The 57,237-nt window shown below is 55.7% G+C and carries 50 protein-coding genes and 3 pseudogenes (1 of these 53 only partly in view); 20 read left to right on the forward strand and 33 right to left on the reverse strand.

The features are described 5' to 3' along the window. Positions 1-33: 33 nt before the first annotated feature. The 6 genes from ACIQYF_RS03480 to ACIQYF_RS03505 all read right to left on the reverse strand — a co-directional run bounded on the left by ACIQYF_RS03480 (position 34) and on the right by ACIQYF_RS03505 (position 8,367). Positions 34-1,155: a TIGR03364 family FAD-dependent oxidoreductase gene (locus ACIQYF_RS03480; RefSeq protein WP_402856896.1), complete on the reverse strand. Its 1,122-nt coding sequence runs from the start codon at positions 1,153-1,155 to the stop codon at positions 34-36. A gap of 62 nt (positions 1,156-1,217) precedes the next feature. Beyond that, positions 1,218-2,240, reverse strand: a complete 1,023-nt coding sequence (locus ACIQYF_RS03485; RefSeq protein WP_402856898.1) for a putative 2-aminoethylphosphonate ABC transporter substrate-binding protein — start codon at positions 2,238-2,240, stop codon at positions 1,218-1,220. A gap of 47 nt (positions 2,241-2,287) precedes the next feature. Further along, positions 2,288-4,012, reverse strand: a complete 1,725-nt coding sequence (locus tag ACIQYF_RS03490) for a putative 2-aminoethylphosphonate ABC transporter permease subunit (RefSeq protein ID WP_402856900.1) — start codon at positions 4,010-4,012, stop codon at positions 2,288-2,290. A gap of 1 nt (position 4,013) precedes the next feature. Continuing rightward, complete coding sequence (locus ACIQYF_RS03495; RefSeq protein WP_402856902.1) at positions 4,014-5,090, reverse strand: putative 2-aminoethylphosphonate ABC transporter ATP-binding protein; 1,077 nt, start codon at positions 5,088-5,090, stop codon at positions 4,014-4,016. A 137-nt stretch (positions 5,091-5,227) separates the two neighbouring features. Continuing rightward, positions 5,228-6,091, reverse strand: coding sequence for a LysR family transcriptional regulator (locus tag ACIQYF_RS03500; RefSeq protein ID WP_402856904.1), 864 nt, complete (start codon positions 6,089-6,091; stop codon positions 5,228-5,230). A gap of 17 nt (positions 6,092-6,108) precedes the next feature. Next, positions 6,109-8,367, reverse strand: a complete 2,259-nt coding sequence (locus ACIQYF_RS03505; protein ID WP_402856906.1) for a heavy metal translocating P-type ATPase — start codon at positions 8,365-8,367, stop codon at positions 6,109-6,111. An 86-nt stretch (positions 8,368-8,453) separates the two neighbouring features. Between ACIQYF_RS03505 and cadR the strand changes: the two genes are divergently transcribed. Then, on the forward strand, positions 8,454-8,903 hold the full coding sequence (gene cadR / locus ACIQYF_RS03510) for a Cd(II)/Pb(II)-responsive transcriptional regulator (protein ID WP_402856908.1): 450 nt from the start codon (positions 8,454-8,456) through the stop codon (positions 8,901-8,903). A 124-nt stretch (positions 8,904-9,027) separates the two neighbouring features. On the opposite strand, the pseudogene ACIQYF_RS03515 reads toward cadR, so the two are convergent. Beyond that, positions 9,028-9,345, reverse strand: a pseudogene (locus tag ACIQYF_RS03515) (thymidylate synthase); the annotation flags it as partial. Positions 9,346-9,640: 295 nt separating this feature from the next. On the opposite strand from ACIQYF_RS03515, the gene ACIQYF_RS03520 reads away from it, so the two are divergent. Further along, positions 9,641-10,699 carry a hypothetical protein gene (locus tag ACIQYF_RS03520; RefSeq protein ID WP_402856910.1) on the forward strand — a complete coding sequence of 353 codons (1,059 nt, stop codon included), beginning with the start codon at positions 9,641-9,643 and terminating at the stop codon, positions 10,697-10,699. Between the two features lie 248 nt (positions 10,700-10,947). Continuing rightward, positions 10,948-12,015 carry a hypothetical protein gene (locus ACIQYF_RS03525; RefSeq protein WP_402856911.1) on the forward strand — a complete coding sequence of 356 codons (1,068 nt, stop codon included), beginning with the start codon at positions 10,948-10,950 and terminating at the stop codon, positions 12,013-12,015. Here the strand turns inward: ACIQYF_RS03525 and ACIQYF_RS03530 are convergent. The 5 genes from ACIQYF_RS03530 to ACIQYF_RS03550 all read right to left on the reverse strand — a co-directional run bounded on the left by ACIQYF_RS03530 (position 12,007) and on the right by ACIQYF_RS03550 (position 19,270). Next, positions 12,007-12,561 (reverse strand): sce7726 family protein, encoded by a 555-nt coding sequence (locus ACIQYF_RS03530; protein WP_402856913.1) that lies wholly within the window; start codon positions 12,559-12,561, stop codon positions 12,007-12,009. The genes ACIQYF_RS03525 and ACIQYF_RS03530 overlap by 9 nt on opposite strands. Positions 12,562-12,853: 292 nt before the next feature. Beyond that, on the reverse strand, positions 12,854-14,128 hold the full coding sequence (locus ACIQYF_RS03535) for an HNH endonuclease signature motif containing protein (protein WP_402856915.1): 1,275 nt from the start codon (positions 14,126-14,128) through the stop codon (positions 12,854-12,856). Positions 14,129-14,165: 37 nt separating this feature from the next. Beyond that, on the reverse strand, positions 14,166-14,879 hold the full coding sequence (locus ACIQYF_RS03540; protein ID WP_402856917.1) for a hypothetical protein: 714 nt from the start codon (positions 14,877-14,879) through the stop codon (positions 14,166-14,168). A 117-nt stretch (positions 14,880-14,996) separates the two neighbouring features. Further along, a complete protein-coding gene (locus ACIQYF_RS03545) occupies positions 14,997-18,302 on the reverse strand; it encodes a UvrD-helicase domain-containing protein (protein ID WP_402856919.1) in 3,306 nt (1,101 codons plus the stop codon). A 2-nt stretch (positions 18,303-18,304) separates the two neighbouring features. Further along, positions 18,305-19,270: a hypothetical protein gene (locus ACIQYF_RS03550; RefSeq protein WP_402856921.1), complete on the reverse strand. Its 966-nt coding sequence runs from the start codon at positions 19,268-19,270 to the stop codon at positions 18,305-18,307. A gap of 280 nt (positions 19,271-19,550) precedes the next feature. Between ACIQYF_RS03550 and ACIQYF_RS03555 the strand changes: the two genes are divergently transcribed. Then, positions 19,551-20,471: a TauD/TfdA family dioxygenase gene (locus ACIQYF_RS03555; RefSeq protein ID WP_402856923.1), complete on the forward strand. Its 921-nt coding sequence runs from the start codon at positions 19,551-19,553 to the stop codon at positions 20,469-20,471. Positions 20,472-21,145: 674 nt separating this feature from the next. On the opposite strand, the gene ACIQYF_RS03560 is transcribed toward ACIQYF_RS03555, so the two are convergent. Continuing rightward, positions 21,146-21,487 (reverse strand): hypothetical protein, encoded by a 342-nt coding sequence (locus ACIQYF_RS03560; RefSeq protein WP_402856925.1) that lies wholly within the window; start codon positions 21,485-21,487, stop codon positions 21,146-21,148. 113 nt (positions 21,488-21,600) lie between these two features. Here ACIQYF_RS03560 and ACIQYF_RS03565 point away from each other — a divergent pair, with 113 nt between their 5' ends. From ACIQYF_RS03565 to ACIQYF_RS03575, 3 genes are all read left to right on the forward strand, one after another. Next, entirely contained in the window at positions 21,601-22,659 is a 1,059-nt protein-coding gene (locus ACIQYF_RS03565) for a phospholipase D family protein (protein WP_402856927.1), read from the forward strand. 406 nt (positions 22,660-23,065) lie between these two features. Continuing rightward, positions 23,066-23,821: a hypothetical protein gene (locus tag ACIQYF_RS03570; RefSeq protein WP_402856929.1), complete on the forward strand. Its 756-nt coding sequence runs from the start codon at positions 23,066-23,068 to the stop codon at positions 23,819-23,821. 84 nt (positions 23,822-23,905) lie between these two features. Further along, positions 23,906-24,340, forward strand: coding sequence for a hypothetical protein (locus ACIQYF_RS03575; protein ID WP_402856931.1), 435 nt, complete (start codon positions 23,906-23,908; stop codon positions 24,338-24,340). Between the two features lie 352 nt (positions 24,341-24,692). Here ACIQYF_RS03575 and ACIQYF_RS03580 read toward each other — a convergent pair whose 3' ends face one another. After that, the gene (locus ACIQYF_RS03580; protein WP_402856933.1) at positions 24,693-25,415 is read right to left on the reverse strand and encodes a hypothetical protein; all 723 of its coding nucleotides are present in this window, start codon (positions 25,413-25,415) and stop codon (positions 24,693-24,695) included. A 463-nt stretch (positions 25,416-25,878) separates the two neighbouring features. Here ACIQYF_RS03580 and ACIQYF_RS03585 point away from each other — a divergent pair, with 463 nt between their 5' ends. Continuing rightward, complete coding sequence (locus ACIQYF_RS03585) at positions 25,879-26,403, forward strand: hypothetical protein (protein WP_402856935.1); 525 nt, start codon at positions 25,879-25,881, stop codon at positions 26,401-26,403. Positions 26,404-26,783: 380 nt separating this feature from the next. Here the strand turns inward: ACIQYF_RS03585 and ACIQYF_RS03590 are convergent, their stop codons facing one another. Then, positions 26,784-27,797 (reverse strand): hypothetical protein, encoded by a 1,014-nt coding sequence (locus ACIQYF_RS03590; protein ID WP_402856937.1) that lies wholly within the window; start codon positions 27,795-27,797, stop codon positions 26,784-26,786. Between the two features lie 157 nt (positions 27,798-27,954). Between ACIQYF_RS03590 and ACIQYF_RS03595 the strand changes: the two genes are divergently transcribed. Next, entirely contained in the window at positions 27,955-28,317 is a 363-nt protein-coding gene (locus ACIQYF_RS03595; RefSeq protein ID WP_402857181.1) for a histone-like nucleoid-structuring protein, MvaT/MvaU family, read from the forward strand. A 400-nt stretch (positions 28,318-28,717) separates the two neighbouring features. Here the strand turns inward: ACIQYF_RS03595 and ACIQYF_RS03600 are convergent, their stop codons facing one another. Both ACIQYF_RS03600 and ACIQYF_RS03605 read right to left on the reverse strand, forming a co-directional pair. Continuing rightward, on the reverse strand, positions 28,718-28,855 hold the full coding sequence (locus ACIQYF_RS03600) for a hypothetical protein (RefSeq protein ID WP_402856939.1): 138 nt from the start codon (positions 28,853-28,855) through the stop codon (positions 28,718-28,720). Next, a complete protein-coding gene (locus tag ACIQYF_RS03605) occupies positions 28,852-29,229 on the reverse strand; it encodes a DUF2513 domain-containing protein (RefSeq protein WP_402856941.1) in 378 nt (125 codons plus the stop codon). Before ACIQYF_RS03605 ends, ACIQYF_RS03600 begins: the two co-directional genes overlap by 4 nt. Before the next feature lie 145 nt (positions 29,230-29,374). Between ACIQYF_RS03605 and ACIQYF_RS03610 the strand changes: the two genes are divergently transcribed. The 3 genes and pseudogenes from ACIQYF_RS03610 to ACIQYF_RS03620 all read left to right on the forward strand — a co-directional run. Then, entirely contained in the window at positions 29,375-29,926 is a 552-nt protein-coding gene (locus ACIQYF_RS03610) for a hypothetical protein (RefSeq protein ID WP_402856943.1), read from the forward strand. Between the two features lie 60 nt (positions 29,927-29,986). Then, positions 29,987-30,283 (forward strand): hypothetical protein, encoded by a 297-nt coding sequence (locus tag ACIQYF_RS03615; protein ID WP_402856945.1) that lies wholly within the window; start codon positions 29,987-29,989, stop codon positions 30,281-30,283. 96 nt (positions 30,284-30,379) lie between these two features. Then, positions 30,380-30,541 (forward strand): annotated as a pseudogene (locus ACIQYF_RS03620) (IS21 family transposase); the annotation flags it as partial. Positions 30,542-30,710: 169 nt separating this feature from the next. Here ACIQYF_RS03620 and ACIQYF_RS03625 read toward each other — a convergent pair. Next, a complete protein-coding gene (locus ACIQYF_RS03625; protein ID WP_402856947.1) occupies positions 30,711-31,112 on the reverse strand; it encodes a DUF6957 family protein in 402 nt (133 codons plus the stop codon). Positions 31,113-31,225: 113 nt separating this feature from the next. After that, positions 31,226-31,954 carry a metallophosphoesterase gene (locus tag ACIQYF_RS03630; protein ID WP_402856949.1) on the reverse strand — a complete coding sequence of 243 codons (729 nt, stop codon included), beginning with the start codon at positions 31,952-31,954 and terminating at the stop codon, positions 31,226-31,228. 762 nt (positions 31,955-32,716) lie between these two features. On the opposite strand from ACIQYF_RS03630, the gene ACIQYF_RS03635 reads away from it, so the two are divergent. Next, entirely contained in the window at positions 32,717-33,202 is a 486-nt protein-coding gene (locus ACIQYF_RS03635; protein ID WP_402856951.1) for a helix-turn-helix domain-containing protein, read from the forward strand. 708 nt (positions 33,203-33,910) lie between these two features. On the opposite strand, the gene ACIQYF_RS03640 is transcribed toward ACIQYF_RS03635, so the two are convergent. From ACIQYF_RS03640 to ACIQYF_RS03675, 8 genes and pseudogenes are all read right to left on the reverse strand, one after another. Beyond that, positions 33,911-34,744: a thymidylate synthase gene (locus tag ACIQYF_RS03640; protein ID WP_402856953.1), complete on the reverse strand. Its 834-nt coding sequence runs from the start codon at positions 34,742-34,744 to the stop codon at positions 33,911-33,913. Beyond that, the gene (locus ACIQYF_RS03645) at positions 34,741-35,247 is read right to left on the reverse strand and encodes a hypothetical protein (protein WP_402856955.1); all 507 of its coding nucleotides are present in this window, start codon (positions 35,245-35,247) and stop codon (positions 34,741-34,743) included. Before ACIQYF_RS03645 ends, ACIQYF_RS03640 begins: the two co-directional genes overlap by 4 nt. Beyond that, positions 35,244-37,313: a tyrosine-type recombinase/integrase gene (locus tag ACIQYF_RS03650; RefSeq protein WP_402856957.1), complete on the reverse strand. Its 2,070-nt coding sequence runs from the start codon at positions 37,311-37,313 to the stop codon at positions 35,244-35,246. Before ACIQYF_RS03650 ends, ACIQYF_RS03645 begins: the two co-directional genes overlap by 4 nt. Further along, positions 37,310-39,661 carry a site-specific integrase gene (locus ACIQYF_RS03655; RefSeq protein ID WP_402856959.1) on the reverse strand — a complete coding sequence of 784 codons (2,352 nt, stop codon included), beginning with the start codon at positions 39,659-39,661 and terminating at the stop codon, positions 37,310-37,312. Before ACIQYF_RS03655 ends, ACIQYF_RS03650 begins: the two co-directional genes overlap by 4 nt. Next, positions 39,658-40,905 carry a tyrosine-type recombinase/integrase gene (locus ACIQYF_RS03660; protein ID WP_402856961.1) on the reverse strand — a complete coding sequence of 416 codons (1,248 nt, stop codon included), beginning with the start codon at positions 40,903-40,905 and terminating at the stop codon, positions 39,658-39,660. The genes ACIQYF_RS03655 and ACIQYF_RS03660 overlap by 4 nt, the downstream gene beginning before the upstream one ends. Before the next feature lie 125 nt (positions 40,906-41,030). Beyond that, positions 41,031-41,699 (reverse strand): annotated as a pseudogene (locus ACIQYF_RS03665) (thymidylate synthase); the annotation flags it as partial. Between the two features lie 49 nt (positions 41,700-41,748). Then, positions 41,749-42,555, reverse strand: coding sequence for a prolipoprotein diacylglyceryl transferase (gene lgt / locus ACIQYF_RS03670; RefSeq protein WP_019409217.1), 807 nt, complete (start codon positions 42,553-42,555; stop codon positions 41,749-41,751). Positions 42,556-42,567: 12 nt separating this feature from the next. Then, positions 42,568-43,350, reverse strand: coding sequence for a sulfite exporter TauE/SafE family protein (locus ACIQYF_RS03675; RefSeq protein ID WP_402856964.1), 783 nt, complete (start codon positions 43,348-43,350; stop codon positions 42,568-42,570). Between the two features lie 120 nt (positions 43,351-43,470). Here ACIQYF_RS03675 and ACIQYF_RS03680 point away from each other — a divergent pair, with 120 nt between their 5' ends. Further along, entirely contained in the window at positions 43,471-44,223 is a 753-nt protein-coding gene (locus ACIQYF_RS03680) for an NRDE family protein (protein ID WP_402856966.1), read from the forward strand. Positions 44,224-44,325: 102 nt separating this feature from the next. Here ACIQYF_RS03680 and ptsP read toward each other — a convergent pair whose 3' ends face one another. Next, a complete protein-coding gene (ptsP, locus tag ACIQYF_RS03685) occupies positions 44,326-46,605 on the reverse strand; it encodes a phosphoenolpyruvate--protein phosphotransferase (protein ID WP_402856968.1) in 2,280 nt (759 codons plus the stop codon). A 21-nt stretch (positions 46,606-46,626) separates the two neighbouring features. Further along, complete coding sequence (locus ACIQYF_RS03690; protein WP_019828104.1) at positions 46,627-47,106, reverse strand: RNA pyrophosphohydrolase; 480 nt, start codon at positions 47,104-47,106, stop codon at positions 46,627-46,629. Positions 47,107-47,249: 143 nt separating this feature from the next. On the opposite strand from ACIQYF_RS03690, the gene ACIQYF_RS03695 reads away from it, so the two are divergent. Next, on the forward strand, positions 47,250-47,906 hold the full coding sequence (locus tag ACIQYF_RS03695; protein ID WP_402856970.1) for an HAD family hydrolase: 657 nt from the start codon (positions 47,250-47,252) through the stop codon (positions 47,904-47,906). Positions 47,907-48,004: 98 nt separating this feature from the next. On the opposite strand, the gene ACIQYF_RS03700 is transcribed toward ACIQYF_RS03695, so the two are convergent. Continuing rightward, positions 48,005-48,433, reverse strand: coding sequence for a DUF2269 family protein (locus ACIQYF_RS03700; protein WP_402856972.1), 429 nt, complete (start codon positions 48,431-48,433; stop codon positions 48,005-48,007). 40 nt (positions 48,434-48,473) lie between these two features. Next, positions 48,474-49,988 carry a threonine ammonia-lyase, biosynthetic gene (gene ilvA / locus ACIQYF_RS03705; protein WP_402856974.1) on the reverse strand — a complete coding sequence of 505 codons (1,515 nt, stop codon included), beginning with the start codon at positions 49,986-49,988 and terminating at the stop codon, positions 48,474-48,476. A gap of 184 nt (positions 49,989-50,172) precedes the next feature. Between ilvA and rpiA the strand changes: the two genes are divergently transcribed. Next, positions 50,173-50,844, forward strand: a complete 672-nt coding sequence (rpiA, locus tag ACIQYF_RS03710; RefSeq protein WP_016782772.1) for a ribose-5-phosphate isomerase RpiA — start codon at positions 50,173-50,175, stop codon at positions 50,842-50,844. 111 nt (positions 50,845-50,955) lie between these two features. Here rpiA and ACIQYF_RS03715 read toward each other — a convergent pair whose 3' ends face one another. Then, positions 50,956-51,864 carry an SdiA-regulated domain-containing protein gene (locus tag ACIQYF_RS03715; RefSeq protein WP_402856976.1) on the reverse strand — a complete coding sequence of 303 codons (909 nt, stop codon included), beginning with the start codon at positions 51,862-51,864 and terminating at the stop codon, positions 50,956-50,958. A gap of 161 nt (positions 51,865-52,025) precedes the next feature. After that, the gene (locus ACIQYF_RS03720) at positions 52,026-52,955 is read right to left on the reverse strand and encodes an SdiA-regulated domain-containing protein (RefSeq protein ID WP_402856978.1); all 930 of its coding nucleotides are present in this window, start codon (positions 52,953-52,955) and stop codon (positions 52,026-52,028) included. A 621-nt stretch (positions 52,956-53,576) separates the two neighbouring features. Here ACIQYF_RS03720 and ACIQYF_RS03725 point away from each other — a divergent pair. The 4 genes from ACIQYF_RS03725 to ACIQYF_RS03740 all read left to right on the forward strand — a co-directional run. Then, positions 53,577-54,341, forward strand: coding sequence for a hypothetical protein (locus tag ACIQYF_RS03725; protein ID WP_402856980.1), 765 nt, complete (start codon positions 53,577-53,579; stop codon positions 54,339-54,341). 224 nt (positions 54,342-54,565) lie between these two features. Further along, entirely contained in the window at positions 54,566-55,807 is a 1,242-nt protein-coding gene (locus ACIQYF_RS03730) for an SfnB family sulfur acquisition oxidoreductase (RefSeq protein WP_402856982.1), read from the forward strand. 11 nt (positions 55,808-55,818) lie between these two features. After that, positions 55,819-57,015 (forward strand): SfnB family sulfur acquisition oxidoreductase, encoded by a 1,197-nt coding sequence (locus ACIQYF_RS03735; protein ID WP_402856984.1) that lies wholly within the window; start codon positions 55,819-55,821, stop codon positions 57,013-57,015. After that, positions 57,015-57,237, forward strand: the 5' end (the start) of a protein-coding gene (locus ACIQYF_RS03740) for an LLM class flavin-dependent oxidoreductase (protein WP_402856986.1). Its footprint extends 1,133 nt past the window's final position; the window shows 223 of its 1,356 coding nt (coding positions 1-223); it begins with the start codon at positions 57,015-57,017; its stop codon lies off the right edge, out of view. The genes ACIQYF_RS03735 and ACIQYF_RS03740 overlap by 1 nt, the downstream gene beginning before the upstream one ends.

Genomic DNA, 57,237 nt, shown 5'->3' on the forward strand with positions numbered 1-57,237 from the left:
CGACCTCGGCCAACGCCAGTTGCACCGCGCTCATCACGCTTCTCCCAGCAGGCGGGCAATGTTGCGCTCGCCCATGGCCGGGCCCACGCTCATGCCAACACCCGTGTGCATCAAGGCGGCACTCACGCCTGGCGCCACATCCAGCCACGTGAACGGCTGGGCACCTCGGGCACCGTATACACCCTGCCAGCGCTCAACCACTTGCACTTCGCAGCCCAAGGTTTCTTCACACAGCTGAAGCATCCAATTGTCGACCTGTTCGCCGTTGAAGGGCGACGGATCGCGACTGTAATCGTGAGAATCACCGACGATCAGCTCGCCGTACGGCGTCGGACTGATGAGCAGGTGAATGCCGTGCTGGTCCAGATGCGGACTGTCGCGCAGGATGTCCGCTTGTACCGCAGCGGCCTGCGGCAAATCGGCAAAGGCGCCGTAATGCACGCAACTCAGGCCGGTGAGCAACGAGTGCTGCAACTGCAAATCCACCTTGGGCCGAACCCGCAGCATTTGCAGGCGGCAGATCTGCGGCTTGAGCGTAGCCAGCGGTTCAGCGAGCAAGGTCTGATAGTCATGCCCCGAGCACACGATCACCTGCGTACCGTTGAAACGGCCTGTGGTGGTGCGGATATGGCCTGGCTCGACGTCGCGTACCAAGGTTGAAAAATGGAATTCGACGCCCAGCTCGCGTTGCAGGTACTGGACCAACGCCGGGATCGCTTCACGCGAGTACACCTGCTGGTCGTCCAGCCCGTGTAACGCAGCGCGATGGTGACTGAACTGGCCGTCGTACAGCGCATCCTTTTGCGCACCGCGCAGCAGTTCGGCGCGATAGCCGAACTCACGCGCGCGACCTTGGCAGAAGGCGTCCAACAGGTGCTCTTCGGCCTCGGTGCGGGCAAACAGGTACGAGCCATTGCGCTTGAGATCGAAGCCCGCGCGCTGCGCCCAATCGCCCCAGATGCCTCGACTGGCCTGGGCCAGATCCAGCATCACGCCCGGCGGCTGGCCGGTGACCAGCGCCTGGCCAAAGTTGCGCACCGACGCGCCCAAGGGCGTGTGCGTGCGTTCGAATACATGGACCTTAAGCCCGCGTTTGGCGGCCGCGTAGGCATGGGACAAACCCAGAATGCCAGCGCCGACGATAAGAATAGTCATACACCTGTCCTGAAGAGCGCATCCCTGTAGTCGCTGCCACAGGGTTTAGCGTTTACTCACCGTTATTGGGCCACTTTCTCGGTCTTGCCGTCATAGCGCTTGCGCCATTCGGTCAAGATGGGGTCGCGGTTTTTCGAGGCCCAGGCGAAATCGTTTTTGATCAGGCGCTGTTCATAGTCCGCGGGCAGTTCGGTCTGCGGCTTGGCAATGCCAGGCTGCGCGAGTACGGCGAAGTTCTCTTTATAAAGCTCCATCGCCGCCGAGCTGGCCGAGAAGTCGGCCAGTTTCTTGGCAGCGTCTTCATGCGGCGTGCCTTTGATCACAGCCGTTGCTTCGATTTCCCAGCCCAAACCTTCTTTGGGCAAGATGATGTCCAGCGGTGCGCCCTGGCGCTTGAGCTGCACGGCCGGGTATTCAAACGAGATACCAATCGGGAACTCGCCTGCCGCCGCCAATTTGCACGGTTTGGAGCCGGAGTGAACGTACTGCCCGATGTTCTGGTGCAGGGCGTCCATGTACGCCCAACCTTGCTTCTCGCCAAAGGTTTGCAGCCACGCACTCACGTCCAAAAAACCAGTGCCTGACGACGCCGGGTTCGGCATCACGATCTTGCCCTTGTACTCAGGCTTGGTCAGGTCTTGCCAGCTCACCGGCTTGGTCAGGCCCTGTTTTTCAGCTTCGAGGGTGTTGAAGCAAATAGTCGCGGCCCACACGTCCATCCCGACCCACGCGGGCGGGTTAGCCGCATCGCGGTAGTGGGGGCCAATTTTGGCCAAGTCTTGAGGCGCGTAGGGTTGCAGCAGGCCTTGCTGATCAAGGATGGCCAGACTGGAGGCTGCCAGGCCCCAAACGGCATCTGCTTGCGGGCGGGCTTTTTCGGCCAGCAGTTTGGCGGTGATGATGCCGGTGGAATCACGTACCCATTTGATTTCCACGTCCGGGTTGGCCTTTTCAAACGCCTGCTTGTAGCTCTTCAGTTGCTCGGCTTCGAGGGCGGTATAAACAGTCAACTCGGTTTTGGCAGCAAACGCGTTAACACTCAAAGCGGTGAGGACAGCAGCGACAAGGGCAAGAGGCTTGAACATGGTGCAACTCCTTTGGGGTTTAGGGGACATGAGGTCATGGGCACGAATCACTGAGCGGGAGCGCCTTGACGCCAGGCCTGGGAGCGACGCAACACGCCCCGTGAGGCCCAGGCCAGCAGCAGAGACACGCCTGCAGAGGTCAACAGAATCAGGGTCGACATGGCCGCCGCGCCGCCGACATTGCCGGCGTCGTCCATGTTCAGCACCGCCACGGCCGCAAGAAGGGTGTCGGGGCTGTAGAGGAAAATCGCCGCCGAAACGGTTGTCATCGCAGACACGAACAGGTAGCGCACGATGTCCAGCAGCGCAGGCAGGCAGATCGGCACGGTGACGCGCCAGTAGTGGCGGTACAGCGGCGCCTTGAGTGACAGTGCCGCCGCCTCGAACTCGCCATCGAGTTGGCGCAGCGCGGTGGTCGCGGTCATGTGTGCGGTGGTCAAATAGTGAGCAATGGTGCACACCACCAACAGCGTCATGGTTCCGTAGAACACGTGCAGCGGGTTGCCCGGCAGGTTGAAAAAGAACACGTAGCCCAAGCCCAGCACCAGGCCCGGGACCGCCATGGGTACAAAGCTGAGCATGCGCAGGGCCAGGTTCAGGCGTTTTTGGCCGTTGGTTTTTTCCATCAGGTAGGCGCCGGTGAAGATCACCGCGCTACCGATCAGCGCCGTGCACAGCGCCATGGTCACGCTGTTTCGGTAAGCCAGCCAACCGCCGCCAGCGGTGTCGCTGAACTGGTAGTGGTTGAGCGACAGCGACAGGTTGTACGGCCAGAATTTGACCAGCGACGAGTACACCGCCATCCCGAATACCAGCAACAGGGCCGCGCAAATCAGCAGCACGATGGTCAGGTAGCCGCCGTCGCGCGCTTTCGATGGCAGCGGTTTGAACACCTGGGCGCGGCCACTCATGGCCTCGCCAGGCTGACGGCGCAACCAGGCATCGACGGCAAAACTGAACAGTGCGGGCAGCAGCAAGACCATGCCGATCAGGGCGCCACGTCCAAACTGTTGCTGACCGACCACGGCTTTGTAGGCTTCCAGTGCCAGCACTTGGTAATCACCGCCCACCACCACCGGCACGCCGAAGTCGGTGATGGTCAGGGTGAAGACAAGGCAGAAGGCGGCGAACACCGCTTGGCGAGTACCGGGCCAGGTGATGCTGCGAAAGGCTTTGAAGGGGCTTGCGCCCATGCTCGAGGCCGCATCGAACAAGCGCGCATCGGCCAGCGACAGCGCCGACAGCAAAATCATCAGCGCGTGAGGAAAGGTGTAAATTGCTTCGCCGAGCACAATGCCCCAGAAACCGTAGATGTTGTCCGCGACCAGCCCGCGCAACAGCCCCTGATTGCCGAACAGATACACCAGCGCAATGCCCGGCAGCATCGACGGCGCCATCAGCGGCAGCAACGACAACCCGCGCCAAATGCGTTTTCCAGGGATCATGGTGCGTTGCAACGCGTACGCAAACAGGTATGCCAGCGGCACTACAATCGCCGCCACGCTGAGTGAAACCTTGAGGCTATTGCCGACCAACCAATGAAAGTTGTCGCTGGTGACCAACTCGCGCGCCGCTACCCAGCCGCCGCCCTGAGCGCCTTCGGCACTGAATCCGCGCCAGAAGATCGCCAACAACGGCATCAGCACGGCCACGCTCAGTAACAGCAGCAACAACAGTTTGCCGCCGCCCACAAAGAGCTTGTCGCCGAGTTCAGCCCGCGAAGCCTTGCGCGCCCGTTTGCCGGACAGGGGCAGGGTCATTGGCGCGGCCATCTCAGGCAAACACCTGAAGGCTATTGGGCGGCAAGGCGACGAAGATGTCTCGGGCACTGAGGCGCGGCAGGTCTTGGGGGCCGACTTCTGCGGTGAGCGCGTGGCCCGGCAAATGGTTGAGTTCAAAACTCATGCGGCAGCGGTTGCCGAGGAAGGTAATTTCCCGCACGCGGGCTGCAAACAGGTTTTCCTGGTGCCGTACCGGGTTCACGCTGATCGCTTCGGGGCGGCAAAACAGACGACCCGATGCAGCAAGACCAGCATCGGCGGCCACGCGCATGTTCAGGCCGCCCACTTGGGCGTGGCTGTCGCTGTTGCGCTGAAACGGCAACCAGTTGCCTTGCCCGACAAACTCGGCGACAAACGGCGTGGCGGGTTTATCGTAGATGTCTTGCGGGGTGGCGTATTGCTCGACCTTGCCGTTGTTCATCACGGCAATGCGGTCGGCCATCAGCATGGCCTCATCCTGGTTGTGGGTCACCATCAAGGTGGTGATGCCCAGGCTGCGTTGCAGTTGGCGCAATTCGGTACACAAATGCTCACGCACACGGGCGTCCAGCGCCGACATCGGCTCATCGAGCAACAGCAGCGACGGGGCGGGTGCCAAGGCGCGGGCCAGAGCGACACGTTGCTGCTGACCACCCGACAACTGACCCGGAAACTTCTTTTCGCTGCCGGTCAGGCCGACCAGTTCCAGCATCTGGGCAACGCGCTTGCGCACCAGATCGCGGTGACTGCCCGCCAGGCCGTAGGCAATGTTGTCTTGCACCGAGAGATTGGGAAACAAGGCGTAGGACTGAAACAGAATCCCGTAGTCTCGTGCTGGCGGGGCAAGGTCGCTGACGTCGCGCTCACCGAGGTACAGGTGGCCATCGTCCTGACGCTCCAGCCCGGCGATGCATCGCAGCAGGGTGGTTTTGCCACAGCCAGAAGGCCCGAGCAGGCACACCAATTCGCCAGCGGCCACGTCCAGCGACACATTATCCAGCGCATTAAAGGCGCCAAAGCGTTTGCTGACATTGCGCACCCTCATCGGGACGCCGGGTTGGGTCAAAGCGGTCGCGTTCGTGCTGTTCATGGGTGCACCTCATCAAGCAGATGGGGTCATCCTAGAGACGCAATACGTACACGATGTGGCAGATAGGCAAAAGCTGCCGATAGAGGTATTGGTAGATTTTGGAGTGATGCTCACCCCATTCCTGTGGGAGGGCGTTATCAGGCTGGAGCCATTTCCTGCGCCAGGCCCAAAAAAGCCGCTGGCAAGCGTGCTGATTTTCGCTCTTTGAGGCAGTACAGGTATTCAGAGATCAACGGCGCGTCTTCAAGGCTCAGTACCCGTAGTTGCGGGTCGTGGGGGACTTCTTGCCGGGCAATGATGCTAATCCCGATGTTGCGCAGAACCGCTTCGCGGATCGACTCACGGCTGCCAATCTCCAGCAGCGGGCCAAAGCTCACGCCTGCGCCATTGAGCAGGTCTTCGGTCAGCTTGCGCGTGGTCGAGCCCTGTTCGCGCATGAGCAGGCAATGCCCGGCCAACGCGCTCAACGGTACATGATCAAGCTTGGCCAGCGGGTGATTACGGTGAACCGCTACCACCAGCGGGTCGGTGCCCAGCACGCGGCGGATCAGCCTGGGGTCTTCAAGCCATTGCGATGAGGCGGCGAGGTCGACCCGGTATTCGTCCAGGGCTTCGAGCACTTGTTGCGAGTTGCCAATGTCGACCGAGACCACCATCTGCGGCAAACGCTCGCGGAACGCTTTGACCAGGTCGAGGATGTAATACGGCGCGGTGGCGGCGATGCGCAGGGTGCCGGTGCCATGGCCGCTGTTGCGCAAGAAGAACTCAATGTCGGCCTCTTGCTGCAACAACGCCTTGACCATGGGCAGCAAACGTACGCCGTCATCGCTGAGCGTCAGGCGCCGCCCGCCCCGGTAAAACAACTCCACGCCGTACTGGCTTTCGAGCTGGCGAATCTGGGTGGTCACCGTCGGCTGGCTCAACCCGAGTTTTTTCGCGGCCTGGGTAATGCTGCCCAACTGGGCCACCCGGTAAAACGCTTTCAGCTCGGCACTCAGCACGGCGGCCCTCTCTTGATTTATTTGCGCAACAGACGCAAACCATTAAACACCACCAACAGGCTCACGCCCATGTCGGCAAAAACGGCCATCCACATGGTGGCCAAACCGAGGAAGGTGACGGCAAGAAAGATGGCCTTGATGACCAATGCCAACGCGATGTTCTGCTTCAAGATGCTCGAAGTACTGCGCGACAAGCGAATGAACGCCGGAATTTTGCGCAGATCGTCGTCCATCAAGGCGACATCCGCAGTTTCAATCGCCGTATCTGTCCCTGCCGCAGCCATGGCAAAACCGATTTCTGCACGGGCCAGCGCCGGGGCGTCGTTAATGCCGTCACCGACCATGCCCACGTGATGCCCCTTGGCGTAAAGGGCTTCAATGGCCTTGAGCTTGTCTTCGGGCAGCAAGTTGCCCTGCGCTTCGTCGATGCCCACTTGTGCGGCAATGGCGCTGGCGGTGTGCGGGTTGTCGCCGGTCAGCATCAGGGTTTTAATCCCCAATTCGTGCAGCTCACGAATCGCTTCGCGACTCGACTCCTTGACCGTGTCGGCCACCGCGAACAGGGCCAGCGGGCCAGCGCTGTCGATGAGCAAAATTACCGTTTTGCCCTGTTCTTCCAGGGCGAAGAGTCGCTCTTCAAGTGCCGGCGAGCACAGGCCCAGCTCTTCAATCAGGCGATGGTTGCCCAAGTGGTAGACCTTGCCTTCGATTTCGCCGCGCACGCCACGCCCTGCCAAGGCGCTGAAGTTATCCACAGCACGCCACGACAGCTTTTTATCCACAGCTGCATGGGCGACGGCCAACGATACCGGATGGTCGGAACGCGAGGCCAGACTCGCCGCCAGCAACTGCGCACTCTCGACGTACACCGGGTCGAGCGGCAGGTAATCGGTTTGCACCGGCTTGCCGTGGGTGATGGTGCCGGTTTTATCCAACGCCAAAAAGTCCAGCTTGTGGCCGCTTTCGAGGTACACCCCGCCTTTGACCAGAATGCCTTTGCGCGCAGCGGCCGCCAACCCGCTGACGATGGTCACCGGGGTCGAGATCACCAGCGCACATGGGCACGCCACCACCAGCAACACCAGGGCACGGTAGATCCAGTCAAACCACACGCCGCCCATCAGCAACGGCGGGATAACCGCCACGGCCAAGGCAAACAAAAACACCACCGGGGTGTAGATTTTGGCGAAGCTGTCGACAAACCGCTGGGTTGGCGCCCGCGCGCCCTGCGCTTGTTCGACCGCATGAATGATGCGCGCCAGGGTCGAGTTGTTGGCAGCCGCCGTGACCCGGTATTCCAGCGCACCGGCTTGATTGATGGTGCCCGCAAAGACTTTATCGCCAACGGTTTTTTCAATCGGCAAGCTTTCGCCCGTGATTGGGGCCTGATCGATGGTCGAATTACCGGCCACGATTTCACCATCCAGGCCGATGCGCTCGCCGGGTTTAACCCGAACGATGGCACCCAGTTCGACGTCTTTTACTTCACGTTCCTGCCATGTGCCGTCTGCTTGCTGCACAGTGGCTTTGTCCGGGGCCATTTGCATCAGGCCGCTGATGGCATTGCGTGCACGGTCCAGGGATTTGGCTTCGATCAGCTCGGCCACGGTAAACAGGAACATCACCATCGCCGCTTCTGGCCATTGGCCAATCAGCACCGCACCGGTCACGGCGATGCTCATCAGGGCGTTGATGTTCAGGTTGAGGTTTTTCAGGGCAATCCAGCCCTTTTTGTAGGTGGTCAGGCCGCCGCTGAGGATCGACACCAGCGCCACCAAGGCGATCACCCACGTCGGTGCCGCATCGGTAAAATGCAGCACCTCGGCGGCCAATGCGCCAACCCCCGACACGGCCAAAGGCCACCAGTGTTTCTTGGCAATCGGCGCTGGCGGGGTGGTGTCGGTGTCCGACGCCAGCGGATCGGCCTGCATGCCCAGGGACTTGATGGCCGCAACAATCGGATCAGTGGTCGGCAAGTCGTGGGTCACGCCCAGCACCCGATTAATCAGGTTGAACTCCAACTGCTGCACGCCGGCCAACTTGCCCAGTTTGTTCTGAATCAGGGTCTGCTCGGTCGGGCAATCCATGGCTTCAATGCGAAAGCTGCTCAGGCGAGCGCCCACTGTTGGCGCGGCATTCAGCTTGATCACGCTTGGCGCGGCGCTACTGGAGCAGCAACTGTGCGCATGGCTGGCATGATCATGCTTTTCTTCATGAGCGTGGTCATGGTCATGACCTGCGTGTGGTTTATGGGAAGTGTGAATGGAGTCGCTCATCAGGTTGCGTCCAAAAAAGGTGCCTGTTGCCAAGTAAAGACCCTGTAGCCACTATAGGGTCAAGCATCCTTTCGGAAATAAGCACGATGAAAATCGGTGAACTGTCGAAATTGACCGACTGTCAGGTCGAAACCATCCGTTATTACGAGCGCGAAGGGCTGCTGCCCGAACCCGCGCGCAGCGAGGGCAATTACCGGTTGTACACCCAGGCGCATGTGGAACGGCTGACGTTTATCCGCAATTGCCGAAGCCTGGACATGACCCTGGAAGAGATCCGCAGCCTGCTTAACCTGCGCGACAGCCCCCAGGACCAATGCGAAAGCGTGAATGCGTTGATCGATGAACACATCCACCACGTCAAGGCCCGCATCGATGGCTTACAGGCTTTGCAGGTGCAACTGCTCGACCTGCGCCAACGCTGTGGCGAAGGGCCGGGCAAGAATCATTGTGGGATTTTGCAGCGTCTGGAAGTCAGCGGCTCAGTGACGGCGCCAGAAGGCGAATCGAGCCATGTGGGCAGAAGCCACGGGCATTGACACAAACAGCCTGTAGCCGCTGCCGAAAACTGCGATAAGGGCCGAAGGACCTGCGCTCTTGAAAAGCGCGCGCCCTTCGGGCTCGATCGCAGCCTGCGGCAGCGGCTACAGGTTATGGGGCGGGTTATACCGCCATTGGCGCGGTCATGGGCGCGTGGTGCTGGTAGCCTTCGAGGCTGAAGTCACTCGGCTCGATCAGCTCCAACCATTCCGGCTGGTAAACACCCGTTTTGGCGAATTCCGGTACGCGGTCCGAAATCACCAGTTTTGGCATCGGGAACGGCTCGCGGGTCAGTTGCTCGTTGAGCATGTCCAAGTGGTTTTCATACACGTGGGCATCGCCAATGAAGTACGTGAACCAGCGCGGCGTGTAACCCGTCAGGCGGCCGATGAGGCTGAGCAAGGCTGCGCCTTCGGTCAGGTTGAACGGTGTGCCCAGGCCCTTCTTCCACCCACTTCACTGCACATTACGCTTACGAGTAAAGGCTCCCAAGCGACTTGTAATATGTGCATTATAGCTTTTGCACATTACCAAAACAATCATTGGCACTAGATAAAAAACCAGCTTTATTCCAGCTAAAATCTTCGCTTCCTCTAAATGCCCTGAAATACGAGGCCTACGCCCGAAAGTTGATTCATTCTGGCAATGTGCTATCTATGAGGTCGGGGGAAGCTATCTTCCAAGGATCAGCTTCCGCGTTTCTAGAGGCGCTGAGGCTCAAATATCAGGGGAATAGATGCGCCTAGATCAGATGCCATACCACTCAATGCCTACCCTGGCCGTCCTACCGTTCCGGCAATACCACATAGGATGGGCATGGCAGCTGCGGGCACTCAAGCTCTTCCCCGAGTCCCAGCTGTCCTGGAAGCGCTACTTTTACGATAACGGCAGCGGACATGCGAGGGCGGCTGTTTTCACCACCTACGAGGAGGCAATGGAAGCTGCGGATGAATTCAACAAACGCACCAGTGAGCTAGTGGCTGATGCAATATCGGATCCGGTGCTTCAGAGCTCGACCACCCTGAAAGTCGAGAAAGCGCTGACGGCGGCGCGCCGAATCCACGGAGAAGAGGAGCTCATGGCGCGCGAGGCGAGTAAGCGAAACGCCCATCTGCCCCGTCCCTCAATGCACGAGCTGGCACTGCACAATACGATGGAGAGCTTGCGCCAACCACTTCACGAGGAGCTTGAACGCGCCCCTTATGTGGATGTGGTGGCCTTGCCTCGATTCAACATGTGCCTTCGCCGTATCGATGATCAGACATGGGAACAGATCGGAGCCCTGTCGCCCAAACGCTCGCAGATCTGTCTTCGCGAAGTGACAGCCAAAGGCTTCGGTCTTTCGGGAGCAGATCACTGGGGGAGAACCAAAGCGCAGATACGCGCATTGCTACTTCCCCGAGCAAACCAGTTGCTGCAGTTGGCGAGCGTCAAACAAATGCTCGCCGAGGCAAGAATGCGCGGCCAGAGGGTACTGGTCTGCGGTGGCTTCGTGTTCTGGTATGAGGACGATGGGGTGCCACAATGGGTCGTGAAAAACACGGGTGGCGAGTCCAACAGTGATGAAGGGAACACCTTGTGGCACGAGGGAACGATCCTATCCAAGAACCATGGTCGGATAGTGGTGCTTCCGTACATCAAAGAAAACGGCGAGCGTGTTCAAGGTCACACCAAGAACTCCGCCCACGACGGGAAGGCACTACCACGGCATCCTGAACAGTACGTCACCCTCCCTTTTGAGATCCTGGACGGTGATCTCATGATCGGACTATTTGGTGAGCTTCACTATGAGTAACGCACCGAGTAGTCGGACATAGGCATACCGTGTATCCCAAAAACGGCACTTTGGGCTTTTATTGAGTGGCTAAGTGCTATCGTACTAATTTTTACATGCCGTCTCGCTGGGAGCATGACAAAGGCCAGTGGCTGTGCGACGCGCCGATATGTCCTGGATGTCGACGCTTGCTGACAATAAGGCTTTAACTCGCTGTGCACTCAGCAGTATGGCTAAGCCGTTTTTTCACAGCATGCAAGGAGTGCAAGATGCAGTACGTGGCTTGTTTACGAGTTGGTCAGAATGACGTTAAGGCGCTGATAAATCTGGAAGACAACAGGCGGGACGTCGTAGCTCCGATGTTGGACATGCGAGGTGACGACGACAGACACCTACAAACATTCCTAGCGAATTGGACTAAGCATCCTTTTTTTCTAGACGTTTCAAGAGTAACGAAGGACGTTGGTGAAGAATTCATTACTACGAATGACCTGCACAATCCTCATGGTGCGTTTGAGAACAAACGTCGATTCTTCTCAGATGTGGCAGGCATCAACCAGAACGTAATACCAGTGGTTTCCTGGGTTGATGATGATCCACAGCGAGCAGTCATCCAAAGTGCACTCGCTCTTCAAGGTGATTTCCCACATATAGCTATCAGGGTTACTTGTCCGGAAAAGCCCACTGCGACTTCGTGGAACAGATTACTATCAATCCTGGATGCTCTTGAAAACCCGGACACCGCGACGGTAATTTTGGACTTCGGTGCTACAGCCCCGGCCAATACTGCCTCAGGGTCGGATTTCAATGTATCCCTGCGTCAACTGAACAGCTATCAGATACGGAATCTAGTTCTGATGAGCACCTCCTTCCCTATCGATAAACCGGCCTCCAATAGCTCTCGTTCCTCCGCCTGTTACGACGTTGCGTGGCAAGCAAGGGTCGATACCAGTGGCATAGAGTCGGATATTGTCTACGGGGATTACGCCGCCACCAATCCAACCGCCTCGATGGAATACATACGAGGGATGCCTGTGCTTCCTTTTGCGTGCTACTACACGCCAACGGAATGGTGGCAACGACGCAAAGGTTCGGATAAGGAATTTGTGCGATACATTGAAATCGCCCAAGAAATCAGAGGGCTGCCGGGTTACCACGGTGATGATTTTTGCTGGGCCACTCGTGAGTACAGCAGAATTGTCGCCACATCCACCGGTTACGGAAACAACGGTACATGGAATGGGTACAGAATTAATCAGCATATCTGCGCCATGATCGAGTCCATCGTAGCTACGGATAGCAGCTTCGATGATTTTGATGCCGACGACTTACTCTAGAGAGCGATAGCGTTGTTTCAAGCTTGCTAGTACATGTGATCTGATCACGCTCATGGGGAGGGCGTCGCATAGCTGGCGACGCACCTCTTTTATGAGGTCACGACTTTTCGTTGACACCCCATTCTGGCTCGCGAGTGCGTCCAACTCGCTACGCCACAAGAATCCCGTAAGGTGAAATTTATCCTGGAGCTTGTTGGGCTTCGCCTTTCGAATCATCGCCATGCCGGAATAGTCATCGACGACGAGTACGCCAACGTGCGGAAGACACGACTCAAGAGCCTTCACCAAGTGCTTGGAATGGCAGCATAGCCAGACCTCGTCAAAGCACGCCATATAGGCCTGCTGCTGGCCTTCCCAGCGTGCCAAGGTGTCAGCATGAGATTTGATTTCGAAAGCGGTCAGCTTCCCATTGGCATGAACGAGATCGGCGCGTCTGGCCTTATCGATAAAACACAGCTCCTCGATGAAGACGTCACTCTCTTCATGGGACATCGCCTTCGCGACCCACTGCTTGAGGATTGGGCGGATTTCGTTTGGATTCAACATGCGCGGATTATAGACAGACAGTTGAGGCTTCTCACGCTAAAAAAGCGCCCGGTCGTCGATCACCACAAGGCCCGCACCAGTGGGATATCTGTCCGGCACGGGTTGAAAAGCCAGGCCTGGGTTAGATCATTCCTGGCTTCACCAGCTTCCCCCTGAGCGGCCTCGCCCCCTAACGGTGGTCGACTCGCAAGGCAGGCGACGCCCGCGCACACGTAATGAGCAGACGATCGTGCACCACACCAATCGAGACGATGATGGTCTCGACCAAGAGCTCGACGTTTCTCCAGATCGGTCAAAACCGCCCTACTAGCTTTCGCCAGATTGCCTGGCCCTTCGATAGAAGCCTGCGGCGAAACGTTACAAAGCTCTCACCAGGCTCATTGCTCTCATCGTCGTCGTAATCACCGACGTCGAACTCTTCATCTTCATACTCCTCTCCAAGCAGCCCGCTTTTCTGCAGCCCAGCCTCGTAACTCCTCAGTTTCAGCTCTTGATTAGCGCTACGAATTGCCAGGACTGTAGCCTCGATATGCAAAACACCCTTTACATCTTTCCTTAGACTGTTCACACGTAGGAGACAGCCCAACGCGCGCACGCCACGAAGCCATTCGTAACGTGCTGAGCCAGATGTTCCTTCATTTCTGTCGAAGACGAATGTGACCTCAACTTTGTTGGCGTGCCGTCGCCCCCTGACCAAAACTTGCCCTGAGCCTTCAGGATCCAAATTGGTGAAGCTGTACGACCCCTGTACGAATACAAGGTCACCCTCAATGATCAGACGATCAAGTGTCCCTCGATCTAAATCATCTGAGATGTTCCTGACACAGGCATGCCCCATACTGGCCTCAAGCATGTTGCTCATGTATCGCTTCAAAGCATGCGAGAGCGCATAACCAACGTACAAAGGGCCTTTCCTGAGGCGAATGTGGCCTTGTGCGTCACACGCCCCATTTAGTAGGGCGTCCTGGAATCCCTCAAGCTCGGAGACGTTCACCCCAACCTGTTCCGCGATTTCAAAAACCCTGAGGTGGTTAAAATACCACCACTGGCAACTGATCAGCTGAGTGGCCTGAAATATGGCAAGAGGGTCTAATCGACTGACCTCCTGCTCCCAGGTTGCCTTTGCAGCCTTAAGCCGGTCAGGCGTAAGCGTAAGCTCCAATGCGTGCGTTGAATGGGCCTCACCGTGATGGATTGAGCACAGGACGGCTAGGTTGGTTTGAGAGTGGTCGTGACTTTCCGCCCATGGCTTGATGTGATGAACGATGATGGGACGGCTAGCATCTCGACAAACACAGCAAAGCCAGCGATTGTCATAAAGCATCCGGACAAGGTGCTCAGGAGGGATCGGCGGCCTTCCACTCCCAAGGATTACGAGCACGGCGACTTCACCAATGCCAAGATCCAACAGTTTCTCCGGGGCTTGCGATTGAAGCTTCGCAAGCGTCCACTTCTCCTTCCTGAGCTTCTCGGCCAATGCACTATCTACACCTCTCGCAATCAAGGCGAGCTCTACTCGATTTCGGGTCACATACTCACTTCCGTTCTTAGCTTGATGGAGAATCACGCCAGCCCCTATTACCGAGGCTGATGCTTGCTCGAACTTATGGTGCTGGCCTCTCGGCCTGCCAAAAATTGCAGCTGAAGTTAGTCAGGCCCCCACCGTAGGGACTAGGCCTCACCGCGAACACCTCAGGCACAGCATCCCCATCGCCGCCATCGCGGAAGAACTCTCTCATAGAGAAGAGCGCCTGAGCCTTCAAGCGCTCCCATTCTCGGTACAGACTGTCTTCGAGATCCCTCGCTGCCTGCGTCGCGCTGGGTTTGCGCTTGGGCAGCATCAGGGTGTAGCTGGGCTGAGGGGAGAAATCGTAGACGAACGTCAGGTGCCCGTACTTCCAGTCCCCAGACGGCGACGCTCGCCAGCGGAACGACACTTGCACTGACAGTCGCTTGCTGAGGTGGAAAGGCGGCCTGATCTGATCATCAATGAAGAACAGTTCCCCCTCTTTGCGCTCAGTTTCGAGCTGACCTTTCATTTGCTGCAAGGCGTGAACGAGGTCATTGCCGGCATACAGCGCATCTTGCCGAGTACGTTCGCGTTTGGCATGGGCCTTGGCCTTGCTGTACTCAGCGATCGCTTGTTGGAACCCATGAAGCCTAGTAGCCACGTAAGGGCCGCAGTCACTGAGACCAAGGCCATGAATCGGCCCTATGCGCTCTTCATCCAGGCACTTGCGCACTGCTATCCGAAGCGCTGTCTCGTCGACGTCGCTGATTGCAGCTTGCTGATTACTCGGCAAGTTAATGTAGGTCATACCCAAAACTGTCCTTGTGTAATGGTGGCCAAGCTACCGCCTCATCTCAGCACACAGCTTTCCGCGTCTCTGAGAGATAGCCTCATGGCGATAAAACATCGAAGCCCTTGAGGTTAATCAGGGGATACTGGCACAGATGCTCAGATAGGCGCAGCGCCCACAATGCCGACCTCTGGAAGCAGATCGATCACCTGCGGCAAAACGTTGAGCCATCTTGTAAACGGATGTGCTTGCGACCTGCTTGGAAGGGCCATCCATCACATGCTGGTCAGTGATAATGGAATAGATCTTCGCACTCGGCCTTCGAGATCCATCGATATCAAGCATCATGGGGCGCAGGTGACTAAGGGTGTACTGAATCCCCGTCTGAGCTCGAATCCAGTGCAGCTGCCCTTTATCGGCAAGCATCCAAGGGAGCTCAATGCGCACACCGTTGACTTCGGAAACCATTCCTTCTTCGACGGCACCGCCGACGCTGTTAACCACCACCAGCCCACGCTTGGCGGCGGCAATCGCATCATCCACCAAGCCAGGATCTTCTGTCCTATCTGGAAGACCGTGTAACGCCCATGCCGCTTGAAATGCCGTGTTGGGGTCAGTGCCGTCCCTCGCCACTGCTAACAGCATGTCCATAATCGCCCAGCGAGCACGGATCGAGACATCGATTTCCTGCTCGGCAGTGAGCGCTAGCTCGTAACGATAGTGGTACTGCAGGGGACAGCTCATGTAGGCCTGGAACGCCTCATAGCTCACAGTGGGTACCTTGGTGCTGCTAGCCAACGGCACCGGCATGATGGGTGCGGGCGGTACCTTTATCCCAGAGCGCTTAACCAGACTCGTGACAGCAGCGCGATTGAGCGGAACTGGACGTGGCCAACCGCTGATCTCATAGAGATATAGGTAATCACGGGCCCGAGACAGAGCGACATAGAGCAGGTTGTTGCGCTCTACCCGCTCTTCGAACATGAACTCTGTTCCGGTGCTGTTCAACACTTCCGGGGGGATGAGATCCAACCCCCGCACATCGTATGCGAATGGCCGATTGGCGCCATATGACGCGTCGTCAACATCGGTGACGTGAACTGCAGGGTACTCAAGCCCCTTGCTGGAATGCACCGTCATGACGCTCACCGCATCCAGGACTCGCGCTTCAGGTGGTAAACCACGATCGCCTAGCTTTTCTCCGATCCTGCGGCGTAGCTCCTCACGAAGCAGGAACTGGGAAAGCCGTGCCTGGCGGATATCTCCGTCACCATTACGTACGGCGTAGACAAAGAGCCATGTTGCCAAGCGCTGAGTATGGGCCTGTATGGTCTGATCAGCAGGGCTTGGAAGACCATAGCGCTGATCGAGCAGTACTTTGGAGACAAAATCCCAAGGCCTTGAATTCCGCTTGAGCCCTCTCAACAGCAACGCCAAATTTGACTTGGCTTGCTGGCCAGCGGGCGAGAGGCCTGGCGTAGGTAGCCACAGCCACCGGCCTCGCTGCATGCTCAATCCTGCGCCTTTGCGGGTCAGGAATATGAGGTGCTCAATGTCTTGGGGTGGCATTCGAAACGCTGGCTCAGAGATGAGCCCGACCAGAGAGCGCGGCTGTCGCATACACAGCAGTTCCATCAGGCACAGCAGCTTCTTTATCTCAGGGCGCTGGCAGACATCGCCGATGTGCAGCACTGGCACATTCAGGTTTTCAAGCGCTTCAACAATTTGTTCAACGTTTGCCGATTTACGGCTGATCACGACTTGATCCCTGTACGGGACACCCCTCTGCACCAGCCCATCAATGCGCTGAGCGATCGTGACGGCTTGGGAGGGCTTGGTGTCGCATTCATACAGGGTAGGTATGACCCCGATCGAGGGACGATACGCCGTGACTGGCTCCAGAGGCATCCGGTCATTCAGTGCATGATGGATGCCTGCGCAGGAAAATAACTCCAAGATCTCAGGGGTGCTTCGCCGGTTCAGGTCGAGAGCGTAGCGGCGCACCGTTGCTCCTGGAATGGTGCTCAGGAACGTGGCGTCGAAGTGCATCAAGCTACGAATCGATGCGCCTCGCCAATGGTGGATGGCTTGGCGCACGTCACCAACGACCCAGAATGATTGAGCATTGAGAGCCAATTGCCGAAGGAGGTCGACCATCACCTCGGTGACATCTTGATACTCGTCCACTAGCACGTGCGAGAAATGGTCGATGTACTGAGCAACGCTAGTTCGATCCCGCTTGGCCTGGGATGCAGGGAGGGCAATAAGGTCAACGTAGTCGACCAAATGCTCAGCCCGCATTGCTGTTTCGTACGCTTCAAACAGGGTGGCGATGTCCTCGCGCTCATTGGCTACATCGGGTTCGCAGGGCGGCAGTGCAGCCAGGCGCGTGCGGTAGTCGGCAACGGTCAGGCATTCTTCCTTGAGTCGTTTGATATGGCCCAGGACGCCAGGCAGCCAATCGTAGGGGTTTTGCAGTCTCAGATAGTACTTGAGCCGTACCTTGGGCAGCGTGCTCACCATCAGGCGAACTTGCAGAAGTGGATCTGCGAGCCGAACGTCGGACTGCAGGCCGAAAATCTGATGATATTTGCGAAGGAATTCGAGCCCGAATGCATGGAAAGTCCCGGCCCACACGTCAGCGGCACCGGCGATATCCGATACCTTCAGGCGCTCCACCAATTCATGAGCCGCCTTGTTCGTGAAGGTCAGCACCAAGATTTTGCTGGGAGGGATACCGCGCTCGACCAGATGCTTGATGCGATGGATCAGTGTCGTCGTTTTACCAGTGCCCGGCCCAGCAACAACGTTGACGAAGGTTTCGGACGCGGTAGCAGCATCGTGCTGTCCCTGCGTCATAAGCGGCAGAGGAGGAGGTGGAGCAGGAGGCAATGTAGGGAGCAAAATGCCGTCGAATAGCTGAAGACGAACGATCTCCAGCGGTACCTCCAGAGTGGCCGCGATGACCGTCGCACCACTACCGCTATGGAACAGTTGGCTTGCGACACCACGAGGTAGCAGAAGCTCACGGGCAAACACGTTGGCTTGAAGCTCCAAGCGTTCACGAGCACCGTATGCTTCCACCACCACCGTAGCCTGACTCCCATAGGAATCCGTCATGCTGGTCAGATGAGCGACCGTCTGTGCGGGGCGATCGCCGTCGAGATACCAGTGACCCAACTCATGGGCGATGAGATAGGCGGTTTCTCCTGGAGACACGTCGTTGCGGATGTAGATAGTTTGAATTTCTCGCTTGAGCACCCCGCTGCCGCCACCCAACTCTGGGTGTCCAAAAGGCAACCGCTCGATTGCGATTTCGAGCGTGTCCTCTACATGAGCCAGAAGCTCAGCGGATCTGACCCCGCCTAGAGAGGCGGCCAATCCGACCAGGGCTTCTCGGGTTTCGAATGCTTGCCGACGTGCCCGGTCGAATGGATTCACACTTAGTCCTCTAGATTCAGGAGACGCTCTTGCTCCTCAGCCGGCAGCTGAAGCTCTTTGACTGCAACACTCCAAGCCTTGCGTTCCGCTTGCACAGTTGGTTTTCCATCAGTCGCTTTAAAAGCTGGAACGCATTGGCTGGCGAACCGACGCTCTAAGGCTACCGACAAAACGTCCAGAGGCATCTTCAAAACGGCGGCCAGCTTCGCCAGGACTCGCATAGGTGCCAGTACCGAACCACCAAGGATCATGTTTGTCAGCCCGCGTTGCTCACATAGATCGATCTGAGGAGCGAGCGCACGAGCTTTGACCCCACTGTTCTGCTCGATCGCCCTGATAGCCTCTACGACAGCCTCATCACTGGTATTCGAACTAGTCGTCGCCTCACGCACAGCGGCAGCGTGAGGGCAATGGCTCAACGCGTCGGCGAGAAGGAAGTTGGTGAATGAAGACAACGAGCGCTCATACTCGCCTGCGCGTAAACGCGCTCTCATCACCAGCCGTCTGTCAGCCCGGATAATCCAACTTTCCGAATCCGCGCCTTCGTAATCATTGGCAGTGCGCTCGTAATCAGTCAGCAGCTCCGACGGGTCTACTGTCCTTGATTCCTTGTCGAATCGAGTCAACCCATCCTGCAACAGATCACGCGCAGCGATCGACAGCGATACCCCACGGCGTTTTGCTACACCCCTTACCAACTGGTGAAGCGAGACCTTGGTAGTTAAACCAATTTGCAAGCGGGCAGCTTGGGTTCGTTCATCGGTGTTTTTGGTAGTAGCGGTAGGTTGCATGGTCGTCTCCAAAGTCTGCTTATCTGCAAGCGCTGTTCGTGAGACAGGTGCCATCGCTGACCGTTCGTCAGCAGTAACTTGAGGAATCAGTTCGACGAGTACGGACATCAAGCCAAGCAGCAGATGCGGCTCGTCCTTGCCAGTGACCACCACATGCCGGCCATTAGCCATAGTCATCTCGCACTCAATGCCCTGAGATGTTTCCCGCAGGTACATGAATGGCTTAAGGCAGGCTAGGAAACTAGCGCACCCTTGGAGATAATCGGTAGGCTGAAGCTTAGGCATTTTCATAGACGGATTTGGTCACTGGTAGGATCGTGCGTGAGAATCACGCTGGCGTACATCACTTTTATATCACTCGCGCACATAGGGACACAATTGATCCAGGCAATCTTTTCAGAATCAGTGCGTGTCGCTGTCAGCGAATGGCGAGCGAACGTGACCTTTGAGCAAATGCTTGAGCACTTGGCGCGCCCTGGCGATCTGGGGCGTGAGCTGCAGCCAGCGATCGAACGTGCAAGCCTTTGCATGGGCACAGCCATGCCTAAAACTGGAGGCTATTTTCGAGCCAGGTGACCTACCCGACACCCCCATTGATTTTTGCCCGGTGCCCGAAGCAGAAGGAACTGTCCTTGCCCGAGTAACTGCAATCGCGTGCCTTGCGGCCATCAATTCCGCCACGGTTTCCTACGGTTCCGAGAACGAAGGCGACCTATTCGTGAACTTGGTAGTGTTCCCGCCTGGTCGAGGTAAATTCACAATCAAATCGGCGGACAAGATGAGCGGGCACACGGATGGCGTGACCTTCCCGTTGCGGCGGTGCCGCGACCCTCTGAATGACCGCATTGCACCTTCTCCAGACTTCGTGTGCTTGTCGGCACTGCGTAATCCGAAGCAGGTGCCGACCACGGTCATGCCTCTTGATCACCTCATGGCGCGATTGAGCCATGAGCATATTGAAGAGCTCCAAAAGCCCCAGTACATCATTGGTTCACAGCTGACCTTCCGTGACGGAATGGTAGACATACTGGGCGACGAGCTCGATGTCGATGATGCGCAGCTCCTCTTCCCCATGAATGGAAGCTGGTGGATCCGGTTCAGCCACAGCACTACGCAGATTGCTGATATCGGCCAAACATCCGCGCAGGAGGCAATGGACGCGCTGAAGCACGCATGTGCTGACTGCGCGATCGCTGTCCCTCTGCAACCAGGTGATATCGCCCTAGTAAACAATCGCATTGCGCTGCATGGTCGCAGTGAACCTGGAAGTGCATACGGCGAGCAAACACGCTGGCTGCTACGTACCTACGGGCTAGACATCACGGATGTCGATCCTAGCCAGTGGCATAATGGCAGCGCTTTCATGCTGTATCCGTAACAATTGGAACGAGGGCGTTTCAACAGGGCCAGTTGCGCGGTTTCGTGGGGGAGCATTTATGTCTCCAGTACCTCACGTTTATCCCTGCCGTAGGACATAACACGTATCCGGTCACTTTGACTTCTTGATCAGGTAGCTGCTGACCGAAGCGCACAGGCCAACGACGAGCTCAGCGTCTTCAAAAGAAGGCTCGCGCCCTTCCTGGATGTGCCGCCCAAACTCCGACGCATACGCCCAGGTTTTGATGCCTCCATTGGATTTCTAAATATACATACGCGACGATACGATTTCCGATCTCTGCTGCATAAACAAGATATGCATCGTCGCACTGTGCCAAGCGCTACAAGATGGGACATCACCTGCCGATGTCATGACGAAAGCCTCGAAGGAGCTGGAGAACTTCGTAGCCCAGGGCGGCTTGTGGGGCCTGCAGAAGCATTGGGACGCTGGGGAAGGGCTGATCACGCGCGCGCGGGGCAAGCCCAGCAGCCCAGATCGAATCCGAGCTGTGCTGGAGATGAAGGCCAGTGGCATGTCGAAGGCGGAGGTGAGTCGGGCGCTCGATTTACACAGGCGTACAGCGCCCCATTCGATTCAGTGGAATCTCATCCACGTAATTTTAGGTGGATCCACCGCAATTATTAGTGCAGCTCACAAATGCAAATCTGGGGGGTCTACCATTCAACCGGAGTTCCACCTGGCTGCTTACCATAGCCGCTACCCGGCTTGCCAATCACATAAACATCGTGAGCGCTAGACTCGAACCGAGCGACCAAAGCAGCCAGCAACGCGTCTGTAGGGCGGCAATCCGAAACTGCGACAGTGAAAAAAGCCCAGTAACCGCCATCCCTCTCCACCAGATTTGGCGCGAACTTGAGCTCCTCATGCTGAGCCATCAATTTCTGCTTCACAAGTTCAGACTTGCTGAACAGGCCACCAAGATAAGCCGGGAGCTTAATCCATTCGCTTTTTGTAATAGGCTTGAGTAACGCAAAATGCTGGCGTGGTGGGTACATAGCGCGCTTCTCCAGTTACTCTTTTGCCCGATCCTACTAGCTCTATATCAGCTTCCGCAACCAAAGCTTGCACATGAATGCAAGCACTAGCCTGGATATCAAAAGGAGATGGAATGAGCGGACAAATGTCGACCTTCGTGACGCCTGACCAATACAAGCACCAACTCGAACAACTGCTCGATGATGAGCAAGAACTCTCGCTTGCGTTCGCCTTCTGGGGGGAGGGTGCCGTAGGGCTGATATCCGACCGGCCAGGCAAAAACTTCCACGTCCTGTGCAACCTCAAGTCTGGAGGAACAAACCCCTACGTTATTCGGGAGCTGTGCGAGCTGGCAGCAAGTAGCGATGCACGCATTCAGATCCGTCAGTGCGACAGGCTTCATGCCAAGGTTGCGATTGGAATTCACAAAACCCTGATTGGCTCAGCGAACATATCTGCAAACGGCCTCGGCCTCGGCGACCAACGTACAGCGCATTGGCTAGAAGCCGGTGTGCTCACGTCAGATGAGGCGGTCTTAGGTGGGGCCCGTGATTGGTTCGACGAACTGTGGCAATCGAACGCTGTGCGCGGAATTGAGGACGAAGACATCGAAGCAGCTGCCAAGATCTGGACGCAAAATCGTCGCGGCTGGCAGCTCCCTGGTAACCCGCAAGAGGAGTTCAATCTGCGCAGCTTTTCAGCTGGCGACCTTGAGGGTCTGCCTGCGTATGCTCTCCTATACCGCTCTCGGGTGAGTGAAGAGGCTGGTGAAGCAAGCAAGGAATACGAGCAACAGCAGTCAGAGAGTGCCTGCGCCTTAGGTTGGTGGCCTTTCGAATCCTCGCCAATTAACCTAAGCGACGAGAAAGAGGTAGATCATCTGGCCATCTACTACGCCTCGAATGGTCGCATAATCGTCGATGGTGCATGCCGTATGATCGGCCAGCGTCTACCGGTCAAGTACCTCGATGAGTCTGAAGCGCCAGGTCATATCGACATGGCTTTCACTCAGATGACACTGCTCAGCCGGCCTTTTGGAGAGAGCGGGAGGAAGATGATGGCTCAACAGCTGCAGCCGTTTGGGCGTGAAATTTGGAATGCAGCAGGTCATGGTTCTCAGAGCGACCATCCTGTACGCCGCCTTCATATTTCCGAGCTCGCTCGCGTTCTCCACTCGCAGAGCAATCGTTGAGACTGGGGACGCGCCACTCCCTCTTTAGCTCTTTCAGCTTACTGTTTGATCTTAGCCAGTACGGGGGAAGTTGCCGCCGAATCTCTTTGCTCCAAAAACGCCTTAGCGCCCAGAAACTATGCCGTGTCGATTAACCATGGGGGCAGACGGCAAGGCTAGCCCGTGGTCGGAGTCACCCCTGATGCCTGTTCTGACGGGAGCTCAGAGGACAACTGCTTTGGGCGAGCCAACGCGGGCTTGAAGCGAAGATCTAAGTATAGGGCGCCTTGAGCCAACGCCGACCATAGACTTTTCGCTACCGACTTCGTAACCTCCGGCCTAGGTTCATTGCGTTCGCGGATAACCGTCGTATACGCAGCATTCAAGATCTAACAAGATTTCCCCAGCAGACCCAAAGGAGTAGGTCATGACTTCATCTGCCAAGCAAAGCATTCAAGAATCCAAGGAAGAATTTGAAAATCAAATATTTGATTTGACCGCCCCTCTCTTACAAAAGCTGTACAACAAATTCGTAAAAAACCCCGAACAAGTGGACAAGCCTGACGCGGCAATTGAACTATTAAATCCACCAAAGCGCTTCGGCACCAAAGAGAAGGTGACGATCGGGATAGAAATAACTTCGGTGGATCCTAGCTGGTATCTTGCCTATGCCAATGATAGCAAATACGGGGCTGACCTAGTGATGGAGCGTCTTGAGCAAACCCTCAAGCAAGGTATCATTCATGACAACCCCACAAAAAATACTGATGTACCGATTCCTCAGAGCTTCATCTTCGATGGCATAAAAGGGAAAGCGGATAAACACGAGTCTTATAAGTCTCAATGCAGATTCGATGAAATAATTCTTCTATGCTTCAGCGAAGTGATCTGGGCTGGAAATCCAATATATCAAGGAGGGCTCGCCGCATGGACGGACTACCAATTAAGCGAGATCAGTTTTCCTTATGACAAGGTAATATTTTTGGGTCTTATCGACCAACGGGCAGTTCAGATCTATGATAGAAAAAACAAGAAGACCAAGCGCCCAGCCCCATACTTGTATCCTGACGCAACCATAACTTGCTCCAAACCTGCGACTATGCCATGTGGTACGATCGACGATATAGATAAAAAATTCTTTGGCACCCCGATTATACCAACTAGACTACGAAAGCCGGAATAATCGCTATAGAATGAATAGTTAACTACTTTAGCTCAGTGGAAACCTTATTCCGCTGCCAACTTAAACCAGATTCAACAGGTAACTATGGCAATCTATGGTGTTGGTTCTAACTGGGACGGAGAAGAAGCGTCCGAAATGTTCTTCCAAGAAGGGAAATTCATTCTCGGATGGAATGAAGAAAGCGCGGAGGATCTTTATTCATTCATCTCCAGTTTGAAGGTTGGGGACATCCTATACATCAAAGCAAACCGACCAGGTTCGCGAAGCATCAGAGTCAAGGGTATCGGCATCGTCACTAAAAATTTGATGTCGTGCATCCTCAAGGGAGACCTTGGCTATGGCTCTATCAAGGACTGGAACTCGCTATTTGTGAGTGTGACCTGGGTGATCCGAAGCGAGTTCACGATCAACATCCCAGAGAATGAAGGGCGATTGACCAATGTCAGGGCCGCAACTCTCTACGAGGAGCACCTACCCTTCGTGCAAGAGCAGATTATTAAGAGCTTGCTAAAAATATAGTTTGGATCGCCCGTACCACAACGAATCCAGGAGCGATTAGGACATGCAGACAATGGCCCTAAAAGTCGCGTCTGGAGTCGCCATCACGAGGGTAATGAGTCGCCGGCTACATAGACCTCATCCCAGGTCACTAAGGGCATGCCCAGCTCAACCACGAGCTGACCTGAAATGGCCTTCCGCAGCACCTCGCACACTTCATGACCTGGAATTTTTGGGCCAGCCATCAATGAGCACTCCACTGTGGTCTTACAACCATGGGCCCGGCGCGATTTTATCCATCAGTTGCAGTAGCACGGTTGCAACTACCTGCACCAAAACATCCAAAAACAGCTCTGCGATAATTTTCAACATATTAGCCCCCCGGCTGAGATTGCAGTTCATCCAAGACCGATGCAGGCGCGGCGGTCGGTTTTTTCCTAGCGGCCTTTGGTAGCTTTGGTGGCTTTACTGGTGTTGGTTTCGGCGCCCCTTCAGCCTCTGCCTTAGCTTTTTTGGCAGCTTCTTCTGCATCCGCTTTTTCTTTCAAAGCAGCCTCCTCAAGAGCCCAAAACGCCCTGATTTCAGCGATATCGTTGCTACCGCCGATGTCAGCCAAACGCTCAAGAAAACGAGAGTAAAGATCATCAGTAAGCAGCTTTAACCGGTGCAGTTTTTCCACTGCCACGTTCGGGTTCAAAAGGAGTACGTAGTGGAATTCGCCGGATGAACCCTTTTTCGTAATGATGAAATCGTACTTTTTCAGGATCTTCATTCGCCGGCGCCAGGTGTCTACTGCACGTGCGCCTGTAAAGCCTGCTTCAGCCGCAAAGCTGGCTTGGTTCTCGATGATCAAAAACGGGTGATCGGGAGAGCGTGCCCAGAGACAAAAGAGGGTGTGCCCCGCTGGGTGGCCTTTGATTTGGTTCAGTGCCTGCATTGCGATTGGCAAGGTGCGCGGGACGGTGCTGTAGCCATGGTTCCTATTCCGGCGCCATACCCACTCCTCCGGGAAGCCTGGAAAATGCACTTCCATGATGGCTGCAGCCTTCTCAGCCATTTTCATGGCCCTTGCTTTGGTCTGTTTAACGTTCGTCATGTCTGTCTCGGTGTTAAGTGGTTGATGGGGGTCAATATCCACCACGCCGAGATAAAAAACCAACCGTCTTTTGGCAATTTTTAGCGCAATTTCATGTATACGAAGCTGCGTCTTCGTACCGTTAAAGCTTGTCTAATTAGCTCGTTTCATAACGTTGAACTACGGCTATTCAGCGCACTTTTCCAAGGAGAAAGCCCTATGCCCATTGGTCTTTAACCTGTTTTTGTGTACTCCTGTTCTCCTGTACTCACGTTCTCGTGTACTCCCGTGCTAATGGGTGTGTTTCCAAAGAGAGGGGCCCAAAGGGCCCCAATACACCCTCAGAACCAGACATATTTTTTAGGGTACGAGATTCTTTTTTCAGATCTGGCTTCTTGGATAGGACTTCGGCACATGCTGGGGTCAGATACGGCGGTCATGGTAGTTTCGACGGCTGAGATGCCTATACGGAGGGAGCAAGGCGATGAAGCTTTTCCTGGACTGCGAATTCACCCAGCTCAATCAGGGCACCAAGCTCATATCGTTGGCACTGGTGGCCGAGACCGGTGAGGAGTTCTACGTCGAGCTGACGGATACTTACCTTGTTGAAGACTGTAGCGACTTCGTCATCCAACACGTGCTGCCCCAACTCGATCTACATAGGCATGGTCTATCGCTGATCGACGCTCAAGTCTCCCTACGAGAATTCCTCAACGGCTTCAACGATCCGCTAGAGGTGTGCTCGGATGCGCCAGAATGGGATTGGGATTTCTTCTGCCAACTGGCCTACGTGAAATACGAATGGCCTAGCCACGTTGCAAACCTGCCTACAAATTTGATCCAGCTGTTAAGGCACCTGGAAGCAAGTGACCTTGGGGATGAACCGATCCCCGACTTGCCTCACCACGCCTTGCTCGACGCGCATCTACTAGCGGAGCTTTATCAATGTCTCTCAACAAACGGATCGAATTTACTAGCCGCGTCAGCAGCCGGCTCGAATCATCTTTGAGGTGCTCTCTAAGCCCCTCTGCGCCTTTTCGTGGATTGCTGGCATGGTAGCCAAGAATTTGGCTTGTCGGGCGCGTGGAGGGGGCTACAGATCGTAAGCGGGGGTATTTGAAGGGGGCGGCGCGGTTGCAGGCTCATGGAATTAGGGGGTGAGCCGAACTTCAGGCACAAAAAAGCCGCCTTTTAAGGGCGGCTTTTTCGAAACACTTTACTTGCACAGGAGACGGTATTAGCCGTGTCGCCAGGGTAGAGTCCTGCTCTCTTTGCCTGACCATGTGGAGCTAATCTTACAGCCTGGATAATAACTATGTCAATCTCATTAGGTTGTCATTTCAGGGCTAAGGCCAGTAAAAACAGGCATTCCAGCGACACAGAGACCGATCAACCACCGTTCTCCCTGTCTAGCTCCATCTGAAATTCAATCTCCTCAGCAAAATCACGGCCCATTTCTTCTGCCCATCGCTTGGCCATACAGTAGGAAACTCCTAGCTCGTTGACCTTGGCCTCACTGGCCGCAAGCTGCTCTGTTACCTTCGCTATATCTGCCTCCAAGCCGTCGATGGATCTCTTGAGCTGCACCACCTCCTGGAATGGTACGTAGTCCGAGGCACCTACAGCGTGAACCAGGGACTCTTTCAGCGTTTTGATCTGTGCCCGGCTGAGTGCAACACCGTAGTTTGGGTTACGACCGCTCCGTCCGCCTTTAAAATAGCTCGTCGGTGGGAGCACTCGCTGAATCGAGACGCTTTCCAGCATCCCGCAGATGACATAGCTGTCTTTGCCGCTGTGCTTGTACCTGGGCATCTTGTCCAAGGTATCTTGATCCAGCTGGAAGATAGTGCGATCTCCATCAGCTGCATCTTGAGACGACACAGGAGCAACCTGGATAAGGTTTCTTGAGATAACTTTGACTACGACAGCGAGCCGACGCTTATGCATTTCTGCTTCTAGCAGAGTGTCCATATACCGCTTGTTAGTTTTTAATTCAGCGGTGGATCGAGCTGTTTGCTGAACAAACCCATAGTCCACCTCGACCAAAGTACCTTGCCTGATGAGCCTGGTGATTGAAGTCGCGGGGTTCTTCTTTAGAGTTTGATATAAAAACTCTTCTTTAGAAATGTCATGCCGCTTTATGTATATGTCATAGACGGCAGGTGCGGCACCGCTAGTTAACTCAACGGTAATGTTTTCTAGACGCCAAGCGTGGTGCTCTATATTTGCAAAGCACTTCGTAAGAAATACAGGGTGAGGATCCCGCCCATGTTTTGGACGTGGCATAGCCGGGATTAGTGCCTCTTTGATTCCGTCATAAACCTCGACACCTAGGACGGTATGAGAAACCTTTCCCTCGCCATCGACGCCAGACTCGAGATACCGAATGATGATCGTCTGCATGCGCGTCCCTGGGACAGGTAATAAAGCCGATCATTTTGACTGGTTTCGGTAGTAAATTGGAAGAGGAAAAACAAAAAAATAGGTCAAAAATTCAACATTTTTTGTATTTTATTAGCCTCCTACTTATAATTCACACAAACTATTTAGAAGTAATTCAATATCTAAATTGGCAGAGTTTCGCCAGCTGGAACAACACCTGGCCGAACAGATTAAAGCTCTTGAAGCTTTGAAAGGTGACGCAGGACTTCAGGCTGAAATCGAATTTGAGGGCAAGCTGCATGACCTGCTGGCCCAGTACGGCAAGTCTTTGCGTGATATCATCGCTATCCTTGATCCACATTATCGCCGTCAGGCAGCCGCTCCTGTAGCGTCTAAGGGCGCTCGCCGTCCACGTGCAGTAAAAGTCTATAAAAATCCGCACACCGGTGAAGTAGTTGAAACGAAAGACGGTAATCACAAGCGCTTGAAAGAATGGAAAGGCGAATACGGCTCGGACACTGTTGAATCCTGGATTGCATAGTAATTCGAATTGATTTCAATAGGGATCTCATGGCCCTTATTGAAATATTCGTAGCTCTATAGCATTTTTACCTCGCTTCGCCTCTTGTGCTTCCTGCTTCAAAGCGGCATAAAACAAAGTCTTCTCCTACCCTTCCTGGCCATACGGCCAAAATCACACACGCAACAGCTATCAATATATTTTTGTTTTTCATTGTTATTTCTCCTTGCACTCCTTGTTAGTTTATTTTGAGTGGTGTTTAAGTTGTACCATTTCAAAACACTATTTCAAGAGCAAGTGAGAAAAATACTTTAATGCTAAAACACCAAGCATTATAGCATTAAAGTTTGTGTTGCTAATTTATAACCCATGAAGGTAAGAGCCGGGTGATCAAGCCGGCAACAAACCAACTAGGCATCTTTCAAGCGGATGTAAATGGCGTGATTTGATGCGCTCTTAGAAAACCACCTATACGCTTCAACAACCCAGCCTGACCTTCGTCTTCGACAAGTTTTTTGAGGGTGTCATTGCCGTTGTAATTGATGTCTACGTTACTCATGGCAGCTCAATACCCAAGCGATCCTTCAGCACCTGCTTTCCATAAGCTTTACCCAGTTCAAACATTAAACTAAGGCTCGCACTGCCGACTTTTTCGGCCCCTGTCTTCGTCAGCTCCCAGACTTCACCATCGCGAACGGTGTCCAGAAACTCATGGCCTTTGTATGTCAGGCGTTTTGGAAGCCATTCGAGACCGTCATCAGTGCTGAGATCTTGGCCCACGATCAAGCCGGCTTCGTGCAGCAGCATGACATGATAGGAGACATCCAAAGCCTCCCGCCCCTCCAGATTTAGCTCAGTCCATCCCAGCGGATCCTCTTCACTGGCTTCAACAGCCAGCAGGATCTCACGTACTAAGTCTTTGTCGAGCTTCATTGAAGTGTCCGTCCTGGATGTGGTGAGGACATTATCACGCAGGGAAAGGCCACTCATGTAAAACTCTAAAGTGGAGCGGATTCCGCTTGTGGGGCGCTTTCCGCTCCAGTATATTTGGCGCATCTCAAGAGTCCTGGAGCTACTCATGTACTACTCACCGGCTGAGACGCGACACACTGATGACGTTGCGATCATGCGCAACTATGTCGATCAGATCAAAAACCGTCATGGCCACAGCCAGCGCGACCAAGCTGCGGCTCTGGGCGTAGGTTGGACAACGTTTCGTGACTGGCTTAACGGCAACGCGAGATGGCCAAAGTCGGCACAGGTGGCCATGGAAGGCTGGGCGTTTGCACCCCTGGCCGAGGATGAGGACGGAATTGTCGCACTGTGTCCGCTCGGCCTTTCACTCGATGACGAGCGTGCTTTGATCGCAGCCTGGAAGCGTGTGCGCAGTGACGACCAAAGCTACAACCTGGCAACTACAGTCAAAGATTGGCCGGAAGAGAATCTGCAGGCTTTTGCCCGCAACGGTCATCAAGACAAAGGCTTTCAGGAAGCTGTTCGTGCACAGTTACTGGATGCCGAGGGTGATGCATTGCGTCTGCCGGCGCGCGGTGCTGATGCGCTTTACCGCAAGGCATACGAGTGGTGCACGCCGGCTGTGCTTGAGCGCTTCGCCGATTTGCTTGATTGACGTTTTATTTGAGTTTCGCAAATCAAAGCCCCTAGCCTTTCCACCTATTTTGGAGTGTTCATGGATCTGAATTTAATAGGAAATTTCGCGGCTATCGGCTCACTGGGCGTGTCCCTCATGGTGCTGCACCAGGTGAAGCAACTGGCCCAGCGTGTCGATGCGATAGAGACCGACCGGGCCTGGTTTACGAAGAAGCGGGATGAACAGATTGAAGGCCTCGGTGCAGATCTATACGAAACCAAAGACCTGGTGAAGGATTTGGCCGATTTCCAGAAAGGTGATGGCTGCTATCGATACGATCCAGACGATCCCCATCTGCCAGCACACATTCGCGACCGCAAGGGTCGTGAGGATTAACCTGGAGGGGAAGATGGAGAAAGGCGCCAGGCTTCCAATCACGCACTTGCTGGATGAAGAAGAATGTGGGCTCTGGCTTGTTGCCGCGACCAGGCTAGCGGCGTCACCAAGGCGCATCGCTACGAGCCCGACATCAACCCCAGCTACCGCGACCTGGTTGAGCACTATGGCGTGGCCGTACTGTTCGCTCGCTCGCGCAAACCCAAGGACAAAGCCAAGGTCGAAGTCAGCGTACAGATCGTCGAGCGGTGGATCCTGCATCACTGATAAACGCGGTGATCGGCACACTGAATTTTAGAAGACTTGCCTTCACCAGGAGCGTCATTTGAAAGTCGCTCAACTCTTTACTGTGAAACCCTATTTCGATTACTGATGGCATCCGGGCTTAGCTCCAATCGGCTCAATATTTATTGGCGGTGCTCACCGCTCAGCAGGCTTTCATCGAAAAGGCGGCAGCCAAGCTTGCCGCTTTTCTTTGACCTGCTCCCAAGAGGAGGTAAACGGTGCGCTTGGTTTCAAACATGTAAGCGCTGGATGAGATACCGAAGTTGCTGCGCACCCACATGCCAGGTTGAAAGCGATTTCTGCTGTCTAGGACTACCTCATGAGCGAAAAGAGTCGCAGGAAGTAGACAGAGCCCGGAGAGCTTTTCTTGTTCATCTGGATTGACCGTGAGGTCGATCAGAATCCATTGCCGCACGACGCAAAATGCTTTGCCTGGGAATGTCTTTGCTGCCAAAGAGATCAGTTCTTCTTCAGAATCCTGCCAGCCAGGCGATTCATCTCCAGCTCCGTATAGTAACTGCGAGATTTCATTCAAAGTGACCATTCAAAAACCTTAGATTCACACTAAATATCAACTGTTCGAGCAAGCTCACCCACGCAAATTTTGATCTATCAACTCCGTGCCCTATGGAAGACACTGACGAAATCTATTCACCATCAAACCGCCACCAAGCACTCAGGATCGAAGCCTGTGCTTTGACCCGGGTAACCGCGCGGATTGGAAACCACTCGGCACCCATTCTTGAGGAAGTCTGCTGCAAAATGCGTGTGCCCATGTATCCAAAGATCAGCCTTACTAAGTAACTCTGGCCAATCGTTCGCATAGGCTGCCGCCAGATGTCCGGGGTGATCGTCACCCAGATGATCCAACGCTGGTGCATGGTGTGTGACGACCACTGTTTTACCGTCGAAGGGTTTACCGAGTTCCTGGGTTAACCAGCTGCGAGCCCTCATTGATTTGGCGACCAAATCGTCTGGACGTAAGCGCCTGTAATCCAGGTCGGCTCGAATCACCAAGAAGTCGTTCATACAATCCCAAGCAACCCGCTTTGCCGCAACCACATCACCCGTAGCCGAATAATCTGTCCAGGCAGTTGTAACCAAAAACCGTGTGCCATCAAGAATGAGCATCTCGTTTTCGAGTACATGCACATGGGACAATGCCGCGTCTTTCATTTTTCGCAGTGTGTGACCTATGTGCCCGCCGTAGTACTCATGATTACCGCAGGCATAGATCACTGGGCATTGAAAAACCTCGTTTGCCCATTTCACGCCCCGCGATTTGATATCAATGTCGCCGGCGAGAATCACTACATCCACTGCACAGGGTGAAGGATCAAAACGGGCAAACTCGTTGTGAAGATCTGAATAAATTTGAAGCTTCATCGGAGTCACCGCCTTGTTCAGTGCTCGGCACAATCCCGATCTGGTGAATGTGCAGTTTTCGTAACTGCAGCGAGCTCTGCTCTACTACCTACCTTTCCTCTGTAACTACCAACCCCATACTGGAAGGTATTTTCAATCAAGACAGCCCTATCCCCTAACAGTCCTCACCCTTTGGTGCTTGAGTAGATCTGCCCGTTTTGGGTTACAAACTCGTAGACTGCACTACCTTCCTTGATTCGGATCTCCGATAGGGGATGCATCGAAAATCCCGACTGCTTCGTCATCTCGGGGGGCGCGAGCAGCTGAATCTTGTTCACTCTCAGTGTGTCGACCTGTCCTCCCCTGCATAGGGAGTCGACTTCATCGACGCTCGAAACTAGGCGTATCCAAGGCCCAAATGCGCCATCCACCAGCCCGCATCCTTCAACCACGAAATAGCAACTGTCCGGGTTGAGGCTTACTGATTTCCACAGCAAGCGAAGGCTGTCCTGAGCCAAAAATTGTCCCTGAAGCTTTGCGCGATTAGTGACCAACACGACTTACATCCCGCCTATCTCTCTCGGGCTCCATCGGTACCAAGAGCCCTAACAACAATGCATGTAAATTGACAATTCTGCGCCTGCCGGAGATTGTCTTGTTACACCTCCTTCCATCTGCTGGAAAGGGTGGACGCACCATATCACCAATTCACATTCACGTACTATATTTCATGGATGTGAATTTTTCGATGTGGCCTTATCCTTCCCTTTGAGGGAAGCCCCCATGCCATCGCGATATACCCTGGCAGCAGTACTCCGCACCACGCGTACAGCGCGTGGCCTCTCTCAAGAGCAGCTAGGAAGCATTGTAGAGGCTCGCCATCTGCATAACGTAGAGCATGGTACCTCCAACATTACCTTGAAGATGCTGGAGGGCATCAGCGAACGCTTGGACGTCGATGTGGTAGCTTTGCTTGCAGCTGCCTCCAGTTACGACCGCCAGGAGACGCTCGAAGAGTTCATGGCGTACCTCTGGACGGAGCTCAATAAACTGCACGACATGCATATCTTGGAAAATGTGCCCATGCAATTTTCTGACGGAGCATTGATTGCCGCGAAGGCGGGTAAGCCGCCGATTCCTGCCGAACGAATTAAATCAGTTCTCAACTGTAAAGCTGATGGACTCACTCAGAAAGAGGCCTCAGTTAAGCTTGGGGTTCCAGCTTCGACGGTGCATAAGATATGGCATATGCAAGCTGAGGATCGGTAGGTCTAGAACCATTCCCTGGACATCCACGGGGCTGCCAAGCGTGAACTCGTTCTGGTTTGCGCACCAATCCTACAGAAGTGATGAAGCCTACCCCTGACCTGCGTATACCGGTATGGGATGTCCTGGCCTCTAGGGAGACTTCGGCACGGCATAGTTCATTGAAGCCCGATGCGTCGCTCGACGCTCGACGCTCGACGCTCGACGCTCGACTGAATGGCGGGGCAATGTCTGGACTTAGCCAAGCACGAAAACCGACCTAAGGGGTCGGTCATCGTGTTCTAGGCTAATCAGACAGAGACAGCGGCAGCGATGTACCACCCCTTTGGCGCACCCTTTAGGAGCGTTCCGAGCAAGTGCCCCGCATACCCTCAAAACGGATACACTCGATTCAGGCAATCTGCTATCACCCCTCCAGTTTTTCGCTACGGATACCCGCATGGATTACTCACGCATCAGGGGCATGGAATCAGGACAGCGACTCGCATTCGAAGAACTCATCTGCCAACTGGCTCACCTTGAACGGCCAGCTTTTCTTTACACGGCTTGGTAATCGCGATCAATTTTCGAAATTCAGAAAAGGCTTTTGCGTAATTGACCTGCTCATACATACAGCGCCACCTAAAAATAGAGAAAATACCTGACAAGCCAGAAAGTCGACGCAGAGCCAATTAGCATGCTCGACTTATCTGGGTCTAATCCGCCAAAAAATCAAATAGATACTGGAGCGGAAATATGAGGGTGTGGGTCGTAACCTACAATCTCAAAGTCCTCGAACTTATAGTCATAGATACTTGCCGGCTTCCGCTTAAATACCAACCTAGGAAGTGGCCTAGGCTCACGAGTAAGTTGCAACTTAACTTGCTCAATATGATTAAGATAAATATGCGCATCACCCATGGTAACCACAACTTCGCCAACACCCAAATCGCATTGCTGAGCAAGCATATGAGTCAGAAAGCTAACACCCGCTAAGTTGTAGGGATTCCCAAGCAGTAGATCACTAGAGCGTATGTATAGATGCGCAGACAACTTATTGTTTGCCACATAGAACTGATATAACAAATGGCAAGGTGGCAGAGCCATTTTACCGTTTCTCGCATTTTCCTGAGGGCTGACAGACTCATCTGGCAGATACTCAACGTTCCACCCATGGAAGAGGATACGTCGGCTGTTCGGGTTGGTCTTGAGCGTGTGAACGACATAGTCGATCTGGTTGATCGTCTTGCCGTCTTGGGTAGGCCATGCTGTCCATTGCTTACCGTAGATCGGCCCCAGATCACCGTCTTCGGTCGCCCACTCATCCCAGATGCGGACACCATGCTCCTTGAGCCATTTGGTATTGGTATCGCCGTTCAAGAACCAGATCATCTCGTTGATGATGCTCTTAAAATGCAGCTTCTTGGTGGTGAGCAGCGGGAAGCCATCCTCCAGGTTGTGGCGGAATTGGCGACCAAAGACACTCAGCGTGCCGGTGCCGGTGCGATCGCCTTTCTCGACGCCATTCTCTAGCACGTCGGCCAGCAAATCGTGGTACATCTTCATTTCGGTTCCTCAAGGTTCGCGCTGACCAAATCCAGCACGTCACGCAATTTCAAAATTTCAGTATCTTGCTCTTTGATCTTCTGACGCAGCTCATCTGCGACCTGGACGTAGTAGTCCCTAGACTCGCGGACAGTGTCCAATCGCTTGTCGAGCGTGGCACAAGAGTTCTCGGATTCCTGATACCTATTGAACCAATAAAGCACTTCCAATCGACTCTTTTCAAGGCGTTGCATCAGAATCGTCTTAGGATCCTGCTTCTTCTCGGCCTTGACCCTTTGCGCAAGCACTGCAAGGCGGCGGTTGTCCTTGATCGCCTCAAGCCGCTGCGACGGGAAGTCGCGCTGCCGGATAGTGTTGCGATGAATGCCAGTGATCCGACTGAGCTCAGCCATCGTCGGCTTCAAATTCGGATCAGAGGCAATCTGCATAAGCCCCTGCGCCAGCAGCTCAGTGTTCCGGTCGTAGTCGAGCTTATTCTTGGCATCAAATGCCTGCCCTGTCATACCTCAACCTCCTCGCCCAGATGCTCCAACACCCCCTTGGCCTCCTCCATCGCCGCCCTCAACTCTTCCTCCGCACCTGCAGAATTCGGAGAGCTCAACGCCAAGCTGTTCTGCACATAGATTTCCCGCCATTTAGGAGCGTGAGCCTTCGTGACCACAGCGTTTTTACACCGATTAGGATTGCAACGCAGCGATCCGATGCAGGGCAGAGACTCGTCAAATACCTCGCGCTGACCGCCATAGCAGAAGCCTTGTCCCACATTGATGATCGCCATGCGCTTCTTGGCCATCTGGGCAATGATTTGCTCTTTGGTGTAACCAGCCGCCATGTAACCGCTGAACACCTTCTTCATCCGCGCCTTGTGGTTCTCAGCATTGGGGCCGGCGTAGTTTGCGTCAGGATCGCAGTAGCTCTCGATGTACTCCTCCCCTGCCATTTGCGTCGGCGACTTGCCCGAGGAGCGTCCACCCTTGGATAAGATCTCAGCGATCGCACCGTACCCAAGCGTCACCGCGCTGAACGCCTTGTTCTGGCCAGCACCGCCGATAAGGTCACCAAAGTGCTTTAGTTGGTGAGAGATGAATGGGAGCCCAAGCTCAGCCCTGGCCATCTGATAGGCCAGCGTGTGCCGCAATGTGTAGGGCGAGAATTCAAGAGCCTCGAACTCCTCGTCTGTCAGAATCTCTTCAAAAAAAGCGCTGAACTGGCGACTGATGCCGTCGGAGGACAGTGAGTTTGGTTCGGCTCCCTGAGCGACGGTATCCACACTGGAGAATAGGTAAGGGTTTTGCTTCACCTTAGCGATGAAGCAAGCAGCACGAATAGCGTCACGCACGATGGGAATCGCGATCCACTTGTCGTCGAACAGCTTTGCTAAGCCTTGGCGATGCTTGATCACGTTGCTGATCAACAACCAATAGTCGCTCTCTTGTTCCATGCACGACTCGACCAAGATCTCAGAGAGCTCTGAGGGCCGCATGCCGGTGTACTGCGCCACAAGATAGCAGGCACTGTACGAGACGAAATTGATGTACCTGCGGAAACCATCGTCTAGCTTGGAATCTGAGAGCTTGAGTAACGTTTCGGTAGCCTTAAAATCATGCCGACCGATTTCCGACAGGTACTCAGGTCGAACCTCACCTAACGCTTCAGCCATCGCGTCGGATTCATAGCCTTTTCTGCGAAGCCGCAGTGCCACGTAGAGATCGAGATTGTAACGCGACAGTTCTTGAGCATTGGCTAGCGAGTAGCCGCTGGCGTTCTGGCGGGTCAGGGCTACCAAGTCATCTACAGGCTCCCCTAGAGTGCTTAGGAAATCGACGACTGCGAACGACGCCTCGCGAGAAGCCTTCTCGAACACATCGTTCGGCAGAATACGGTATGTGCGCTCGGATTCAGGGACGTGCTTGAGTACCTTGGCCCAGGCTAGCGACTCCAGCTGAACGTAAGGCAGTCGCTCTTCGAAAATCTGCTCTTCGAAAAATGGCGACCTGACCAGGGTAAAGAAATTCTTGAGATCCGGGCCAAAGGCGTAGGGATGAATGAGCGCTGCCTCCCGGTACATAGCTGCGTCGAAGTACGTCAGACCATGGTGTCCAACCTCGAAGAACTCATCCGTCATCAACTGACGCGCCTGCCCTGATATCGTATCCAGGAAACTCAATCCAGCCTTCATGCATGAAATGGCGGTGTTGGCCTTGATGTTCCTAGGTGAGGCAAACGTGCGCAGTGCCGCAGGCATTTTGAGCCAGCAATACATGGCCACCTTGACCTCCAAGACCGCCGACTGATTGAGCAATGGGTACGATTCAAAATTGAGCCGTAGCTTGGCTCCCTGGACGTTCCTGGCGGCGTTCGGATGATCGTCATTGAAGTCCCAGACGGCGTCGCCCAAGACGGAAGTCTTACTGACAGGCAACGCCATCAGCGCCTGGTACCAAGAGAGTGCTTCCAGCGACACAGGAGTCGGATCGTCGATGTTCCTGCGCAATTCAACCAGCAGGGTGTGAGCAGCTGTCCGCCACTGTTTGTAAGCTGCGAGCTCAGGGATCAGAGAATGGCTCATAGCGTTACTCCCTCGGTCAGAATGCTGACCTGCAAGTTTTCAGAGAGACGCTCAGCCTTAGTCAGCTCCTCCACGGAAAAGTCTGATGTATCAGGATCGAGGAGGTTGTTGAGCACATCAAGGTTGTCCAGGATGACGGTTCCGTAGGGCGTATCGAGCACCCGATTGACCTCAATCATCCGCTGGTAGTCGCGCCACATGGCAAAGAGCTCAGGCAGGTGCGACACGGTGATGATGCTGTTGCTGCATGAAAGGCACTTGTTGAACAGCGTGCAGGGCTTGCTGGGGTCGTAGCTTGCCAAAGCCTTGATGAATGCTGGTGGATCAAAGACGTTCATGCAGTTCGCCAAGCCAGAACGCAGCGGCATCGCCTCGGGCGTGGACTCGATAGTCTTGGTCGGGATCAGCTTCGGAGCCTCCTCCAACGTGTCTTGCTGTATTTCATGGAGAACCTTATTCAGCATTCGGCGCGCCATAGGGTTGAAGTCCATCTGATCCAGATAGGCCATGGTGGTGCTGAGGCTCTTATGCCCCAGGAGCACCTGAATCTCGCGTGGAGAGACGCCGCGCTCAATCAGCTCGCTCACGAAGCTTGGTCGGAAACGTGACGGTGAGAGCTTGAGAGGATTGCCTCCCTCGTCAAGCAGACCATGATCCTGAGAGAACTTCTCCAGGGTCTTATTGAGCTGGTTGGCACCTGAGTTCTCAAAGGAATCTACAACCCCGTATTTGCTGGGAGAGCTTGAGCGGTAGATGAAGAGCTTGTTCTGAGCCTCGACAGGCGCATTCAAGCGGATCTCACGGGTCAGATGCTTCACATCGTCAAAGATCTGCTTGACCACACGGCCTTGAGAGGTGGTCAGCCAAGAGATTTCCGCATGAAAAATATCGAGATGAAGCATCTTCGCGCCCTCAGAGCGCTCTTTCCAATACAGCAAGCAAGGGCGATCAGTTAAATCATGGCGCTCAATGAAATCATCCAGCTCCAGTCCCAGCAGCGAGTCAGCGTTCATCCCGGTAACTTGGGCAAGCCGAGCGATGTACGGCGCAATGACTCGACCATCAACCTGATACTGCACGCCCCAGCTTTTATAAACCTCGAAGATCGAAATTGACGAAGCCGAGATAATCGACATAAACGCCCGTTGATAGGGGTCGTTTTTATCTACGGATTCGAAGTTCAGGGGCTTGCAGTCGAGTCTGTTCTCAAAAATCCACCGAGCGTTATCCATGGTTTTGAGCCCTCTGCGCATGCTCCCGTCAGGGGTTAACGGGTCTTCCCCTACGTGGCTTAGGACGTAAGGCTGGGCCAAGCGATTGGTTTCCTCAATCTCTTGCTCAATGACTTGCGAGATTCGGTTTCGCACAGCCTGAGGGTAAGGCTTGTACTGGTCAGTTTCACGTTCAGTATTAAACCCTTCAGCGGCAACAAAACTGGTCAGCCCTAGGCCCTCAACCTGGACTGCACGAGCCATCATCTTCCGAGCTGAGCTCATCATCGAACTGCTGTGGCTGGTCGACAGCGCACGTTCAAGAATCTTGTCCTGGAGATATCCCCTGAACTTTGGAAGGGTGTAGGGAGTTACGAGCTCCCGGATATCCTCCAAACCTGTGTAGTTGGCCTCCGTGAGATAGGCTCGATAGTATTTGAAAGCTTCGATGAAATTCGACTGACCTGACGCACTACTACTCTTCATTGATGAAGCACTGAAGAGGTGCAGCATGTGCTGGAAGGGGCGCTCCGGTTCCGGGCTTGCGAGGTCAGACAGGCGATGGATGCGGATTGAGCGTAAAGCGCTGAAGGCGTCTCGCAAAGATTCAGTCTTTTCGACTACCGTCTTCGAGGCAATACGCTGCTCGACGGTTTGGTAGTTCGGATCAAGAACACCAAGTCCGCGAAGATCATCGAGAATCTCCTCAAACGTCATCCGTACCAGTTCGAAACTCGTCCTAGCCGATTTGAAGCCAGCCAATTCGGGAATCTCGCTCATGAAGCCACGACCTTTGATCGTGTTCGCATTCACTGGAATGGCCAACTTCTCCTCCCTAGACATGCCTTCGTACCAGGCAAGCAGCCTACGGCGCCATTCACAGGCACTCGACGGATAACCAGGGATAATGATGCCTTCGGCACGCATCGCATCGAAGATCGGCTCAAAGCTCGAGGCACGCTTCGAGATCGTCGCGGGGCTTAGTTTGGTCTGTTCGACAACATAGCTAGAAGACACCGCTAAGTCCTCCCTAGGGCTGAGACAGACCTTCAACAACGACTCACGATCATCAGTTACGCGAGCCACGAACGACTCAATGACGGCGTCTACCTGATCCTTAGTCAGTCGAGTGCTCATTTCATATCTCCCGCATCAATTTTCAGGCGCGTCTGTTGGGAAAGCTCAGCCATCTCGCCTGCTTTCGTCTTGGTTTCAGTTCCGGGGCGTACGAGCTTCTGGTAGAGGTCGTAGGGGATCTGGGTATAGGTTTCCGACGTGCTGAGGAGCGAGTGACCCAGCGTCTTTTGCACAATCACTAGCCGGTCAAGGTAATCGGTGCCAATGTCTGGCGTCCTCAACAGGGCATAGGCGTTCCCGTGCCTCAACTTGTGGGGAGAGATCATCCTGTCGATTTTCAGCAGGTTAAGCGCTCGCTTAGACGTACGCTCCAAGAGCTTGGAGATCGAACGAGAGGTGTATTCGCCGCCTTCTGCATTAAGGAAGGCAGGGGTGCTCTCAACGCCCTTGAACTGCCGCTTACGCATCTTGTAAAGCGGCGAGGCATGGTATTTCTTGATGCGTAGCAGTGTGGCGCGGCTGACCAACGTCTGACGCGGTTTAAAGGAGTCTGCTGGGCCTTTGCTTCCATCAATGTGCAGCGGGCAGTAGTCCGCATTCACCGGTTCTGTGACACCAGGCGAGATGAACAATGTGTCCTGGAATCGAAGGGCATCATCGATGGCCTTGAGGGTAACTCGCGGGACTTCTGAGCGGCGCAGGCCTGCGTCGTACATGAACTGGAGCAAACAACGCTCACGCTCACTCTGCGTGGCCAGGATGAGCTCTCTGAGATCATTCAGGGAACAGGCCACAACCAAGTTCTTGTTGGGACGGGGGGATAGGTACCCTGCAGTGTAGGGGTTATGCGCGGTACGAGGCGCGGGGGCGTCATCCACTCCCCGGCACAGCGAATCATTAAAAAACGCCATCAAAGACGAATCTCGGTTGCGCACCGTCTTCTTGGAAAGCTCGTCTTCCTCGCGCAGGTGAGCGAAGTACTCCTCAATAACATGGGTACGGATTTCCAAAAACGCTGAGTCACGCTCGCAATCTTGAAACTCACGGCGGTTCATCAGGTACTCGCAGGTGTACCCAAGGTTGCGACCATAGGTGATGGCCGTCTGCTGGGAAATCTGGGCGGTCTGGAGGGCATGGGATAGGTAACCCGACATCAAAGGCATCAGGCGCTCATCGTCATCAAAGACGACTGCCCCCGTTACTTTCACGGCTTCATGGATTTGGGGTTCTTCGGATGGGTCGTCCCGTCTGGTTGGGGACTCACTGAAATCTAGGGGTTTGCCCCTAACTGCGATGACTTTCACGCTTTCCACTCTCCTCGAAGCGGCCCGTACTATACACAATGTGCAATAGGATATGGGGCACAATAAACGAGCTTGGAAGGAGAAGGATACTACGCAGCTATTGCGTACTGTGCAGGTTCTTGAAGGGGGTATAAAAGGCCCAAGTCGTTGGAGCGAATGTAGAGGGTCAGGGAAATTTCCTTGGTCTCGACGTTCGGGTGGAACTGGTACAGCAGGTGGCACGGCGGCAGGGCCATTTCATCAAGCTGGGCGCAGTTCCAGCCGTGGAACAAGATACGGCGGCTGCCCGGATCATTGATGATCGTGTCCACGCACTGACGCACCTGGTCGATGGCCTTGTACAGCACCACGTAGGCTTGGCCGTCTTCTTCACCTTGAGCAATCTGACGATAGCCTTGGCTCAGGCACAACTCGATGGCCGCCGGGTTGCTGCGGGCCACTTGTTTGTAGGCCGGCCACTTGCGCCATTGCACGCCGTAGATTTCGCCCAGGTCGTCTTCGCCCTGACGGAACGGGTTGGCCAGCCACTGTGCGTTTTCGTTGGCGTTCTGGTCCCAGACCTTGCAACCCAGCGCACGAAAATCCGCTGCGCTGTTCACCGGGCGCAAGAAGCCGCACATCTCGCCAATCGCCGATTTGAACGCCATGCGCCGAGTGGTGATGGCCGGGAAGCCTTCTTTGAGGTCATAGCGCAACATGGCGCCGGGCAGACTGATGGTCTTCACGCCGGTGCGGTTGGCTTGCAGGGTGCCATTTTTAATGACGTTGGCAACGAGGTCGAGATATTGCTTCATGGTTTTCCTAGCGTTTGAATGCAGGGCCGCACGGCCCCGCGATTCGAATTTAATGCGCAGCCTTTTGAGCCGCTGGATCTCGCTTGTAAGCCAGCCAGATCAGGAACAGGCCGCCCGCAATCATCGGCAGGCAGAGGATTTGCCCCATCGTCACCCAGCCGAACGCCAAATAGCCTAGCTGAGCATCAGGTACGCGGACGAATTCGACGATGAAACGGAAGATCCCGTAGAACAGGGCGAACATCCCGGAAACCGCCATCGTAGGACGGGGCTTTCGCGAGTACAGCCAAAGCACCAGGAACAGTGCCACACCTTCCAGCGCAAACTGGTAAAGCTGCGACGGATGGCGCGCCAATTGTTGTGGGTCGGTAGGGAAAATCATCGCCCATGGCACGTCGCTGGCCTTGCCCCACAGCTCGGCGTTGATGAAGTTACCGATACGTCCCGCGCCCAGACCAATCGGCACCACCGGTGCGATGAAATCCAGAATCTGGAAGAACGACTTGCCATTGCGCTTGCCGAACCACCAGGTGGCCAGCATGACGCCGATCAGGCCGCCGTGGAACGCCATGCCGCCCTTCCACACTTCGAAAATCAGCAACGGGTTGGCGATGTAGGCGCTCAGGTCGTAGAACAGGACGTAACCCAGGCGGCCACCGACAATCACGCCCATGGCCACCCAAAACACCAGGTCAGAGAGCTTTTCTTTGGTCCAGGTCGGATCGAAACGGTGAAGGCGTCGCGACAGGATCAGCCAGGCTGCGCCAATGCCGATCAGGTACATCAAGCCGTACCAATGGATTTTCAACGGTCCGATGGCCAATGCCACCGGGTCAATCTGCGGGTAAGGCAGCATTGCGACTCCTTGTTAGATCAGGAAACTCAAACCGACACAGAACAACAGTGCGGCAAACAGCCGTTTCAGCAGGCGGGGCGAGAGCTTGTGAGCCAGACGCGCACCGAAACGGGCAAAAAACATGCTGGTCAGGGCGATCCCGAGCAGCGCTGGCAGGTAAACAAAACCGAGACTATGCGCAGGCAAGTCCGGATTGTGCCAGCCGATGATCATGAAACTTAGTGCGCCTGCCAAAGCGATCGGCAGTCCGCAAGCCGACGAGGTGGCCACCGCTTTCTGCATCGGCACGCTGCGCCAGGTCAAAAACGGCACGGTCAGCGAGCCGCCGCCGATCCCGAAAATCGCTGAAGCCCAGCCAATCACACTACCGGCGACGGTCAGACCCAACTTGCCCGGTACCGTTCGGCTGGCTTTGGGTTTTAACTCCAGCGCCATCTGCACAGCGATGATCAGGGCAAACACGCCAATGATTTTCTGCAAATGCGGGCCTGCGATGGCATCCGCCGTCAGAGCGCCAATACCGGCACCGATCAGGATTCCCAGGGTCATCCAGGTAAACAGCGGCCAAAGCACCGCGCCTTTGCGGTGATGCTCACGGATCGAGTTGATCGAGGTAAAGATGATCGTGGCCAATGACGTGCCGACAGCCAAATGGGTCAGGACCTCGGTGTTAAACCCCTGCAAGGTGAAACTGAACACCAGCACCGGCACGATGATAATGCCGCCACCCACCCCGAACAGCCCGGCCAGTACGCCCGCAAAGCCTCCCAATACCAAATAGAGCAGAAATTCCATGGCCAGCCCCCTATTTTTGATCCGCATGGTAACGGAGCAAGGGCTTGGGCTCCACTGCATGGCGCAACACGCTCAAGCAATCTATAAGTAAAGTGATTAAAAAAACATTAAGGACTGTCCATGTGCCTGATTGTCTTCGCTTGGCGCCCCGGCCACGCACAGCCTCTGGTTGTTGCGGCCAACCGTGATGAGTTTTATGCGCGCCCCAGTAAACCCCTGGCTCAGTGGGTTGAAGCGCCGCAGGTGTTTGCCGGTCGCGACCTCGAAGCGGGCGGCACTTGGCTGGGCGTGGGGGCGAACGGTCGCTTTGCTGCGCTCACCAATATCCGCGAGCCTCACCAACCACCGGCCCGGCGTTCACGGGGCGAATTGGTGTCTAACTACTTATGCGGCAACCAGTCCATCGCCGAGTATTTCGCCGATATTGGCCCAAGAACCGTGGAATATGCGGGTTATAACCTGCTGCTGGGTAATGGCGATCAGTTGTGGCATTTCAACTCGAAAGACTTAGCGCCCCAGCCATTGAGCGCCGGAATCTACGGCCTGTCGAATGCCGGGCTGGATACGCCGTGGCCCAAGCTGCTCAAGGCCAAGGCCGCGTTGGCCGAGGTGTTGAGCGATCCGCAACCGCAAGCGTTGCTGGCGCTGCTCAAAGACCCGCAAACCGCGCAGTTCAGCGAACTGCCGGACACCGGCGTCGGGCTGGCCACCGAGCATTTGTTGTCGAGTGTGTTTATCGCCAGCCCCAGTTACGGCACGCGCGCCAGCACGGCGCTGATCATCAACGCCGATGGCTCAAGGGTGATGGTTGAACATAGCTTCGGGCCGCTGGGTGGGCGCTTGGGAGAGGTACATTTAACGGGTAATCGCTGACGAGGCACGAGGCTGCGATGCGGGCCGCAGGCCCGCTGCATGGGGTCGCTGCGCAACCCATCGCAGCCTCATGCCTGGTCAGCGACTACAAGGGGTTCGTCATCAATACGGCTTGATCGCCGCCGGGTTCATCATGCGGGTCAGGCCCATGTTTTTCAGGGCCAGTTGCACAGTGCTGCGAATGACTTGCGGGTTGTCGATGGTCATCACTTGCGCCAGCAGTTCCTTGGCACGGCTCAGGCTGACCTGACGCAGCATCCATTTCACTTTCGGCAAGTTGGTGGCGTTCATCGACAGGCTGTCAAAACCCATGGCCATCAACAAAATCGCCGCCGCCGGATCACCGGCCATTTCGCCGCAAATACTCGCCGGCTTGCCTTCGGCATGCGCATCACGCACCACCGATTGCAGGGCTTGCAGCACCGCCGGGTGCAGGTAGTCGTACAAATCGGCCACGCGCGGGTTGTTGCGGTCGACTGCCAATAAGTACTGAGTCAAGTCGTTAGAACCCACCGAAAGGAAGTCCACCTGGCGTGCCAGCTCTTTGGTCTGGTATACCGCCGCCGGGATTTCGATCATCACGCCAATCGGCGGCATCGGCACATCGGTGCCTTCGTCACGCACTTCACCCCAGGCGCGGTGCAGCAGGTGCAGCGCCTCTTCAAGCTCGTGGGTGCCGGAGATCATCGGCAGCAAGATGCGCAGGTTGTTCAAGCCTTCGCTGGCCTTGAGCATGGCCCGGGCCTGAACCAGAAAAATTTCAGGGTGGTCGAGGGTCACGCGAATCCCGCGCCAGCCCAGGAACGGGTTGTCTTCCTTGATCGGGAAGTACGACAGTGACTTGTCGCCACCAATGTCCAGGCTGCGCATGGTCACCGGTTGCGGGTGGAAGGCGGCGAGTTGCTCGCGATAAATCGCCAACTGCTCCTTTTCGCTCGGAAAACGCTGGTTGATCATGAACGGCACTTCGGTGCGGTACAAACCTACACCTTCTGCGCCACGCTGTTGCGCGCGCGCCACATCGGCCAGCAGGCCGGTGTTGACCCACAGTGGCATGCGGTGGCCGTCCGGGGTGATGCACGGCAGTTCACGCAGGGCGTCGAGGCCCTGGGACAGTTGGCGCTCTTCTTCGACGACATCGGCGTATTGCTTGCGCAGCACGTCGCTGGGGTTGGTGTAGACCTCGCCGTGGTAGCCGTCGACGATCATCTGAATGCCGTCAACCTTGGAGTACGGCAGGTCGACCAGACCCATCACGGTCGGAATCCCCATGGCACGGGCCAGAATCGCCACGTGGGAGTTGCCCGACCCCAATACCGACACCAGACCGACCAATTTGCCTTCCGGCACTTCGCCGAGCATGGTCGCAGTCAGTTCTTCACTGACCAGAATGGTGTTGTCGGGGTAAACCATGGTTTGCTGGCGGTCGTGCTGCAAATAGGCCAGCAGACGGCGCCCCAGGTCACGTACGTCGGACGCCCGCTCACGCAGGTAGTCGTCGTCCATCAATTCGAAACGGTTGACGTGATCCGTCACCACCTGACGCAACGCGCCCTGGGCCCACTGACCGGTCTTGATGACGTTTTTGACTTCACTGCCCAGCGATGCGTCGTCGAGCATCATCAGGTACACATCGAACAGCGCCTGCTCTTCGGGACGCAGCTGGGTGGCGAGCTTTTTAGACACCGCACGCATGTCGTTACGCACCCCTTCGAGCGCGGTTTTGAACAGTGCGATCTCAGCCGGGATGTCGGTGATGGTTTTATCCGGCACCACGTCCAGGTCGGCTGGGGGCAGCATGACCACCGCAGTACCGACCGCCGCACCGGGCGAACCTGGCACGCCCACGAACTTGGCTTCCTGGATGCCTTTACCCTGACGCCCCAGACCGCGAATCGAACCCGTGGCTTCGGCGTGGGCGATAACCCCGGCCAATTGCGCGCTCATGGTGACCAGGAAGGCTTCTTCGCCTTCGTCAAACTGACGGCGTTCTTTTTGCTGAATGACCAACACCCCAACCACACGGCGGTGGTGGATGATCGGCGCACCGAGGAAGGAGGCATAGCGCTCTTCGCCGGTTTCGGCAAAGTAGCGGTAGCGCGGGTGATCGGCGGCGTTTTCGAGGTTCAGAGGCTCTTCACGGGTGCCCACCAAACCGACCAGGCCTTCGTTGGGCGCCATGCTGACTTTGCCGATCGAGCGCTTGTTCAAGCCCTCGGTGGCCATCAGCACGAAACGGTTGGTCTCTGGATCAAGCAAATAGACCGAGCAGACCTGACTGCCCATGGCCTCTTTGACGCGCAACACAATAATCCCCAACGCCGCCCTGAGATCTTTGGCGGCGTTAACTTCCTGGACGATCTTGCGCAGCGTATTGAGCATGGTTTGGGGTCGAACTCCGTGTCAGGCGCGCGTTAAAAGGCGCGGGGCAAGCTCTTTGAGAGCGCGACGATAGACCTCGCGCTTGAATGTCACCACCTGGCCCAACGGATACCAATAGCTGACCCAGCGCCAGCCATCGAACTCCGGTTTACCGGTTAAATCCATCCGCACCCGCTGCTCATTCGAGACCAGGCGCAGCAAAAACCACTTTTGCTTCTGACCGATGCACAGCGGTTGGCTGTGGGTACGGACCAGTCGTTGCGGCAAACGATAGCGCAACCAGCCTCGCGTACAGGCGAGTATTTCTACATCTTCACGTTCAAGGCCAACTTCTTCGTTCAGCTCGCGGTACAAGGCGTCTTCTGGCGTTTCGTCAGGGTTGATACCGCCCTGTGGAAACTGCCACGCGTCTTGATTGATTCGGCGAGCCCAAAGTACCTGTCCGGCGTCATTTGTCAGAATAATCCCGACATTAGGACGGAAACCATCGGGGTCGATCACGGCAACAACCTCGCAAACGCATGTCGCCGCATTGTTCCACAAAGGTTGTGAAAGCAGCAACGCGCCTTCCTGCCTTATGTGCACTCTTATGAAAAGACCGTATTCTTGCGGCCTTCAAATAGACACTTCAGCGAGTAACTTCAATGCGTCTGGCTTTATTCGACTTGGATAATACCCTTTTGGGCGGTGACAGCGATCACGCGTGGGGCGACTACCTGTGCCAGCGCGGCATTCTCGACGGCGATGCCTACAAGGCCCGTAACGACGAGTTTTACCAGGATTACCTGGCCGGAAAGCTGGATAACGCCGCCTATCTTAATTTCAGCATGGAAATTTTTGGCCGCCATGACAGGGATCAACTGGATCAATGGCACCGCGAATTCATGCGCGACTGCATTGAGCCGTTGATGCTGCCAAAGGCTCAGGCCCTGCTGGCAAAGCACCGCGACGCAGGCGACACGCTGGTCATCATTACTGCGACCAACCGTTTTGTCACCGCTCCCATTGCCCAGCGTCTGGGCGTGGAACACCTGATTGCCACCGAATGCGAAATCGTTGATGGCCGTTACACCGGCCGCAGCACCGACGTGCCGTGCTTCCGTGAAGGCAAGGTGACACGCCTGAACCGCTGGATGGCAGAAAACGGCTACAGCCTTGAAGGCAGCCACTTTTACAGCGACTCGATGAACGATTTACCGTTGCTCGAGCAAGTGGCGCATGCCGTGGCGGTCGACCCGGATGAAAAATTGCGGGCAGAAGCCATAAAGCGCGGCTGGCCAGTGATTTCGTTGCGCGATTGATCCCCCGCCCAGACGCTGTGAGAGCTGGCGTGCCAGCGATCTTTTAAAAGATCAAAAGATCGCGAGGCCAGCTCGCTCCTGCAGGTGTTGGGTAGGCTTTACATCGGTTTGGCGCCCATCAGCCCTGCAATCGCAATAAAGCAAATCGCACAAAAAGCCGCCAACACCACGGTGAAACCCGGGTGTTTGGCCATGCGCCCCAGCCGCAGGCGATTAAGCCGCACCACGAGCCACAGCCAGCTCAGGCTACCCAGCAGGTACAAACTGCTCCCGCCCAGCAACCACGTCTGGCCCAGCGACCAACCCGCCAAGTGCACCAGGAACCAGCCGCTCACCGGCAACGCCAGCAGGCACAAGCCCATCAGCGCCCAGACAAACGACCACGGGCGCCGCATCAAGCCACCCGCGAGGCATGTGGCCCCGGCACGCCAACGGCGGATCACGACAACCAGCAACGCGAGCGCACTGACAAACAACAGCAGTGTCGACACGCCATGCAGCAGTTTTAACGCACTGAACGTTTCCATTTCAGTTATCTCTTGAGCCGTTCAATCAGCGTAGCGGCAATCAGCCAAGAAACAGTTGATAAGCCGGGTTGTCACTTTCATCCCAATACGGGTAGCCAATCTCAGCCAGCGCCGCAGGTACCAGATGACGCTCGTCAGCCGGCACTTGCAGCCCCGCCATCACGCGGCCATCTGCCGCGCCATGGTTGCGGTAATGGAACATCGAGATGTTCCAGCGCCCGCCCAGCTTATTGAGGAAGTTAAACAGTGCACCCGGGCGCTCCGGAAATTCGAAGCGAAACAGCAACTCATCGCTGACCTTGGCCGCGTGCCCACCGACCATGTGGCGGATGTGCAGCTTGGCCAATTCGTTTTCAGTCAGGTCGACCACCGGAAAGCCTTGCTCAGTCAGGCTGGCCAACAACCCACTGCGCGGGTCGTTCTCGGGGTGCGTCTGCACACCGACAAATATGTGGGCCTCGCTGCCGGTGTGGTAGCGGTAGTTGAACTCGGTGATCTGACGCTTGCCGATGGCCTGGCAGAACGCTTTGAAGCTGCCGGGCACTTCAGGGATGGTCACAGCGATGATCACTTCGCGGCCCTCGCCCAGCTCGGCACGTTCGGCCACATGGCGCAAACGGTCGAAGTTGACGTTGGCACCCGAGTCGATGGCCACCAGTGTCTGGCCGCGCACACCGCGTTGCTCCACGTATTTTTTGATCCCGGCCACGCCCAGCGCGCCCGAAGGCTCAGTGATCGAGCGGGTGTCGTCGAAAATGTCCTTGATGGCCGCACAGATTTCATCGGTGCTGACGGTGATCACTTCATCGACATAGTCTTTGCAGATGTCGAACGTGTGCTGCCCAATCTGGGCCACCGCCACACCATCGGCAAAGATGCCCACAGTCGGCAGGACCACACGCTCGCCTGCGGCCATCGCGGCTTGCAGGCAGTTGGAATCATCGGGCTCGACGCCAATGATCTTAATGTCTGGTCGCAGGTACTTAACGTACGCGGCAATACCCGCAATCAGTCCGCCACCGCCCACCGGCACGAAGATCGCATCCAGAGGTGCCGGGTGTTGGCGCAAAATTTCCATCGCCACGGTGCCCTGCCCGGCGATGGTGTGCGGATCATCGTACGGGTGGACGTAAACGTAGCCTTTTTGCTCGACCAGTTGCAGCGAGTACGCCAGGGCTTCCGGAAAGGAGTCACCGTGCAGTACCACAATGCCACCACGCGAACGCACGCCTTCAATCTTGATCTCGGGAGTGGTTTTAGGCATGACGATAGTGGCTTTGACCCCCAGTACCTTGGCGGCCAGCGCCAGGCCCTGAGCATGGTTACCTGCCGACGCAGTCACTACGCCGCAGGCGCGCTCGGCGTCGGTCAATTGCGTGAGCTTGTTGTAAGCGCCACGAATCTTGAACGAGTACACCGGCTGCAAGTCTTCGCGCTTGAGCAAAATCTGATTGCCCAGACGCTGGGACAGCTGATTGGCAGTCTGCAAAGGGGTTTCTACGGCAACGTCATAAACGCGCGAGGTGAGGATCTTCTTAACGTACTGTTCGAGCATCGGAAAGCTTCACTGGGCGGGTGGGCGGGGACCAAGGAGTCTACCCCAGCGTTTACGCAGCCGACCATACGAAATAGAAGGTTTAGCGCTGGCCGTGCCGCCAAACATCAGGCCACGCACATCGCCTGTTACTTGCCCGTATAATGCCGCCCTTCTGTTTACTCTTCCCGCCCCGGAGCCCCCCATGACCCAGGATCAACTCAAACAGGCCGTTGCCCAGGCAGCTGTCGACTTCATCCTTCCAAAACTGGATGACAAGAGCATCGTTGGGGTCGGCACCGGCTCCACGGCCAACTGCTTCATCGACGCACTGGCCTTGCACAAGGGCGCATTCGACGGCGCCGTGGCCAGTTCCGAAGCCACTGCTGCCCGCCTTAAAGGCCACGGCATTCCGGTGTATGAGCTGAACACCGTCAGCGACCTGGAGTTCTATGTAGACGGCGCCGATGAGAGCGACGAAAACCTGAACCTGATCAAAGGCGGCGGCGCAGCCCTGACCCGCGAGAAGATCGTCGCCGCCGTGGCTAAAACTTTCATCTGCATCGCTGACGCCAGCAAGCTGGTGCCGGTGCTGGGCGCTTTCCCGCTGCCGGTTGAAGTCATCCCCATGGCTCGCAGCCACGTGGCCCGCGAACTGGTCAAGCTGGGCGGCGACCCGGTTTACCGTGAAGGCGTGGTGACCGACAACGGCAACATCATCATCGACGTGTTCAACATGCAGATCACCAACCCGGTGGAGCTGGAACGTCAAATCAATGCCATCGTTGGTGTCGTGACCAACGGTTTGTTCGCTGCCCGTCCGGCCGACCTGCTGTTGCTGGGTACACCCGAAGGCGTGAAAACCCTTAGCAAGTAAGCGGCAAATTCTGTACCCGCTGCCGCAGGCCGCGATAAGAGCCGCAGGACCCTCGCTTTAAGGCAGGGTCGCTACGCCTCCCCATCGCAGCATGCGGCAGCGGCTACAACATCAGGGCTTCTTGAACACGTAGAACAGGTTCGGCTCGCTCACCACATACACCGTCCCCTCGTCGTCCATGGCGACACCTTCTGCTTGCGGCACAGATTTTTCCAGCCCATGACGGCCTTTTTTCAGCGTCAACGTGCTGATTGGGCGCCCGTTTATATCCAGCTCGAGCAGCAACTTAGACTCATCCGACAGCGCCAGTAAGTGCCCGCTGCGTTCGTCAAACTGCAAGCTCGACAGATCACGCACAAACAGCCGCGCATCACGCCTGGGGTTGGTCACCACATGAGTGGCATAAGGTTGTTGCGGGTTGTCATGAGGAAAACCGCGCACCTCGTAAATCAGCATCGGGTCACGCTCTTTGGCCACGAACAGACGCTTGCCGACCGAGTCGTAGGCCAGGCCTTCAAACCCCTTGTTGCCCAACGGGTTAATCCCCAGCGCCAATTGCTCGGCATTGGCAGCGTTCAGTACCCGGGTGCTGTCATCGATCGTCACGTTGATCAAGCGCTGCTGATATTCATCAGTGATCACGTACGTGTTCTCGCCGATGAACTCAATGGCCTCGGCATCACCAAACCCGACCAACGGGATGCGTCGTACTATCCGCCCGTCCAGAGACAACTCGACCAATTCGGTTTTTTTGTTGGTCACGGTAAACAGGCTTTTTCGCAGCGGGTCGAAGGTCAGCGCAGAAACATTGTCTTCAAGGCCATCAATCGCCAGGCCTTGCAGCACGGCGCGGTACTCACCCAGATTGATGCCGTCAGGGTGCGCGGGCTGCCATAACTGGCTGAGGTTGAACCAGGTACGTTCGAACACACGGTAATGCTGCCCAACGAAGCCTGCGGCGACCAGGACTGCAAGCAACACGCTCATAAAAAAGAAGGTGGAAGGGTGAACGCGGCGCATTGGCTTGAGCTCTAAACAAATCAGGCGGTTGGAATACCACGCCTGCATGAACTCAAGCTTAATTCTTGATGCCCGGGATGTTTCTTGTGGGAGCGAGCTTTTTCAAAAGATCAAAAGATCAAAAGATCGCGAGCACGCTCGCTCCTGAGGGGGCTCGGTGATTACTTCGCTTTCTTCTCGAAGCGATAGAACAAGTTGGGCTCACTCACCATGTACAGCGTGCCGTTGTTATCAATCGCCACGCCTTCGGCTCGAGGGATGGTGTCTTTGAGACCATTGAACCCGCGAAGCAAGGTCATAAAGCTGACTTGCTCACCCAGCTCATCGAGTTCGAGCAGCAGGTGCGAGTCCGCAGACAGTATCAGGGTATGACCGGTGCGCGGATCCATGCTCAACCCCGACAAATTACGCAGATCGAGCTCATCACTGGGCACTTTTTGCTTGTCGCCGGTGAGCACCTGGCTGCCATCGCTTTGCCACACAAACAAGGCCGGCGGACGCTCTTCGCCCAATAACAACTGCTGGCGGCGCGGGTCCCAGGCGATGGCCTCAAAGGCTTTGTTCTGATCTTTAGAAGGCCCAAGGTCGTACGTGGGGAAGTCATCAAAGTTCAAGCTTTTAGTGTCAGGCTCGACTTTGATGATGCTCAGCATGTGTTTGCGCTCATCGACAATGGCCAGCAGGCCATTCTCCATCACCGTCAAACCTTCCGGGTTGTTCCAGCCCACCAGCGGGATTTTGCGCAGCACGTCGCCGTCGAGGGTCAACTCCACCAGAAACGGATTTTTGCCCATCACCGAAAACAACGTGTTGCTCAGGGGGCTGTAAGCAAGATCTGACGCTTCGTCCTTCTCCATCCCCGGCAACGGCTTGGCATCAATGACCACCGTGTAGTCTGGCAACCACACGCTTTCATTCTGCTCCATGGGGCTCTCAAACTGCTCCAGCACCCACAGTGCCCCACGGTCATCCCAATGAAGGATTGACGCCAGCCCATAGAGCAGCGCAGCCAGCAGCAATAGCCAGTAATACCAGCGGCCAAAGCGAGAAGGCCGACGTACGGGAGGGATTAGCTGAGGGTCTGTAGCCATTGGCAGGATCATCCAAGAAATTTTGCTAGGTCTAAATAGCACAAAGCGGGCAAAGCGGACTGCCTCGCACGACCTTATTATGCAGATTGTGTGTGAAATAATTGCTAACAACAGCTCCATCCCTGCACACAAAAGGCTTAGAACGCCCTATTCCTTCGCCTCAATGCTCAATCTGAAACTTTAAAAATATGCGTAGGAGTGATCTTAATTTATCAACAGCAATATTTTCCTACATCGCCTTACACGCCTAACTTCCTCAAGCCAACCCATCAAATACACCCCACACCACACACTTTATAACTTAAAGTCCGCTTCAGCCTGTCTAAAAGCCCCCTGAGGCAGCACTATTAAACGTCTCACCAGTAGGAACTTTCTGAATAAATCGAAGACACTAATATTTGCAACATCCCACCTTGACACTGATGACCCAAGACTCTTATCTAATAAAAAACAATGCCAACCTGCACCCACTGTAATCACTTACAAACCGAATACGCTGCCTACGGATTTTCAAACCCATTACTCAAGCTGCACGAGCACCCGCTTCATTCAGCGCCGCCCCCTCCAGCAGCCGCGTCGTGGTGCTCTGTAACGCCTTAAAGTTAGAAAGGAATTTAACCTATGCCTTTTACCTCGCACACTCATAAGTTAGCAGCACCCGTGCTGGCACAATCGAACAAACACACTATTTGTGCCCGCGCAGCCGAACAATTATTCGTCACCATCGCACCCTATATAAATATGGAAGAAGGCGATTTAATTGAATTATTCTGGGACGGTTGTTATATATCCTCAAAACAACTAACCCGCGCGGACATTGACCAGCCCATTTCATTGAGGGTGCCCGAAAGTTTTATTCAAAATGGAACGGCTCGTCTCTATTATCGGGTGATGCACATTGGCAGCAGCCCTGCGCTTTCAGCCCAACTTAAAGTGCTGGTCAAACTTGATTGCCCCGGCGGCGAAGCCATCGGTGAGGAAAACCAGGGGCTCGCGCCGGTGATGATACCCGAGCCGATCCTGCGTTATGGGGTCAACCCGAGCCAGATGAAACGCGGCGTGCCTGTGACCATCGAGCCCTACCGCCACATGGCCAGCGAAGACGAAATTACCTTGCTCTGGGGCGATGTGCGCCTGGACCTGCCAAAACTGCGTCAGGTCGACGTCAATAAACCTTTCAGCGTCTTCGTGCCCCCCGAGATTATTCAGGAAGCCGGCGAAGACTCAAAACTGGAGGTCACTTACTGCGTCATTGACCGCGTCGGCAATAACTCGCGCTGGGCCCCGCCCCGAACACTCAAGGTGGGCGCCAATAAACGCTATATCAACACCGCCCCACGTGAGGTGCTATGCGCCGCAGAGCCGCGTCCTAACTGGCGAAACTGATCGCCAGGCCCAGCGTGAATCGTCTATCCATATTCCAAAAAGGTAGTTTTTATAATTTTTATACTCGATTAGGGTATATGCACCGGACCACCGGACTCTCTTGCTTTAATTCGCGCCGCTCATGCGGCGCTCCAAACAACGAGACGCGAGGTAGGTATGGCCAGCAACACAATTACCCTTGTGCAGATCGCCAGGGCATTGCGTGCAGTCAAGGAGCACAACTAATGTCCCTCTTGGCGAATGCACAACGACAAAGCGACCTCGATGTCGCGCCCCTGTTGTCAGCAGCGCACGTCCTGAGCACTGACAACGAAGCCCTTCAAGCCGCCCACAATCTGGCCAACGCCGCCCGTGAACATGCCGCCAGGCGCGATCAGCAACGCAAACTGCCGTGGTCACAGGTCGAAGCATTTACCCGCAGTGGGTTGGGCAGTATTTCCATTCCTCGCGCATTTGGCGGGCCGCAGGTGTCTTACGTCACCCTGGCTGAAGTCTTTGCGATCATTTCGGCAGCCGACCCGGCGCTGGGGCAAATTCCGCAAAACCAGGTGGGTCTTCTCAACCTGATTGAAAGCATCGCGAGCCCTGCGCAAAAAGAACATTTGTTCACCCGCGTGCTACAGGGCTGGCGTATTGGTAACGCAGGCCCGGAGCGCGGCACTAAAAACACCCTCGATCTGAAAGCTCGCATCACGGCCGATGGCGACAACTTCGTGATCAATGGCCAAAAGTTTTACTCCACCGGAGCACTATTTGCACACTGGATCGCCGTCAAGGCGCTCAACGATGACGGCCAGCAAGTCATGGCCTTTGTCCGCCGCGGCACGCCAGGCCTGAGGGTGGTCGATGACTGGTCCGGTTTCGGCCAGCGCACCACCGCCAGTGGCACGGTCTTGCTGAACAACGTACCGATTGAAGCCGAGCTGGTCATCGACAACTGGCGCCTGGCTGAAAAACCGAACATTCAAGGCGCGGTGTCACAACTGATTCAGGCCGCCATTGACCTGGGCATTGCGCGCGGCGCCCTCGCCGACACCATCAGTTTTGTACGCGAACGCTCGCGCCCGTGGATTGATGCCAAGGTCGAACGCAATAGCGATGACCCCTACGTGATCGCTGACATCGGCAAATTGCAGATCGAGTTGCACGCCGCCGAAGCGCTGCTGCGCAAAGCCGGTCGCGTACTTGACCAGGTCAGCGCAGCGCCGATCGATGCGCAGGCCGCTGCCCGCGCATCGATTGCCGTCGCCGAAGCCAAAGTCTTGAGCACTGAACTGTCATTGCTGGCCAGTGAAAAACTGTTCGAGCTGGCGGGCAGTCGCGCCACCCTGGCCGAGTTCAACCTGGACCGGCATTGGCGCAACGCCCGCGTGCACACGCTGCACGACCCCGTGCGCTGGAAATACCACGCCATCGGCGCCTACCGCCTCAACGGCACGTTGCCTGCCCGACATTCCTGGATCTAACGGAGACACCCATGTCACTGATATCCAAACAGGTCCCGGTTATCCACAGCGATGCCGAGGCCCTGAGCGTAGCGCGTGAACTTGCCGCCCATTTCAAACGTGACAGCGTCTTGCGGGACCGCGAACGACGCCTGCCTTTCGATGAGCTGGAGCTGTTTTCCCACACCGGCTTGTGGGGCATTACCGTGCCCAAGGCTTATGGCGGCGCAGGCGTGTCCAACGTTACCCTCGCGCAAGTGGTGGCCCTTATCTCGGCTGCCGACAGCTCGCTGGGACAAATCCCGCAGAACCATTTCTACGCCCTCGAAGTGCTGCGCGTGAACGGCAGCGAATCGCAAAAACAGCGGCTCTACGCCGAAGTCCTGGCCGGGCAACGCTTTGGCAATGCCCTGGCCGAACTGGGCACCAAAACCGCCCACGACCGTACCACCCATCTGGCCAAGGCAGAACACGGCTATCGCATCAACGGCCGCAAGTTCTACGCCACCGGCGCGTTGTACGCGCAACGCATTCCGACGTCGGTGGTGGATGACAACGGCGTGCAGCACCTGGCCTTTGTGCGCAGCGACAGCGAAGGTTTAAAGGTGATCGACGACTGGAGCGGTTTTGGCCAGCGCACCACCGGCAGCGGCTCGGTGGTGTTCGACAACGTGTTTGTCGCCACCGCCGATGTGATTCCGTTTCAAAGCGCTTTCGAACGCCCGACGCCGGTCGGCCCGCTGGCGCAGATTCTGCACGCGGCCATCGACACCGGCATCGCCCGCGCAGCGTATGAAGACGCCCTGCACTTTGTACGCACCAAAACCCGGCCTTGGATCGACGCCACTTGCGACATCGCCAGCGAAGACCCTTTGACCCTCAAAACATTCGGCCGCTTGAGCGTGCGTTTGCATGCGGCTGAAGCCTTGCTGGACCGCAGCGGCGAGTTTCTCGACACCGCCCAGGCCAACACCAACGCCAGCACCGTGGCTGCGGCCTCGATTGCCGTGGCCGAAGCGCGCGCCATCAGCACAGAAGTGTCGCTGGCCGCTGGCAGCACTCTGTTTGAGCTGGCCGGCAGCCAGGCCACCCTGGCCGAATACGGCCTCGATCGTCACTGGCGCAACGCCCGCGTGCACACCCTGCACGACCCGGTGCGCTGGAAGTACCACGCCGTGGGCAATTACTACCTCAACAGTGAAAACCCACCGCTGCGGGGGACAATCTGATGAGCAAAAAGAAAATCCTGCTCAATGCCTTCAACATGAACTGCATTGGCCATATCAACCATGGGTTGTGGACGCATCCACGCGACACCTCGACCCGTTTCAACACCCTGGAATACTGGACTGAGCTGGCGCAATTGCTGGAACGCGGGCTGTTCGACGGGCTCTTTATCGCCGACATCGTAGGCGTATACGACGTTTATCAACAATCGGTTGATATTCCGC

Source organism: Pseudomonas sp. NPDC096917, from assembly GCF_044762555.1.
Classification (GTDB): domain Bacteria; phylum Pseudomonadota; class Gammaproteobacteria; order Pseudomonadales; family Pseudomonadaceae; genus Aquipseudomonas.

Excerpts from the sequence above, each read along its gene's own strand:
- ilvA (WP_402856974.1), bottom strand. The coding sequence starts at position 49,988 with ATGCTCGAACAGTACGTTAAGAAGATCCTCACCTCGCGCGTTTATGAC.
- ACIQYF_RS03725 (WP_402856980.1), top strand. The coding sequence starts at position 53,577 with ATGCCTTTTACCTCGCACACTCATAAGTTAGCAGCACCCGTGCTGGCA.
- ACIQYF_RS03610 (WP_402856943.1), top strand. The coding sequence starts at position 29,375 with ATGTACTACTCACCGGCTGAGACGCGACACACTGATGACGTTGCGATC.
- ACIQYF_RS03520 (WP_402856910.1), top strand. The coding sequence starts at position 9,641 with ATGCGCCTAGATCAGATGCCATACCACTCAATGCCTACCCTGGCCGTC.
- ACIQYF_RS03605 (WP_402856941.1), bottom strand. The coding sequence starts at position 29,229 with ATGAAGCTCGACAAAGACTTAGTACGTGAGATCCTGCTGGCTGTTGAA.
- ptsP (WP_402856968.1), bottom strand. The coding sequence starts at position 46,605 with ATGCTCAATACGCTGCGCAAGATCGTCCAGGAAGTTAACGCCGCCAAA.
- cadR (WP_402856908.1), top strand. The coding sequence starts at position 8,454 with ATGAAAATCGGTGAACTGTCGAAATTGACCGACTGTCAGGTCGAAACC.
- ACIQYF_RS03530 (WP_402856913.1), bottom strand. The coding sequence starts at position 12,561 with ATGTTGAATCCAAACGAAATCCGCCCAATCCTCAAGCAGTGGGTCGCG.
- ACIQYF_RS03495 (WP_402856902.1), bottom strand. The coding sequence starts at position 5,090 with ATGAACAGCACGAACGCGACCGCTTTGACCCAACCCGGCGTCCCGATG.
- ACIQYF_RS03600 (WP_402856939.1), bottom strand. The coding sequence starts at position 28,855 with ATGAGTAACGTAGACATCAATTACAACGGCAATGACACCCTCAAAAAA.
- ACIQYF_RS03730 (WP_402856982.1), top strand. The coding sequence starts at position 54,566 with ATGTCCCTCTTGGCGAATGCACAACGACAAAGCGACCTCGATGTCGCG.
- ACIQYF_RS03635 (WP_402856951.1), top strand. The coding sequence starts at position 32,717 with ATGCCATCGCGATATACCCTGGCAGCAGTACTCCGCACCACGCGTACA.
- ACIQYF_RS03700 (WP_402856972.1), bottom strand. The coding sequence starts at position 48,433 with ATGGAAACGTTCAGTGCGTTAAAACTGCTGCATGGCGTGTCGACACTG.
- ACIQYF_RS03675 (WP_402856964.1), bottom strand. The coding sequence starts at position 43,350 with ATGGAATTTCTGCTCTATTTGGTATTGGGAGGCTTTGCGGGCGTACTG.
- ACIQYF_RS03550 (WP_402856921.1), bottom strand. The coding sequence starts at position 19,270 with ATGACTATGGCTAATGGCCGGCATGTGGTGGTCACTGGCAAGGACGAG.
- ACIQYF_RS03490 (WP_402856900.1), bottom strand. The coding sequence starts at position 4,012 with ATGGCCGCGCCAATGACCCTGCCCCTGTCCGGCAAACGGGCGCGCAAG.
- ACIQYF_RS03505 (WP_402856906.1), bottom strand. The coding sequence starts at position 8,367 with ATGAGCGACTCCATTCACACTTCCCATAAACCACACGCAGGTCATGAC.
- ACIQYF_RS03590 (WP_402856937.1), bottom strand. The coding sequence starts at position 27,797 with ATGCAGACGATCATCATTCGGTATCTCGAGTCTGGCGTCGATGGCGAG.
- lgt (WP_019409217.1), bottom strand. The coding sequence starts at position 42,555 with ATGCTGCCTTACCCGCAGATTGACCCGGTGGCATTGGCCATCGGACCG.
- ACIQYF_RS03680 (WP_402856966.1), top strand. The coding sequence starts at position 43,471 with ATGTGCCTGATTGTCTTCGCTTGGCGCCCCGGCCACGCACAGCCTCTG.
- ACIQYF_RS03480 (WP_402856896.1), bottom strand. The coding sequence starts at position 1,155 with ATGACTATTCTTATCGTCGGCGCTGGCATTCTGGGTTTGTCCCATGCC.
- ACIQYF_RS03565 (WP_402856927.1), top strand. The coding sequence starts at position 21,601 with ATGAGCGGACAAATGTCGACCTTCGTGACGCCTGACCAATACAAGCAC.
- ACIQYF_RS03720 (WP_402856978.1), bottom strand. The coding sequence starts at position 52,955 with ATGGCTACAGACCCTCAGCTAATCCCTCCCGTACGTCGGCCTTCTCGC.
- ACIQYF_RS03615 (WP_402856945.1), top strand. The coding sequence starts at position 29,987 with ATGGATCTGAATTTAATAGGAAATTTCGCGGCTATCGGCTCACTGGGC.
- ACIQYF_RS03540 (WP_402856917.1), bottom strand. The coding sequence starts at position 14,879 with ATGACCTACATTAACTTGCCGAGTAATCAGCAAGCTGCAATCAGCGAC.
- ACIQYF_RS03625 (WP_402856947.1), bottom strand. The coding sequence starts at position 31,112 with ATGGTCACTTTGAATGAAATCTCGCAGTTACTATACGGAGCTGGAGAT.
- ACIQYF_RS03735 (WP_402856984.1), top strand. The coding sequence starts at position 55,819 with ATGTCACTGATATCCAAACAGGTCCCGGTTATCCACAGCGATGCCGAG.
- ACIQYF_RS03585 (WP_402856935.1), top strand. The coding sequence starts at position 25,879 with ATGAAGCTTTTCCTGGACTGCGAATTCACCCAGCTCAATCAGGGCACC.
- ACIQYF_RS03645 (WP_402856955.1), bottom strand. The coding sequence starts at position 35,247 with ATGACAGGGCAGGCATTTGATGCCAAGAATAAGCTCGACTACGACCGG.
- ACIQYF_RS03650 (WP_402856957.1), bottom strand. The coding sequence starts at position 37,313 with ATGAGCCATTCTCTGATCCCTGAGCTCGCAGCTTACAAACAGTGGCGG.
- ACIQYF_RS03580 (WP_402856933.1), bottom strand. The coding sequence starts at position 25,415 with ATGACGAACGTTAAACAGACCAAAGCAAGGGCCATGAAAATGGCTGAG.
- ACIQYF_RS03715 (WP_402856976.1), bottom strand. The coding sequence starts at position 51,864 with ATGCGCCGCGTTCACCCTTCCACCTTCTTTTTTATGAGCGTGTTGCTT.
- ACIQYF_RS03575 (WP_402856931.1), top strand. The coding sequence starts at position 23,906 with ATGGCAATCTATGGTGTTGGTTCTAACTGGGACGGAGAAGAAGCGTCC.
- ACIQYF_RS03560 (WP_402856925.1), bottom strand. The coding sequence starts at position 21,487 with ATGTACCCACCACGCCAGCATTTTGCGTTACTCAAGCCTATTACAAAA.
- ACIQYF_RS03630 (WP_402856949.1), bottom strand. The coding sequence starts at position 31,954 with ATGAAGCTTCAAATTTATTCAGATCTTCACAACGAGTTTGCCCGTTTT.
- ACIQYF_RS03640 (WP_402856953.1), bottom strand. The coding sequence starts at position 34,744 with ATGAAGATGTACCACGATTTGCTGGCCGACGTGCTAGAGAATGGCGTC.
- ACIQYF_RS03655 (WP_402856959.1), bottom strand. The coding sequence starts at position 39,661 with ATGAGCACTCGACTGACTAAGGATCAGGTAGACGCCGTCATTGAGTCG.
- ACIQYF_RS03485 (WP_402856898.1), bottom strand. The coding sequence starts at position 2,240 with ATGTTCAAGCCTCTTGCCCTTGTCGCTGCTGTCCTCACCGCTTTGAGT.
- rpiA (WP_016782772.1), top strand. The coding sequence starts at position 50,173 with ATGACCCAGGATCAACTCAAACAGGCCGTTGCCCAGGCAGCTGTCGAC.
- ACIQYF_RS03570 (WP_402856929.1), top strand. The coding sequence starts at position 23,066 with ATGACTTCATCTGCCAAGCAAAGCATTCAAGAATCCAAGGAAGAATTT.
- ACIQYF_RS03695 (WP_402856970.1), top strand. The coding sequence starts at position 47,250 with ATGCGTCTGGCTTTATTCGACTTGGATAATACCCTTTTGGGCGGTGAC.
- ACIQYF_RS03525 (WP_402856911.1), top strand. The coding sequence starts at position 10,948 with ATGCAGTACGTGGCTTGTTTACGAGTTGGTCAGAATGACGTTAAGGCG.